The organism is Enterobacter sp. BIDMC92, assembly GCF_001030225.1.
GTDB classification, from domain to species: Bacteria; Pseudomonadota; Gammaproteobacteria; order Enterobacterales; family Enterobacteriaceae; genus Enterobacter; species Enterobacter sichuanensis.
In genome coordinates this window covers 2569085-2626755 of record NZ_KQ087598.1, presented here as the reverse complement: position 1 = coordinate 2626755, position 57671 = coordinate 2569085, and the positions used below count along the sequence as shown (strand labels likewise).

61 protein-coding genes and 3 pseudogenes (2 of these 64 running past the window's edge) are annotated in these 57671 nt (G+C 50.8%); 49 read left to right on the top strand and 15 right to left on the bottom strand.

Going from position 1 to position 57671, the window contains the following annotated elements; translation table 11 throughout:
• The 18 genes from SP99_RS12330 to SP99_RS12255 form a co-directional block, all read left to right on the top strand.
• Positions 1–1212, top strand: partial view of a type VI secretion system Vgr family protein gene (locus SP99_RS12330; protein ID WP_047958786.1) — the 3' portion only. The gene continues 1329 nt to the left of window position 1, outside the view; 1212 of the gene's 2541 nt are visible here — the last part of the coding sequence; its start codon lies beyond the left edge, outside the window; the stop codon is at positions 1210–1212.
• 1 nt (position 1213) lies between these two features.
• Positions 1214–3220 (top strand): lipase family protein, encoded by a 2007-nt coding sequence (locus tag SP99_RS12325; protein WP_047958785.1) that lies wholly within the window; start codon positions 1214–1216, stop codon positions 3218–3220.
• Positions 3213–4001 (top strand): hypothetical protein, encoded by a 789-nt coding sequence (locus SP99_RS12320; protein ID WP_047958784.1) that lies wholly within the window; start codon positions 3213–3215, stop codon positions 3999–4001. Before SP99_RS12325 ends, SP99_RS12320 begins: the two co-directional genes overlap by 8 nt.
• Before the next feature lie 108 nt (positions 4002–4109).
• Positions 4110–4349, top strand: a complete 240-nt coding sequence (locus tag SP99_RS25050; protein WP_231584233.1) for a hypothetical protein — start codon at positions 4110–4112, stop codon at positions 4347–4349.
• An 11-nt stretch (positions 4350–4360) separates the two neighbouring features.
• A complete protein-coding gene (locus tag SP99_RS25045) occupies positions 4361–4915 on the top strand; it encodes a DUF2345 domain-containing protein (protein ID WP_231584232.1) in 555 nt (184 codons plus the stop codon).
• Positions 4916–4963: 48 nt separating this feature from the next.
• Complete coding sequence (locus SP99_RS12310; protein WP_047958783.1) at positions 4964–6904, top strand: lipase family protein; 1941 nt, start codon at positions 4964–4966, stop codon at positions 6902–6904.
• Complete coding sequence (locus SP99_RS12305) at positions 6897–7667, top strand: hypothetical protein (protein ID WP_047958782.1); 771 nt, start codon at positions 6897–6899, stop codon at positions 7665–7667. Before SP99_RS12310 ends, SP99_RS12305 begins: the two co-directional genes overlap by 8 nt.
• Positions 7668–7670: 3 nt before the next feature.
• Positions 7671–8186 (top strand): hypothetical protein, encoded by a 516-nt coding sequence (locus tag SP99_RS12300; protein WP_231584231.1) that lies wholly within the window; start codon positions 7671–7673, stop codon positions 8184–8186.
• A 470-nt stretch (positions 8187–8656) separates the two neighbouring features.
• Entirely contained in the window at positions 8657–8923 is a 267-nt protein-coding gene (locus SP99_RS23760) for a PAAR domain-containing protein (protein WP_072060298.1), read from the top strand.
• A gap of 3 nt (positions 8924–8926) precedes the next feature.
• Positions 8927–10087 carry a hypothetical protein gene (locus tag SP99_RS12295; protein WP_047958781.1) on the top strand — a complete coding sequence of 387 codons (1161 nt, stop codon included), beginning with the start codon at positions 8927–8929 and terminating at the stop codon, positions 10085–10087.
• Positions 10074–13478, top strand: coding sequence for an ImcF-related family protein (locus tag SP99_RS12290; RefSeq protein WP_047958780.1), 3405 nt, complete (start codon positions 10074–10076; stop codon positions 13476–13478). The genes SP99_RS12295 and SP99_RS12290 overlap by 14 nt, the downstream gene beginning before the upstream one ends.
• A complete protein-coding gene (tssA, locus tag SP99_RS12285) occupies positions 13478–15061 on the top strand; it encodes a type VI secretion system protein TssA (RefSeq protein ID WP_047958779.1) in 1584 nt (527 codons plus the stop codon). The genes SP99_RS12290 and tssA overlap by 1 nt, the downstream gene beginning before the upstream one ends.
• A 20-nt stretch (positions 15062–15081) precedes the next feature.
• A complete protein-coding gene (gene tssF, locus SP99_RS12280; RefSeq protein WP_047958778.1) occupies positions 15082–16845 on the top strand; it encodes a type VI secretion system baseplate subunit TssF in 1764 nt (587 codons plus the stop codon).
• Positions 16800–17903: a type VI secretion system baseplate subunit TssG gene (gene tssG, locus SP99_RS12275; RefSeq protein ID WP_047958777.1), complete on the top strand. Its 1104-nt coding sequence runs from the start codon at positions 16800–16802 to the stop codon at positions 17901–17903. Before tssF ends, tssG begins: the two co-directional genes overlap by 46 nt.
• Complete coding sequence (tssJ, locus tag SP99_RS12270) at positions 17884–18420, top strand: type VI secretion system lipoprotein TssJ (protein ID WP_176472217.1); 537 nt, start codon at positions 17884–17886, stop codon at positions 18418–18420. Before tssG ends, tssJ begins: the two co-directional genes overlap by 20 nt.
• Complete coding sequence (gene tssE, locus SP99_RS12265) at positions 18413–18865, top strand: type VI secretion system baseplate subunit TssE (protein ID WP_047958775.1); 453 nt, start codon at positions 18413–18415, stop codon at positions 18863–18865. Before tssJ ends, tssE begins: the two co-directional genes overlap by 8 nt.
• Positions 18846–19361, top strand: a complete 516-nt coding sequence (locus SP99_RS12260) for a hypothetical protein (protein WP_231584230.1) — start codon at positions 18846–18848, stop codon at positions 19359–19361. Before tssE ends, SP99_RS12260 begins: the two co-directional genes overlap by 20 nt.
• Before the next feature lie 44 nt (positions 19362–19405).
• On the top strand, positions 19406–20722 hold the full coding sequence (locus SP99_RS12255) for a VasL domain-containing protein (RefSeq protein WP_047958773.1): 1317 nt from the start codon (positions 19406–19408) through the stop codon (positions 20720–20722).
• Here the strand turns inward: SP99_RS12255 and SP99_RS12250 are convergent.
• The 4 genes from SP99_RS12250 to SP99_RS12240 all read right to left on the bottom strand — a co-directional run bounded on the left by SP99_RS12250 (position 20700) and on the right by SP99_RS12240 (position 25153).
• A complete protein-coding gene (locus SP99_RS12250) occupies positions 20700–21266 on the bottom strand; it encodes a DJ-1/PfpI family protein (RefSeq protein ID WP_025759500.1) in 567 nt (188 codons plus the stop codon). The two genes, SP99_RS12255 and SP99_RS12250, sit on opposite strands and share 23 nt — an antisense overlap.
• A gap of 217 nt (positions 21267–21483) precedes the next feature.
• On the bottom strand, positions 21484–21624 hold the full coding sequence (locus SP99_RS24635) for an Ecr family regulatory small membrane protein (RefSeq protein ID WP_053060152.1): 141 nt from the start codon (positions 21622–21624) through the stop codon (positions 21484–21486).
• 74 nt (positions 21625–21698) lie between these two features.
• Entirely contained in the window at positions 21699–22931 is a 1233-nt protein-coding gene (locus SP99_RS12245; protein WP_047958772.1) for a sensor domain-containing diguanylate cyclase, read from the bottom strand.
• A 92-nt stretch (positions 22932–23023) separates the two neighbouring features.
• Positions 23024–25153 carry a putative bifunctional diguanylate cyclase/phosphodiesterase gene (locus tag SP99_RS12240; protein WP_047958771.1) on the bottom strand — a complete coding sequence of 710 codons (2130 nt, stop codon included), beginning with the start codon at positions 25151–25153 and terminating at the stop codon, positions 23024–23026.
• A gap of 457 nt (positions 25154–25610) precedes the next feature.
• On the opposite strand from SP99_RS12240, the gene SP99_RS12235 reads away from it, so the two are divergent.
• From SP99_RS12235 to dbpA, 4 genes are all read left to right on the top strand, one after another.
• On the top strand, positions 25611–26753 hold the full coding sequence (locus SP99_RS12235; RefSeq protein ID WP_072060268.1) for a methyl-accepting chemotaxis protein: 1143 nt from the start codon (positions 25611–25613) through the stop codon (positions 26751–26753).
• 145 nt (positions 26754–26898) lie between these two features.
• On the top strand, positions 26899–27882 hold the full coding sequence (gene zntB / locus SP99_RS12230; RefSeq protein ID WP_025759495.1) for a zinc transporter ZntB: 984 nt from the start codon (positions 26899–26901) through the stop codon (positions 27880–27882).
• A 273-nt stretch (positions 27883–28155) separates the two neighbouring features.
• Entirely contained in the window at positions 28156–28338 is a 183-nt protein-coding gene (gene ynaL, locus SP99_RS25210; RefSeq protein ID WP_071994076.1) for a proline-rich small protein YnaL, read from the top strand.
• 27 nt (positions 28339–28365) lie between these two features.
• Positions 28366–29739 carry an ATP-dependent RNA helicase DbpA gene (gene dbpA, locus SP99_RS12225; protein WP_047958769.1) on the top strand — a complete coding sequence of 458 codons (1374 nt, stop codon included), beginning with the start codon at positions 28366–28368 and terminating at the stop codon, positions 29737–29739.
• A gap of 42 nt (positions 29740–29781) precedes the next feature.
• On the opposite strand, the gene ttcA is transcribed toward dbpA, so the two are convergent.
• The 9 genes and pseudogenes from ttcA to SP99_RS12185 all read right to left on the bottom strand — a co-directional run bounded on the left by ttcA (position 29782) and on the right by SP99_RS12185 (position 37588).
• Complete coding sequence (ttcA, locus tag SP99_RS12220; RefSeq protein WP_047958768.1) at positions 29782–30717, bottom strand: tRNA 2-thiocytidine(32) synthetase TtcA; 936 nt, start codon at positions 30715–30717, stop codon at positions 29782–29784.
• Between the two features lie 49 nt (positions 30718–30766).
• Entirely contained in the window at positions 30767–32005 is a 1239-nt protein-coding gene (locus tag SP99_RS12215) for a site-specific integrase (protein ID WP_047958767.1), read from the bottom strand.
• Position 32006: 1 nt separating this feature from the next.
• The gene (xisR, locus tag SP99_RS23750) at positions 32007–32219 is read right to left on the bottom strand and encodes an excisionase family protein (protein WP_072060267.1); all 213 of its coding nucleotides are present in this window, start codon (positions 32217–32219) and stop codon (positions 32007–32009) included.
• Between the two features lie 64 nt (positions 32220–32283).
• Positions 32284–32526: a DUF4060 family protein gene (locus tag SP99_RS12210; RefSeq protein ID WP_020882485.1), complete on the bottom strand. Its 243-nt coding sequence runs from the start codon at positions 32524–32526 to the stop codon at positions 32284–32286.
• A 38-nt stretch (positions 32527–32564) separates the two neighbouring features.
• Positions 32565–33650: a RecT family recombinase gene (locus SP99_RS12205; protein WP_047958766.1), complete on the bottom strand. Its 1086-nt coding sequence runs from the start codon at positions 33648–33650 to the stop codon at positions 32565–32567.
• A gap of 9 nt (positions 33651–33659) precedes the next feature.
• Positions 33660–36377 (bottom strand): RecE family exodeoxyribonuclease, encoded by a 2718-nt coding sequence (locus tag SP99_RS12200; protein WP_047958765.1) that lies wholly within the window; start codon positions 36375–36377, stop codon positions 33660–33662.
• 140 nt (positions 36378–36517) lie between these two features.
• Positions 36518–36682 (bottom strand): YdaE family protein, encoded by a 165-nt coding sequence (locus tag SP99_RS24905; protein WP_047958764.1) that lies wholly within the window; start codon positions 36680–36682, stop codon positions 36518–36520.
• Positions 36675–36830, bottom strand: a pseudogene (locus tag SP99_RS25040) (hypothetical protein); the annotation flags it as partial. The gene SP99_RS24905 and the pseudogene SP99_RS25040, both read right to left, overlap by 8 nt.
• Before the next feature lie 365 nt (positions 36831–37195).
• Positions 37196–37588 carry a helix-turn-helix domain-containing protein gene (locus SP99_RS12185; protein WP_022651301.1) on the bottom strand — a complete coding sequence of 131 codons (393 nt, stop codon included), beginning with the start codon at positions 37586–37588 and terminating at the stop codon, positions 37196–37198.
• 99 nt (positions 37589–37687) lie between these two features.
• Here SP99_RS12185 and SP99_RS12180 point away from each other — a divergent pair, with 99 nt between their 5' ends.
• The 6 genes from SP99_RS12180 to SP99_RS12150 all read left to right on the top strand — a co-directional run bounded on the left by SP99_RS12180 (position 37688) and on the right by SP99_RS12150 (position 41404).
• On the top strand, positions 37688–37915 hold the full coding sequence (locus tag SP99_RS12180; protein WP_045135262.1) for a transcriptional regulator: 228 nt from the start codon (positions 37688–37690) through the stop codon (positions 37913–37915).
• Positions 37916–37919: 4 nt separating this feature from the next.
• Positions 37920–38471, top strand: a complete 552-nt coding sequence (locus tag SP99_RS12175; RefSeq protein WP_047958763.1) for a toxin YdaT family protein — start codon at positions 37920–37922, stop codon at positions 38469–38471.
• 84 nt (positions 38472–38555) lie between these two features.
• A complete protein-coding gene (locus tag SP99_RS12170; protein WP_047958762.1) occupies positions 38556–39473 on the top strand; it encodes a replication protein in 918 nt (305 codons plus the stop codon).
• Positions 39470–40156: a replication protein P gene (locus tag SP99_RS12165; RefSeq protein ID WP_047958761.1), complete on the top strand. Its 687-nt coding sequence runs from the start codon at positions 39470–39472 to the stop codon at positions 40154–40156. Before SP99_RS12170 ends, SP99_RS12165 begins: the two co-directional genes overlap by 4 nt.
• A 276-nt stretch (positions 40157–40432) precedes the next feature.
• Positions 40433–40882: a carboxymuconolactone decarboxylase family protein gene (locus SP99_RS12155; RefSeq protein WP_014832179.1), complete on the top strand. Its 450-nt coding sequence runs from the start codon at positions 40433–40435 to the stop codon at positions 40880–40882.
• A 303-nt stretch (positions 40883–41185) separates the two neighbouring features.
• Positions 41186–41404 carry a hypothetical protein gene (locus SP99_RS12150; RefSeq protein ID WP_014832178.1) on the top strand — a complete coding sequence of 73 codons (219 nt, stop codon included), beginning with the start codon at positions 41186–41188 and terminating at the stop codon, positions 41402–41404.
• 341 nt (positions 41405–41745) lie between these two features.
• Here the strand turns inward: SP99_RS12150 and SP99_RS12145 are convergent, their stop codons facing one another.
• Positions 41746–42927, bottom strand: coding sequence for a diguanylate phosphodiesterase (locus SP99_RS12145; protein ID WP_047958759.1), 1182 nt, complete (start codon positions 42925–42927; stop codon positions 41746–41748).
• Positions 42928–43414: 487 nt separating this feature from the next.
• On the opposite strand from SP99_RS12145, the gene SP99_RS12140 reads away from it, so the two are divergent.
• The 17 genes and pseudogenes from SP99_RS12140 to SP99_RS12070 all read left to right on the top strand — a co-directional run bounded on the left by SP99_RS12140 (position 43415) and on the right by SP99_RS12070 (position 52481).
• Positions 43415–43864: a VOC family protein gene (locus SP99_RS12140; RefSeq protein WP_023344297.1), complete on the top strand. Its 450-nt coding sequence runs from the start codon at positions 43415–43417 to the stop codon at positions 43862–43864.
• 366 nt (positions 43865–44230) lie between these two features.
• Positions 44231–44455, top strand: coding sequence for a DinI family protein (locus SP99_RS12135; RefSeq protein ID WP_014832176.1), 225 nt, complete (start codon positions 44231–44233; stop codon positions 44453–44455).
• 106 nt (positions 44456–44561) lie between these two features.
• Positions 44562–44804: a hypothetical protein gene (locus SP99_RS25345; RefSeq protein WP_229764313.1), complete on the top strand. Its 243-nt coding sequence runs from the start codon at positions 44562–44564 to the stop codon at positions 44802–44804.
• Positions 44805–44843: 39 nt separating this feature from the next.
• Complete coding sequence (locus SP99_RS12130) at positions 44844–45446, top strand: DUF1367 family protein (RefSeq protein WP_047958758.1); 603 nt, start codon at positions 44844–44846, stop codon at positions 45444–45446.
• Positions 45447–45450: 4 nt separating this feature from the next.
• Complete coding sequence (locus tag SP99_RS23740; RefSeq protein WP_048223539.1) at positions 45451–45651, top strand: hypothetical protein; 201 nt, start codon at positions 45451–45453, stop codon at positions 45649–45651.
• Between the two features lie 2 nt (positions 45652–45653).
• Positions 45654–46016, top strand: coding sequence for a crossover junction endodeoxyribonuclease RusA (gene rusA / locus SP99_RS12125; RefSeq protein ID WP_047959815.1), 363 nt, complete (start codon positions 45654–45656; stop codon positions 46014–46016).
• Complete coding sequence (locus SP99_RS12120) at positions 46013–46846, top strand: antitermination protein (protein ID WP_047958757.1); 834 nt, start codon at positions 46013–46015, stop codon at positions 46844–46846. The genes rusA and SP99_RS12120 overlap by 4 nt, the downstream gene beginning before the upstream one ends.
• Positions 46847–47038: 192 nt before the next feature.
• Entirely contained in the window at positions 47039–47230 is a 192-nt protein-coding gene (locus SP99_RS12115; protein WP_047958756.1) for a hypothetical protein, read from the top strand.
• A gap of 669 nt (positions 47231–47899) precedes the next feature.
• Positions 47900–48202 (top strand): hypothetical protein, encoded by a 303-nt coding sequence (locus tag SP99_RS12110; protein WP_014832171.1) that lies wholly within the window; start codon positions 47900–47902, stop codon positions 48200–48202.
• Positions 48202–48738 carry a lysozyme gene (locus tag SP99_RS12105; RefSeq protein ID WP_047958755.1) on the top strand — a complete coding sequence of 179 codons (537 nt, stop codon included), beginning with the start codon at positions 48202–48204 and terminating at the stop codon, positions 48736–48738. The genes SP99_RS12110 and SP99_RS12105 overlap by 1 nt, the downstream gene beginning before the upstream one ends.
• Positions 48735–49253 (top strand): hypothetical protein, encoded by a 519-nt coding sequence (locus SP99_RS12100; protein ID WP_047958754.1) that lies wholly within the window; start codon positions 48735–48737, stop codon positions 49251–49253. Before SP99_RS12105 ends, SP99_RS12100 begins: the two co-directional genes overlap by 4 nt.
• 389 nt (positions 49254–49642) lie before the next feature.
• On the top strand, positions 49643–50056 hold the full coding sequence (locus SP99_RS12095) for an Ivy family c-type lysozyme inhibitor (RefSeq protein ID WP_047958753.1): 414 nt from the start codon (positions 49643–49645) through the stop codon (positions 50054–50056).
• A 452-nt stretch (positions 50057–50508) separates the two neighbouring features.
• Positions 50509–50724 (top strand): annotated as a pseudogene (locus SP99_RS25030) (terminase small subunit); the annotation flags it as partial.
• A 2-nt stretch (positions 50725–50726) separates the two neighbouring features.
• Positions 50727–50798, top strand: a pseudogene (locus tag SP99_RS24630) (lysozyme); the annotation flags it as partial.
• A 47-nt stretch (positions 50799–50845) separates the two neighbouring features.
• Entirely contained in the window at positions 50846–51307 is a 462-nt protein-coding gene (locus SP99_RS24360) for a lysis protein (protein ID WP_047958752.1), read from the top strand.
• Between the two features lie 254 nt (positions 51308–51561).
• On the top strand, positions 51562–52107 hold the full coding sequence (locus tag SP99_RS12075) for a KilA-N domain-containing protein (RefSeq protein ID WP_047958751.1): 546 nt from the start codon (positions 51562–51564) through the stop codon (positions 52105–52107).
• A 128-nt stretch (positions 52108–52235) separates the two neighbouring features.
• Positions 52236–52481 (top strand): hypothetical protein, encoded by a 246-nt coding sequence (locus SP99_RS12070; protein ID WP_047958750.1) that lies wholly within the window; start codon positions 52236–52238, stop codon positions 52479–52481.
• A 41-nt stretch (positions 52482–52522) separates the two neighbouring features.
• Here SP99_RS12070 and SP99_RS24355 read toward each other — a convergent pair whose 3' ends face one another.
• Positions 52523–52885, bottom strand: a complete 363-nt coding sequence (locus SP99_RS24355; protein WP_231584229.1) for a hypothetical protein — start codon at positions 52883–52885, stop codon at positions 52523–52525.
• Between the two features lie 823 nt (positions 52886–53708).
• On the opposite strand from SP99_RS24355, the gene SP99_RS12055 reads away from it, so the two are divergent.
• The 4 genes in view from SP99_RS12055 to SP99_RS12040 are tightly spaced (at most 1 nt apart) and all read left to right on the top strand, a layout consistent with a single transcriptional unit that may run on beyond the window.
• The gene (locus SP99_RS12055; protein ID WP_047958748.1) at positions 53709–54698 is read left to right on the top strand and encodes a terminase small subunit; all 990 of its coding nucleotides are present in this window, start codon (positions 53709–53711) and stop codon (positions 54696–54698) included.
• Complete coding sequence (locus SP99_RS12050) at positions 54676–55983, top strand: terminase large subunit domain-containing protein (protein WP_047958747.1); 1308 nt, start codon at positions 54676–54678, stop codon at positions 55981–55983. The genes SP99_RS12055 and SP99_RS12050 overlap by 23 nt, the downstream gene beginning before the upstream one ends.
• Position 55984: 1 nt before the next feature.
• Positions 55985–57373: a DUF4055 domain-containing protein gene (locus SP99_RS12045; protein ID WP_047958746.1), complete on the top strand. Its 1389-nt coding sequence runs from the start codon at positions 55985–55987 to the stop codon at positions 57371–57373.
• A gap of 1 nt (position 57374) precedes the next feature.
• Positions 57375–57671, top strand: the 5' portion of a protein-coding gene (locus tag SP99_RS12040) for a phage minor head protein (protein WP_047958745.1). The gene runs 801 nt beyond the window's last position; the window shows 297 of its 1098 coding nt (coding positions 1–297); the start codon lies at positions 57375–57377; its stop codon lies off the right edge, out of view.

Here is a 57671-nt window from a genome sequence, read left to right as displayed (position 1 = left end):
CCCTACGGTGGCGATAAATACGGCTTCCACTTCCCGCTGATACAGGGCACTGAAGTCGCCATTGCGTTCCACGAAGGCGACCCGGACCGACCGTATATTGCGCATGCCCTGCACGACTCCCGCCACGTTGACCACGTCACGGAAGCCAACAGCACGCGAAATGTTATTCGTACAGCCGGCCTGAACAAGCTGCGGATGGAGGACAAGCGGGGCGAGGAGCATATTAAGCTCAGCACGGAGTACGGGGGCAAGACGCAGCTTAATCTGGGACACAATGTTAACGCGAGCAGGGGCCTTCGCGGTGAGGGCGCTGAATTACGTACGAATGACTGGATAAGCGTTCGCGGTGGGAAAGGCGTTTTACTTACCGCAGATGTGCAACCTGATGTCGGCAGTAAAATGCTGGAAATGGACAGCGCTATTGAACAACTCGAACAGGCTCTCACCCTGTCAAGAAGTCTGCAGGTAGCAGCGAAAGGTGCGAAGGCAACGGTATCAGATATTGAGAGCCAAAAAACACTTAACAGTTCACTGAAATATCTAAAAAAGCCGGGAATGCTGGCCAGCGCACCGGCCGGAATTGGTATTCTCAGTCCTGAAGCTGTCCGTATGGCTTCGGGCGGGGCAAGTATTGGCCTGATGTCTGGGAAAAACACGGATATCAGCGCCGGCCAATCATTCACTGTAGCAGCAAGCGAGGCGGTAAGTTTGTTTGCACAGGCTGCGGGAATGAAAATGTATGCAGGGGCTGGGAAGGTTGATATTCAGGCGCAAGCGGATGAAATGAATGTCTCAGCATTACAGGACATCACAGTCGCCAGCGGTCAGGGAAGTGTGAAGGTTAATGCCAGCAAGGAACTGATATTAAGTTGCGGGGGCGCATACATAAAACTTAGCGGCGGGAATATTGAACTGGGATGTTCGGGGAATATTTTGCTGAAAGCAGCCAATGTTAATCAGACAGGTCCTGCCAGATTAGATACACCGCCGGTGACTTTCCCGAAAGGGTACAGCGAAGGGTTTATCACAACGTCATCTGCCAGCGGAGCAGTAAAACCTTTCACCACATATAAAATTACGACGGCTGAAGGAGATGTTTATGAGGGCATTTCCGGTGCAGAAGGAGAGACTTCTCCAATATTTACGTCTATGCCATCACAGTTAAAAATCGAATATCCGCGAAATATTGCTGATAGCCAGGAGGGTGAATAAAATGATTACTGCTGTATCCTCACTCTGCCGTAAAAATCCTCATGCTCCATGCGAAGAGCAGAAACCCTACTGGGTAGAATTTCAACTGGTTGATGAGCAGGGCGATCCCGTCGCGGATATGCCATGGACTGCTGAAAGTTCTCATCCAGTTTCCGGACCAGTCGATAACTTTACGTATACAGGCCAAAGTGATGCGAATGGGCTTATTCGCATTGATATGCCACATGGACTTGAATTGACGCTGAAATTAGAATCGACTGCTTTAGTAAATGAAATGGAGAAGAGATCGCTTCGCCCAGGTAGAGATGAAGAAACCGATTCTTTAGTTAGACAGCCTGCAGTAGATGCCGGTCATATCTGGCACTACGCCGTAATCGGTGAAATTAGTTCAGGTTATCCTAATATCGAATTGCATAAAGGCGAAACCTTACCATCCTTCCATTTACCACCTAACAAATCTTTCAAAGGGCTTACCGTCCGGACAAATGAACTTGAAAAGCGGCATATTATTGAAATTTGCCCTTTTAGAGCATGGGAGTTGGTATTGCATCACCAAGATGAATATTCAATGGAAAATGCCATCAACCTCGGAGCAAGTGCCTCTCTAGCTTATGCCGATGATAAAGCACTCCGGCCGGAATCAATAACGCGATTTTATATAAACCAGTGCCAAGATTTATCGCGTTTACCTCAGCTCCATAAAGGCGGTTTTAGTTACAATACACTAGTGCAGGATGTACCATTTAGTGAGCGATATAATCCTCCTGTTTTCATGGATACCTCTAGAGACACCTCGAAGACTGATAATAAAAGTGGCAGCACCTCTGGAGGGGGGAGTTCAGCAAAACCAAAAGGCGATACTCAACTTTATTATGTTTACAATACAGATAAAGTCATTGTCGCATGGAGAGGGACTGCAGGGTTGTATGATGTCGGAACGGATCTGGCATTTAGTCCTGTTAGCACTGAGGTATGTGATGTAAATAAAACTTTGTGCACAAACTTGAGTCCTGTTGGAAAAGTGCATGATGGATTCCTAAGTGGATATAGTAAATCTGAACGGCTTTTTTCTTCTGAGTTTGATGAGCTCTTAACTTTAATTAGAGCACGAAATTTATTTGTTTGCGGCCATAGTTTGGGGGGAGCACTTGCATTAATTTACTCTGCTGCACTAAAGTCTGAAAAACCTTTGCTCTATACATATGGTATGCCCCGTACCTTTACCAAGGAGGCAGTTCAGCAGTTATCCAAAATCACCCATTTCCGTCATGTAAATGATAATGATCCCGTCCCAGCAGTTCCACCCGAAGCGAGTTTAGATAATGCGTTATATAACCTCTGGGGACCACTTGGGAAAACTTTAGGGATGCTGTGGTCTGTTGGAGAACTTCTGGCTTACCAAGCTATATCTTGGGGGGATTGCTTTTGGCACCATGGTAATCCAGTTGTATTTCTGACTGCGACACAAAGTCGTGAGTGGCAAGAATGTAAAACAAGTTTGCCCATACCTGCTGGTTGCATAAATTTAAAAAGGCTTCTTCCGATAAAAGCTAAATTATATCTTGTTCCTTCTTTGTCGGACCAAGAGATGCAAACTGCAGGCCGTAAACAAAAGGAGTTCAGAGGGTCACTAACGGCTAGCAATCTGGAAGAGATTTTTCCTGACGGACAAAACCCCGACCGTAGAGCGGATTTAACATTTGGTGATCATTTCATGACTTCGTATATGCCTTACATGAATAATAAATTATTGGAACTAATAGATAATGAAGGATTGGTTGAGAACCGGAATTTTACTGAGCATCTATATAATGTAGATCGTTTTAAAGAGCAAATGTCGGAACATAAAGATGATATCCCTGAAAAGGAATATGAAAGAAATGAGATATTCCTTAACATAGAAGGGTTATTGAAGGCATCACTATCACCCACTCTGTCTGAATCTTATGGGAATGATGCGCTAGTTCGATTTGCCATTTATGGTGACGAGGTGATTGAAAATGCTTAATAAAAATAAATTCATTTTTTTACCGCTTGTCTTTTTTATAGTCGGAAGCTGTAGTCATGCCACAAACAATGCAATTTCCCCTCCAGCGGATACCAAATGGGTGACTGTTGAGGTTAGTAATCCTTCAAAATACACAAGACCATTTCCTCTTGAAGTTAGATATATTTCACGTGAATGCCAGAAAAAAAGAGTGAACGGATTTGATGGTTCTGTGGATGCGGAATCAAGCTATAATGTTATTAAAGTACCTTTGCAGCAGAATGGTGATAAATGGAAAGGTACAGTCGCTATGACTGGCGGGGGAGAGTGTGTATGGAGCTTAAGCGCAATCAATGTGGGTGTTGAATATATAGATGCTACACATCTTGGGAATGATTTAGCGCCTGGAACTGCGGTTGGTGTAATTATTGCTTTTGATGCTGATGCTGCGCGAAATGGACAATTTTATACAGTAGCGGGGAATGAGTTTAATTACACTCCAAAATACTATCCTTTTATAAAAAAATGGAAGGATAGCCCACAATCTACTATGCGGGATAAATTATATCTTTTCGGTAAGGAAGATGCGTTTTGGAAAGTGAAGTTGGACTATAAACCTAACGAAAATCTTTTAATAAATTACAACCCCTCTATAGACGAAACTAAAAAAGTATTGATGATATTCCCTAATAAGAAGGGGAAAGAAGCTATGTACTCTTTTGTCTATCCAGATGGGAGCGTCATTTCATCAAAAAACACAACACCTGATTTTAGTAAAGTCGACGGGACGAGGGGGGAATAATCAGCTAACCAAATTCGGGCATAACGTCAACGCGAGCAGGATTCTTCGTGGTGAAGGGGCGAGCTGCGCACTAACGACTGGGTCAGCGTTCGTGGTGGTAAGGGGGTTTTGCTTACTGCAGATGCTCAGCCCGACGTCGGCAGTAAAATGCTTAAAATGGACAGGGCTGTAGAACAACTGGAACAGGCACTCACGCTGGCAAGAAGCCTTCAGGCAGCCGTGAAAGGGGCCCAGGCAACGGTATCTGACTTCGACAGCCAAAAGACGCTAAACAGCTCACTGAAATATCTGAAAATGCCAAGGAATCCTGGCCAATGCACCGGCTGGAATAGGCATTCTCAGTCCTGAGGCTGTCCGACTTGCTTCAGGCGGGGCAAGCATTAGCCTTATGTCAGGTAAAAAACACGGATATCAGTACCGGGCAATCATTCACTGTAGCGGCAAGCGAAGCTGTAAGTTTGTTTGCACAGGCTGCAGGAATGAAAATGTATGCGGGGGCAGGGACGGTTGATATTCAGGCACAAGCTGATGCCATGAATGTCTCAGCATTACAGGACATCACAGTCGCCAGCGGTCAGGGAAGTGTGAAGGTTAATGCCAGCAAGGAACTGATATTAAGTTGCGGGGGCGCATACATAAAACTAAGCGGCGGGAATATTGAACTGGGATGTTCGGGGAATATTTTGCTGAAAGCAGCCAATGTTAATCAGACAGGTCCTGCCAGATTAGATACACCGCCGATGACTTTCCCGAAAGGGTACAGCGAAGGGTTTATCACAACGTCATCTGCCAGCGGAGCAGTAAAACCTTTCACCACATATAAAATACGACGGCTGAAGGAGATGTTTATGAGGGTGTTTCCGGTGCAGAAGGAGAGACTTCTCCAGTATTTACGTCTATGCCATCGCAGTTAAAAATCGAATATCCGCGCAATATTGCTGATAGCCAGGAGGGCGAATAAAATGACTACTGCTGTATCCTCACTCTGCCGTAAAAATCCTCATGCTCCATGCGAAGAGCAGAAACCCTACTGGGTAGAATTTCAACTGGTTGATGAGCAGGGCGATCCCGTTGCGGATATGCCATGGACTGTGGAAAGCGTTCATCCTGTTTCTGGTCCGGTGGAGGGATTCACTTATTCTGGTCAGAGCGATGCTGACGGGCTAATCAGAGTTGATATGCCGCATGGTCTTGAGCTGAAACTGACACTTGACAGTAACCAACTGACAAAGGAAATGGAAAAGCGCTCTCTTCGCGTGGGTGGTAGAGATCCTCTAAAAGACTCAATTGTTCGTCCAAAAACAGAGAAAAATGGCTATGTGTGGCACTACGCCGTCGTAGGCGAATTATGTCATGAGCAACCTGATTTACAATTAAGAGATGGGGAAGAGTTACCCTTATTTCATTTTCCAATCAGTAGTTCATTTAAGGGCGTTAAGGTCAGAACAAATGAACTTGAAAAGCGCCATGTGATCGAAATTTGTCCGTTCAGAGCCTGGGAGCTAGTGCTCCATCACCAGAATGATTACTCTATGGCAAATGCTATTAATTTAGGGTTAGCCTCAGATCTAGCATATGATGATATAGATATCATCACGAAATATTTTATTAATCAATTTCAGGACCTATCGACAATACCATCCCGAAAAATCGGTAAATCAACTATTAATGCTTTAGTTGTTGACGTACCTTATGCTGATAGATATTTTCTTCCAATAGATATCGATTCGACCAAAACTGATGCCCCTGAAGGGGATACGCAGCTTTACTATGTCTACAACAATAATAAAATTATCATAGCGTGGCGTGGAACTGCCAGCTTAACCGATGGGATAACTGATGCATCATTTAGGCCAGTAGAGTCCGATAGTTGCAACATCAAATCGGAATGCACTTCATTAGTTCCTGCTGGGAAGGTGCATACTGGCTTTTGGGAAGGCTATACCTTAATTGAACGAATGTTTGAAAAGCAACTTAATGAACTACTTAATAAAATTGAAAGTAGGGATTTATTCATTTGTGGTCATAGTTTAGGAGGATCGCTGGCATTAATTCACTCTGTAAGATTAAAGGATAGTAAACCACTTCTTTATACCTATGGTATGCCGAGGACTTTTACTAAGAATGCTGTAGATGCATTATCAAGTGTTATTCATTATCGCCATGTAAATGATCAAGACCCAGTACCATCTGTTCCGCCTGAGGCTGATCTGGATAATCAATTGTATAAATTATGGGGCCCATTGGGAACAACACTTGGTTTCTTATGGTCTGTCGTTGAACTCACTGCCTGGCAAATAGTAGAGTGGGGTGACTGCTTTTGGCATCATGGAAATACGGTCGCATTTTTAACTACAACCCAAAGTAGAAAATGGCAACAATGTAGTATTGAACTTCCTTACCCAAGAAATTGTATGACCATTCAGGCAAGGCTTCCTGAAAAAGTTAAGCTCTATCTTGTACCTTCATTGGCACTTCAGGAAGCTAAACAATCCGGGCAAGATCAAAAGGCTTTTAAAGCTTCGCTTACCAAGGAAGATCTTAAAGAATTTTTCCCCGAAGGCATGAATCCGAATAGAGGTGTGCCTGCTAATGTTGGAAATCATCTTCTGACATCATATATGCCATATATAAACAATAAATTGCTAGGATTAACTTATGAAAAAGGGTTGAGTGACGGAAAAGTCTTCACTGAGCACGCTGATAAAGTAGTATCCTTTGATTTACAAATGGATCGTTATTCAGGTGATATTCCTAAGGATGAATTTGACAGGAATAAAAAGTTTCTTTTACTCGAGGATTTGCTAAAGGATTCGCTTAACTCAACTCTTTCTGTTGCATCCGGGGTTGATGCTCTTAAAAGATTTGGTTATTATGGTGAGGAAGACATAGAAAATGTATAAGAGATTAAATTTATTTATCTTGCTCCAGGTTGTGTTTTTGTTAAATGGATGTGCTCAGGCAACTGACAGAACATTATCACCACCATCGAATACTGAATGGGTAAATATCGAGATAAAAAACCCTTCATCGTATACAAAACCTTTTCCTCTCGAGGTGCTCTACGTATCAACGACGTGTAAACGTGAGTTGATGAGTATGCGGGATGGCAAGCATTATGAGAAGGTGGGACTCAATCCAATAAAAATCCCCCTTCTTCAGGTAAAGAATTCCTCAGATATATGGATTGCAAAAATTGCAAAAGATGGTGGAGGTAAATGTAATTGGAAATTAAGCGAATTCAATCTGGGTATTGAATATATTGATGCTGCTCATCTCGGTAAGGGTTTAGTTCCGGGAACTGCAGTTGGCGCAACAATTGCGTTTGATGACAATGCAACAAAAAATGGTCTCTTTAAGGTATTTGAAGGTTCTTCGCTCGTTTTATCTCCTGAGTACTATCCCTTGATACAAAGCAATAAGCGCATCAGCACAGACGATATGTTAAATTTATTTGGTGAGAAAGATTTCATGCAAATAAAGATGATTTCTTCTGCCAAAAATATTCAGCTAAAATTTAAGCCAACTCTTGATGAGTCTAAACTGGTTAAGATGATTGCTCCAAAAGAGCATAAAGTTGGAGCGTTTTACAAGATTGTCTATCCAGATGGTTCAGTAGTGTCCGATGGAACAACTCACCCTGATGTAAATAGATTAAAGGATTAACTTATGCGAAAAGATATAAATAAGTTATTCCTTAGCACTCTAGTGTTGTTTATTGTTGGCTGTGTCAATGCGGATGATCGTACCCTTTCACCAGCCGCGAATACTCAGTGGGTTAATGTTGAAGTAAGGAATCCTTCACATTATACACGACCTTTCCCTCTTGAAGTATTGTACATATCCACGACGTGCAAGCGTAATTTGATGAGTATGCGGGATGGCAAGCATTATGAGAAGGTAGGATATAATCCAGTGAAGATTCCGCTTCAGAAACAAAATGATTCTAATATATGGATTGCAAAAATTGCAAAAGATGGTGGTGGACAATGTAATTGGAAACTGAGTGAATTCAATCTGGGTATTGAATATGTTGGTGTAACTCACCTCGGTAAGGAGTTAGTGCCAGGAACTGCAGTTGGCGCGACAAATGCCTTTGATGATAATGCAACGAAAAATGGTCAGTTCAAGATAGTTCATGGCGACGTTATGTTGTCTCCAATATATTATCCGTATATAAGATAGCGAAGATTAAACTCCACTGAGACTAGCCTATCTTTATTAGGTGAGCAGAATTTTATTTCTTTGAGAGGGGATGCAATAACTAAAGTGAGTTTTATGCCTTCATTAGATGAAACGAAAATAACTCGATATATCGGTGTGGAAAAAAAGAACCTGGAGCTCATGCGAAGATAATTTATCCAGACGGAAGTGTGGCACCAGAAGGTACAATTATTCCTGATTTTAATAAAATCAACATGAAGTAATGATTTGTATTAGTGGGGTTTTTTAGGTTGTGACGCAGATTTATTTATGGTGATGATATAGTAAGATACCAACTGATGATCTTATCGTGCAATTAAAGGTGTATATCCTTGGATAATATATCACTGATGGCAGCGATATATCTGATGGAACTGTGCGTCCCAATTTTGATTAAGTCGAAAAGAAGAAATTTAATTGCTTCTTTGTTTTTTATTAATCGAGAATTAAATATGACAAAAGGTTTGGTTTTACTCGGCGATAAAACAACGCATGGCGGTAAAGTGATCTCCGTCTCCTCCAATATTACAGTCGGCGGTAAAAAGGTTGCTTTAGTTGGCGATTTGGTTAGTTGCCCGATCATAGGGCATGGAACCAATCCCATCGTGGAAGGATCACCACACCGTACCTTTAACGGTCGTGCTGTTGTCGTCGATGGCTGCAAATGTCAGTGCGGTTGTAAGGTCATTTCGAGTGCGCAGAATAGTACAGTAGGGTAATCAATGGGCTGGGAAAGGTCGAAACCAACAGCAATGGAGTTACATCCTGAACCCTCTTTTATGGGATGGGTTTTCGCAGGAGGAGTTGCCGCCGTTGTCGGCGTTTTGCTGTTTATGCTTCATGCGTCTGGCATGGTTAAGGCGCTGGTTGTATTCAATATCTGGTGGCTGGCATCCAGCCCGGTTCTTGGCTGGTTTTTCTTCTTTTGTTTGCGGGGCTGGCTCTGGGGCAAAACGGTTGATGAGCATCGTTTTTTGCAGAAGGAAGCTGAATATGGGCAACAACAATGGGAATCTTGGGCAGGACGTTATCTGGCGGTGCTGGGTAGCAGCATACTGTTACCTTCAGGAGTGACCGCCGATGCTATCGCGAAATCAGAGGCATCAGACGCGCCACAACTTCTTTCACTGACCAGCCATTTTGACGCTCAGTCTGTGGCTTCTGACTCCTTGTTAGAGTTGGGGCTTGCCAGTGTGCAAAACGCAATCGCGATACTACCTGCTACAGTACCGCTTAACATCACTGTTGTAAGCGACGTTATTTCTGCAGATTTCGATTCTCAAATTCGTAAAGTCTGGGGAAGCCTATACCCTGATCGCGCCATCTCTGGTTCTGTTTCTTTTTGTGAAACTCTTTCTTTTGCCTGGGTCGAAGAACGCCTTAAAACCCCGGTTCTGGATATTGATTTCATCCTGGTATTGCAGAAGCATGGGGGCGGGCGATATTCCGATGCACTGGCGAGTATGCTTCTTACCAGCGATGATGTTGCGGAAAAATACCAGCTTTCACACTCCGCCCGCATATTGCGACCGATGCCGCTGGACATGACAAATTTCAAGGCTGATATAGGTTTGTTCCTCGAAACACAAACGATCGCCTGTCAGACTTCAAACGTATTTTGTGACTATGGGCACTGGAATGACTGGTTTGCTGATCTAATGACCGCGTCTCAATCACATCTGACACCGTGGGTGCCGCAGGAAATTGATGTACTGGAAAAATATAACGGTATTCCTGGGGGCGGCAGTGCGTGGCTTTTAGCCGCATTGCTCTCGGATATCGCCACAGTCAGTCAGGCAACTGTTTTAGGTCTGTTTACTTCCGGAACTGATCGTTTTGTCAGTACCGTTACTTCAGGGAGCAATAATAATGACGCCGGTTAGTTCATGGAGCAGAGGAGGGTTTGCCGGCATCGTAGCGCTGGTCTCACTCGCTATAATGGGTTTGATCCTGCATTTTGGTCCTCAGTATGGTCTCGATACACGCCTGAAGCAGGCGATGGCATTTGCGGCTGTGTGGCTTGTCCTGTTGATTATTCGTTATACGCCGGTTGTATTCCGATTTATGCGGGAAAAATATCACCGCTGGCGAGAGCAGAAGAACAATGCGTTACCTTCTGATGAATCAAGGGTTGCCCGTACTGCACCACGCAATGTCACCGTCGACACCCTCCGGGCAGCCATGCGCAACCTCTACGGCCGTCGCTGGGGCCGTAAAACGCGCATCCTGCTGATAACCGGTACCGTTTCAGAGGTGGAGCAACTGACCCCCGGCTTGACAGGCCAGCTCTGGCAGGAAGATCGCGGGACATTGCTGCTGTGGGGCGGTGACCTCAATACCCCAGCCGACAGCGCCTGGCTGACTGCACTGCGTAAGCTGCGCCGTCGTCCGGTGGATGGTCTGGTATGGGTCACCTCAGCCTTTGACCAGCTTTCAGCGCCGGGACTGGAGCAACCACTACCGGTTCCCTCGGAAAGCACCATGGATTCCCTGTCTCATGCCATCAACAGTCGCATGGATGCGCTGGGCTGGAAACTCCCTCTGTACGTCTGGTCCCTGCATCCGCGCGCCGGTAAACCGGAAGGACGCATCGTGCAGGCGACAGGCTGCCTGCTGCCCGTCGGGCGCCGTACAGAGGGGTTAACAGAACAGCTTGCTGCCCTGACGCCGGAGTTGATTTCGCAAGGCCTGCAGCAGACCTGTAATGATGTGAAACACAACTTCCTGCTGGCGCTTGCCGACCAGCTTATCCGCGAGCCGGAGAGTGTGACTGCGCCGCTGTCGGTGATGCTCAGTTCGTACCGTCCGCTGCCGCTGGCCGGTGTGGTGTTCAGCCAGCCTTCTGCCGGTGCAGAGCGTGACGTGCAACATCACTGGGGCATGGACAGGCGCTGGGATGTGCTGCCTGAATCGGTCCGGATGCTCCCTGCCGCGTTGCGTCCCGTTAAGCCTGGCATTCCGTGGCGCACGGTGATGGCGTCTGTTGCTGCGCTGACGATGGCGGGCTGGGCGGTGTGGATGGGTATCGCGTATGTGGCCAACCGCAGCCAGATTAAGGCCGCGAATGCCCAGGCTGCGCTGGCTTTCCGACAAAATCAGCCGCCGGAGCAGCGCCTGCACGCGCTGTCTGAACTTCAGAAAACACTGGCCCGCCTGCAGTACCGTTCAGAGCACGGCGTGCCGTGGTATGAGCAGGCCGGGCTGAGCCAGAACAATGCACTGCTGGCGGCACTCTGGCCACGTTACCAGGACAGTGCCTTTCCGCTGCTGCGTGATGCCGCCGCGGTTCACCTGCAGACCCGGCTTAATGCCTTTAATGCGCTGCCGCCGGATAGCCCGCTGCGCGAGCAGAGGGCAAAAATGGCCTATGACCAGCTGAAACTTTATCTGATGCTGGCGCGTCCTGAGCATATGGATGTGGCCTGGTTCAGCAAAGCACTGCTTCAGTCCTGGCCGAAACGTGACGGCGTGAAAGACGGTATCTGGCAGGGCATGGCTCCGTCGCTGCTGTCGTTCTTTGGCTCGCAGCTGGTCACGCATCCGGAGTGGAAGCTCCGTGCCGATGAGAACATGGTCAGTCAGGCGCGGTCGCTGTTGGTTCGCCTGATGGGCGTGCGTAACAGTGAATCGACGCTGTACCAGAAAATGCTCTCTCAGGTGGCGCATCTCTATGTGGATATGCGTCTCGAAGACATGACCGGCGATACCGATGCTGCCCGCCTGTTTAGCACCACGGAAATTGTACCCGGGATGTTTACCCGCCAAGCCTGGGAGCAGGCGGTGCAACCTGCTATTGAAAAAGTGGTGAAGGCGCGTCGAGACGAGCTCGACTGGGTGCTGACTGACAGTAAACGTCCGGTCAGTCAGCAGGATGAAATCTCTCCGGAAGCACTTAAAAATCGCCTGACGGCGCGTTATTTTGCCGATTTTGGTGGTGCATGGCTGGAATTTCTCAACAGCTTGCGCTGGAACCCGGCAGCCACACTGTCGGACTCCATTGACCAGCTGACCCTGATGGCCGACGTGCGTCAGTCGCCTCTGGTGGCGCTGATGAACACCCTGAACGTGCAGGGACGTACCGGACAGACCGGCGAGGCGATTTCCGATTCACTGGTGAAATCAGCCAAAAACCTGCTGGGTGGTGACGATAAGGACGCGATTGACCAGAGCGCCGGCGTCCATGGTCCGCTGGATGCGACCTTTGGCCCGGTACTGGCGCTGATGGATAAAAGCCGCACCGGCGAACAGGTGCAGAGTCTGCAGTCATACCTGACCCGGGTGACCCAGGTGCGTCTGCGCCTGCAGCAGGTCACCAATGCTGCTGACCCGCAGGCAATGACCCAGACCATTGCTCAGACGGTTTTCCAGGGCAAAGCTGTCGACCTGACCGAAACCCGCGACTACGGCAGCCTGATTGCCGCCGGTCTGGGGCAGGAGTGGAGCGGTTTTGGCCGCTCGGTATTTGTGACTCCGATGGAGCAGGCCTGGCAGCAGGTGCTGACCCCGGCGGCGGAGAGTCTTAATGCCCAGTGGCAACAGGCGGTGGTGGCTGAGTGGAACAGTGCCTTTGGCGGTCGTTATCCGTTCAACAACGCCACCAGTGATGTTTCTCTGCCGTTGCTGGCGAAATACCTCAATGCGGATTCCGGGCGGATTGCCCAGTTCCTGCAGACGCGCCTCAGGGGTGTGCTGCATAAAGAGGGTAACCACTGGATGCCGGACAGTATCAACTCCCAGGGGCTGGTGTTTAACCCGGCATTCATTAATGCCGTCAACACCCTGAGCCATATCTCGGATGTGGCCTTCACCGAAGGCAACGCCGGGATGAACTTCGAGCTGCGTCCTGGCACTGCCGATGGTGTGATGCAGACAGACCTGATTATCGATAGCCAGAAACTCACCTACGTGAACCAGATGCCGACGTGGAAGCGTTTTAGCTGGCCTGCGGATACGGAGGCGCCCGGCGCGGTCTTAAGCTGGATAAGCACCCATGCCGGGACCCGCCAGTATGCTGATATCCCCGGCGGCTGGGGCTGGATACGCCTGCTCGATAAGGCTGTGGTCAGCGCTTACCAGGGGGCCGACAGCAGCTACAGCCTGAGCTGGAAAGCCCCGGATGGTCGCGCGCTCAATTACACCCTGCGTACCGAAGCGGGAGAGGGACCGCTGGTACTGCTGAAGCTGCGCAACTTCCGCCTGCCGGAGACCATCTTCAGCACAACCGGCATGGCCGTGTCAGACCCTGTTACCGCTGATGAGGGGGAGAATTACTGATGAACATGCTGAACGCCTTACTCAGCGTCTGCCAGGCCGAACAGGTCCCACTGCTTGCCGCCACCCGGGAACGCGTGGCGCATTGGGAGCGCTGGCTGCAGCCGCTGTCCGGTTCATCGCCCGCTGGTGAAGACCCGGGCTATGATGATGACTTCCAGCAAATTCGCGAGGAAATCAATAAGCTCTCTGGCGCAGACACTGCGCTTATCTGCCAGCATGCAGAAAAGATTTTAACCACCGTTGCGAAAGATATCCGTGTGGTAACCTGGTACTGCTGGGCGAAACTTCACCGGGAAGGTGAAAAGGGGCTGGCTGAAGGACTCGAACTGCTGGCCGGGCTGATAGACCGCTTCGGTGCGCAGTTGCATCCCCGGCGGGAACGCAGCCGCACGGCAGCGCTGGAGTGGCTGGCCGGTTCGCGTATGACCGACTCCCTTTCCCTGTACCCGGAAGTGGTCCGGGAAGAGGCCGTGCGTACCACCGGGGCGCTGCTGCTGATAGCGCAGCTTACCGAAAACGAGCCGCCTGAACTTAATGCACTGTATGGTGCGCTGGAAAGTCGTCTGCAGAAGGCAGGCGGGGTGGATGCGGTGGTCCCGCAGAATGCGGGTATCAGTGACATACCTTCCATGGCGAGCCATAGCGATGCCCCGGCTATCGGGCGGATCACCTCCGGCCAGGATTTGCTGGCGCAGGCCCGGACGCTCAGTGAATACCTGCGCGAACAGACTGACGGCTGGCTGTCAGCGCACCATCTGATGAAAAGCCTACGGCATGACACCCTGTGGGCCATTCCGGCCCCGGATGCACAGGGCCGTACGCGCATCGAACCGCCACGGGCGGACCAGCGCGCGCTGCTCAAACGCCTCTACCTGCAGCAGAACTGGGCTGAGATGCTGGAAACGGCCGACAGCGCCTTTTCCCGTGGTGCTAATCACCTGTGGCTGGATTTGCAGTGGTATATCCATCAGGCGCTGACGAAAACCGGGCAGGAGACACTGGCCGACATCATCGCCGCTGACCTCAAAGGGCTGCTGACCCGCCTTTCCGGGCTCGAAACGCTGGCCTTCAGCGACGGCACGCCGTTTGCGGATGAGGTGACGCTGAACTGGATCCGGCAGAGCGTGCTGGACACGGCGGACGGGTGGGGTAATGACATGCCCTCCGCGCACGTGTCCAGTGGAAACGATGACATTCTGACGCTGGAGCCGGAAGCCGTGGCGCTGGCGGACAGCGAGGGCCCGGATGCGGCGCTGGGATGGCTACAGACCCGCCCGGGCATAACCACTGAACGCCAGAAGTGGCTGCTGCGCCTGCTGATGGGGCGTATTGCTGAGCAGTACGGCAAAAATGACCTGGCTGTACACCTGTTTGCAGAGCTGGGGGAGCGAGCCGGTGAGATCACCCTTAGTGTCTGGGAGCCTGAGCTGCTGTTTGAAGTACAGGCCCGGCATCTGAAACTTCTGCGACTGAAAGCGGGTCGCAGTGAAGCTGACAGGGCCCGTCTTACACCGGTGATGGATAAGTTACTGGCCGGGCTTATTGCCGTTGACCCTGCCCGCGCCGCCGTTCTTTGCGGTTAGATCCACAGGAAAAAGAATAAATGGAAGATTTGACCCTGCGCTATTTCGACGCAGAAATGCGCTACCTGCGTGAAGCCGCGAAAGAGTTCGCACAGACTCACCCGGACCGAGCCGCGATGCTGGACCTGGATAAGGCCGGGCCCCCCGACCCGTATGTTGAACGCCTGTTCGAAGGGTTTGCCTTCTCGGTGGGGCGGCTGCGTGAAAAGATAGACGACGACCTGCCGGAACTTACTGAGGGGCTGGTCAGCATGCTCTGGCCACACTACCTGCGCACCATTCCGTCGCTTTCGGTGGTGGCACTGACCCCGGCGCTGCATGCCATGAAAATGGCGGAAGTGGTGCCCGCAGGCCTTGAGGTGTACTCCCGACCGGTGGGGCCGAAGAATACCGTCTGCCGTTATCGCACCACCCAGGAAGTGATGCTCAATCCCCTGAGTATATCGGGTGTTACCATGACGACGGAGCCTGACGGTCGCTCCCTGTTGCGGATGCGCTTTGCCTGCAGCCGTCAGGCGGACTGGTCCGGTGCAGACCTCAGCCGCCTGAGCTTGTATCTCGGGGCGGGTGCCCCGGTCAGCAGCCAGCTGCACCTGATGCTGACCAAACGGCTGGCGGCACTGTACCTGCGCCTGCCCGGGCAGCCTGACCGTATTCGTCTTGACGGATATTTCTCACCGGGTGGCTTTGCGGAGGAAGACGGACTCTGGCCTAAAGGGGATACCGCCTTCAGCGGCTACCAGTTGCTGCTGGAATACTTCACCTTCCGGGACAAGTTTATGTTTGTCCACCTCAATGGCCTTGACGGTATCACGCCGCCTGCTGGGGCCGAGTATTTCGACATTGAAGTCGTATTCAGTACGCCATGGCCGTCTGACCTGCCGGTTACTGATGAGGCCGTTCGCCTGCACTGCGTACCTGTCATTAATCTGTTCACCCTGGAAGCGGACCCGCTCACCATCACCGGGCTTGAAAGCGAGTACCTGCTGCGCCCGAAACGTCTGCAGGACGGACATACCGAGATTTATTCTGTCGATTCAGTCACCGGCTCAAACCGGACCCATGACGCGGAGTACGTCCCGTTCAGTAGTTTCCGCCACAAGGGCGGGATGATGCGTCGCCACGCGCCGCCACGCTACTACCACACACGCGTGAAGCGCAGCGTGACAGGGCTGTATGACACCTGGCTTATCCTCGGCGGACACCAGTGGGAAGAAGACCGCCTGTTTGAGCGCGAAGCCGTGTCGCTGCAAATCACCGGTACCAACGGTCAGTTACCGCGCCGGGCTCTGCAGAGCACACTGCTTGACCGCTGTGAACAGGTGGTCAGTACACCGCTTTCGGTACGCAACCTCTGCAGGCCGACGCTGCCCGTCTACCCGCCTGCGGAAGACCGTTTTCACTGGCGGGTGCTGAGTCACCTGGGTTCCGGGTTCCTGAACATGATGAGTACTGCTGAAGTGCTGCGCGGGACGCTTGCGCTGTACAACTGGCAGGAGGATGAACTGAACACCCGCCGTCTGGAGGCGATACAGCAGGTGACGCATCACCGCCTGCAGCGGTTCGAGCAGGGTTACCTGCTGCGCGGGCTGGATATCGAAGTCACGCTCGACAGCAACGGTTTTACGGGGGAAGGGGACATTCACCTGTTTGGCGAAATGCTCAACCGTTTCTTCGCGCTCTATGCAGACATGAACCAGTTCAACCAGCTCACCCTCATCGTTCAGCCAGAAGGAAAATGTATCCGGTGGAAAGAGAACCACAGTCCGCGGCTGCCCGGCTGACAGCGCAGCTACGGCAGTACCTGCCGTACATGAACTTTTATCGCTTTTGCCAGCTACTGGAGCAGAGCCAGCCGGGTCAACCGGTTACCGGCAGCACCTGGCAGGTTAAGCGTGAGCCGGTGCGCTTCCAGCCCCATCCCGGGATGGGGTTCCCGGCTTCTGAAATCAAAGGGGTGGAATTACCCGAGCATCCCCATCTGCCGCCGACGGTGCGCATCACCTTCATGGGGCTCTACGGCGTGGAATCGCCACTGCCGACGCACTATACCGACGATATCACCCGGCGACGGGAAGGGTATGAGGCCACTGCCGGTTTCCTCGATATCTTCAACCACCGGCTGATTGCCCAGTACTACCGTATCTGGCGTAAGTACTCGTATCCGGCAACCTTTGAAGAAGGCGGCAGGGACAAAACCTCGCAGTACCTGCTGGGGCTGGCTGGGCTCGGGATTGATGGCTGTACGGACAGCATCGCCGCGCCGGCTTCACGCTTTCTGGCGCTGCTGCCGGTGATGCTGCTACCGGGACGCACGGCGGAAGGCATGGCCTCTCTGGTGCGTCTGCTGGCGCCCAACTCTCAGGTAAAAATCTGGCACCATGACAAACGCCGTGTACCGCTGAAGAATCCGCTGGCGATGCATGTTCGCCAGCCGGTTACCCTGGCAAACCACCCGGTGATGGGCAGCTATGCCACCGACGTGAATAGCCAGGTGCTGATGCGCCTGACCACCACGGACCCGGCGGAAGTGACGGGCTGGTTACCCGGCGGCGAGCTTCACACGGATTTGCTGGCGCTGCTGCACGTTTATCTTGGTTCACGCCTCGATGTCCGCCTGCAGTTGTGTGTCGACCGCAACCTGTTGCCTGACGCGACGATAAACACTCAACCCGGAACAGGCGCGGTACAGCTGGGCCGCACCGCCGTGATGCGACCGCTGAATGCAGCAAACACCGCCACACACACCAAAATAATAACCATCAATCTTGGCCGCTATGAGCGGATACAAGAACATATTCACCGCAGGGAGACCGATGAAGATGGCGATTACCGCTGGTAAATTTCCCCTGGCCGCGCTGGCCGCGGGGATTTCACTGTTACTGGCAGGCTGTGGCCTGACCCAGAAAGTCACGGACGGTACTGTCGCTGTGACCAAATCCATATTTTATAAACAGGTGAAAACCCTGCATCTCGACATTCGCGCCCGTGAGGCAGTGAACCACAACGCCGGTGGGGTGGCGCTGTCGACGGTGGTGCGTATTTATCAACTTAAGGAACGTAAGACGTTTGATAGTACGGATTACCCGTCACTCTTTAATGCCGACAGTCAGGCTATCAGAGCAGACCTGGTGGCGGAGAAAGATATCCGTCTGCAGCCGGGCGGGGCGGTAATGGTCGATATGCCGATGGACGAAAAGGCACAGTATGTGGCGGTAGCCGGAATGTTTATGTCGCCGGACCAGGAGAACAACACCTGGCGTGTAGTACTGAGCCGCGATGAGCTTGATCCGGACAAGGCTCGGGTGATTGAAGCGGGTGACAACCGGCTGACGCTGAAGGCACTGAAAGATGAGTGAGCCCTCCCGTCCATCGCTGTATGAAACGCTTTACGGCAACTTTACCGGCGGCCTCGATCTGCATCAGGTCAGCGAAGAGAATCAGGTCATCCTTTCGGTACTCGACAACATGCAGCGCATTCTGAACTGCCGCGCCGGCACGCTGGCGCACCTGCCGGACTACGGTCTGCCGGATATGACCAAAATTCTGCAGGGCATGCCGGGTACCGCGCATGAACTGATGGGAACGTTATCGGCTGTATTGCTTAAGTACGAACCGCGGCTTAAGAAAATTGATGTGGTTCTGCTTGAGCAGACTATTCCGGGTGAGCTGCGTTATGCGATTGATGCTGAACTCAGGGGGATTGGTCTGGTGCGTTATGGCACGGCGTTTATGCCCGAAGGCCGTGTGCTGATCCGTCACCTCAAACAGCAGCAGTATCTTGATGCCCGGACCCGCCTCTAATCTCCAGACGGACAGTAAAAGCATGACGGCAAAAGCACGATTTTTAAGAAAACTGCAGGACCAGCATCCCCGCTGTGAAGCCTTTGACACGAAGGCGGAAGCGGATATTGCGGCGTTTCGCCTGCGAATCAGCCAGCTCCAGGCGTCAATGGACACGTGGCTTGCCGGAACAGAAATCCGCACGGAAGCCACAGCCACTGCGCTGGTTGAATTTCTCATCGGCGGGAGCGCGTTTTCGGTGCCGGGTATCACCCTGCACTACGGAAAGCGAAGTATCCGGTTTACCCCCATTTTCCTGTACGGGCCGGGCGTGACCGGCTGTATTGAAGCTTGTCTGCATGCGCCGGACGCTATCCGGCCCCTGTACCGTTTGTTTATGCGCAGCGGCAGGCAGAATGACTGGACCTGGTGTCCGGCAGGCGTGCAGGGCGGCGATCCTGCCCGGTTTGATGAAGAGGCATTCTTTACGATGATTGCCCCTTTGCTTCCTGAGTAAACCCTGAGCCTGACTCTGGCTCGCTTTTTCCCGGAAAATGAAACATGCATGACGAACAACCCCGCCCGGTGAGAACCGGCGGCGATCCGCGTTCACTGCCTCAGTTTACGGCGCTGCGCGACGAGATGAGCAAACTGACACACCCGGCACGTCCGGACGTCGACTGGATGCAGGTGGAAAAACTGTCGCTTTCCCTGTTTGAAATCAACGGTGTTGAGCTGCAGACCGGTGCCTGGTATACCCTTGCCCGCAGCCAGCTGGCGCAGGTCAGGGGGCTTAACGAAGGGCTGGCCATCCTGACAGCGATGCTGAGCTACCAGTGGGCTCAGTTCTGGCCGCAGCCGGTGCAGGCCCGGGCTGAAATTCTTAATGGACTTTTTCAGCGCCTGCAGAAACTTTTCCGCACCTGGTCACTGCAGCCTGCTGATTTCACAGCACTAGAGCTGGCTGAAAAGCAACTGCAGGCGCTGGACGACATTCTGAAGCGTCAGGAACTCAGATACGCCTGTAACCCGGCATCCCTGCTGCAGCAAATATGCACTGCCTTAAGTCGCCTGGAAAACGGTGCTCTGCATGAGAAGACCTCCCGGGGTACTGCTTTGCCTGAGGAAGCGGTGCGACCTGCCAGCCAGCTGGTCTATGTCATCCATAAGGAGCCCGAGGTCAGGGTGCGGGTGGCAGAGATGCCAACAATTAAAGCAAAACGGTGGCTCGTCTTTGTGGCTGGCATGGCAACCTCGCTGGTGCTGGGCGCAGCAACGGCTTTTGGGTGGCAGGTCCTGCATCAGCCGGATGACGCCACAAATACCCTGGCCGCCTCCGTTGCCCCGCTGCCAGAACCCATGACTGCCCCGCAAATCGATGCCTTCAGAAAGACGGATAACAGCCGGACAGAATCTGCCATCTGGCTTGAGCGAATAACGAATCAGGTCAACGGGGTCATGAACCAGTCGCCGGGATGGCGGCTTCGCTATGCCCAGGGACTGGTGACGCAGGCAAAATCCCTGTGGCCGGACGACCCGGCAACCCGTGAGCTGGTAAAACGCTGGGAGCAGTATCAGATGGCCCGGACGCTGCCCGCCAGCAAGCTCCAGGGCTGGAATGAGGGAATGACGCAACTTCAGGCGCTGTCGGCAAAGCTGGATGCGCTGGATCACCAGAAGGGAAAATACCTGACGGGAAGTGAACTGAAGACGATGGTCTGGCAGATAACCCGTTCGTTTGCCAGTGCAGTACCGGCAGAAGAGCAACTGCGGCTGCTGGTTAGCGCACCGGGGGAGGGTAACACCCCCGGAGTCAGTATTGAGGAAGCTTCACGACATCTGGATTCTTTGAGCTTTATCCTTCTAACAGCGCAGTAAACTTCGCCAGCCACTGCGGATGCGCAGGCCAGGCGGGGGCGGTCACCAGGTTGCCGTCAACATGGGCCTGATCGATGCCGATACTGGCGTAATGTCCGCCGCTGAGACGGACCTCAGGCGCACAGGCCGGGTAGGCGCTGCAGGTCCGTCCCTTCAGTATGCCAGCGGCAGCGAGCAGTTGCGGGCCGTGACATACCGCGGCAATCGGTTTACGTGCGGCGTCAAATGCCTGAACCAGCTTTAACACATCCTCATTTAAGCGCAGATATTCGGGCGCTCTGCCGCCGGGGATCAGCAGGGCGTCATAATCCTGCTCTTTAACGCTGGAAAAGTCGGCGTTAAGGGTAAAACGGTGGCCGGGTTTTTCGCTGTAGGTCTGCGCGCCGTCAAAGTCATGGATCGCCGTTATAATGTAGTCGCCCTTCGGTTTGTCGGGGCAGACTGCATCGACCTGGTGGCCCACCATCTGTAACGCCTGAAAAGGCACCATGGTTTCGTAATCTTCGGCGTAATCACCCACCAGCATCAGGATTTTCTTGCTCATCATTCCTCACCTTTATCAACAAAGATGATTAAGATATAGCCTGGCGTGGCTGAATTGCCGGAAATAAAAAAGCCCGTCAGAGAACGGGCAACATAAGCAAGTGAATAAGTGATTCGTTATCAACGTTGTTGGAGGATAACGACGCGTATCTTACGCGGCAGTACGGCATGCAGGTACCTGACAAATTCGGTAGGTGAAACAAGAGATTAAACGTGCGTTATGGGGCATCGAAGGTCGGGTAAAGGGTATTTTCCAGAAACGCGACGAAATACCAGATTTCACCGCTAAAGATAAACCATAAGCCAAATATAATAAGGAATAAAATAATTATGGTGAGTATTATTTCTGTTTTTCCCATTGCAGATTCTACCCACCTGAAATTATTTTATCCGAGGCAGGCATTGTAGCGGGGCTTTGTCGGATACTCCAGTTTCATGCCGCAAGGACTTTATTACGTCCGTCATTTTTAGCGCGATACAACGCATCGTCGACACGCTTAAACAGCTCATCAATACTCTCACCCTGATTATGTCGCGCAACGCCAATGCTGACGGTAAAGCGGGGCAACCCCGGAAGCGTTATACGGGCAACGTCCGCACGGATCGACTCGGCAATCTGCAGCGCAGTGTCGAGAGGGGTACGCGGCAGTAAAATAACGAACTCTTCTCCCCCCCAACGAAAGACCAAATCCTCTTTTCGGCTGCAGGCTTCCAGCGTTCGGGAGAGCGCGATAAGCACCTCATCGCCCTTCAGATGACCGAACAGATCGTTGATGTTCTTAAAATGATCGGTATCCACCAGCAGCAGGCTAAACTGCTGCTGCGCGGGAAGATGATTCAGGTCGCTTTGATCGGTAATCGCGTAGAACTGGCGCCGGTTGAGTAATCCCGTCATGGAGTCACGTAACGCAGCATGTTCCAGCTCCTGCTCCAGCCTTTTTTGCTCGGTGATATCGTGGATGATGCACAGCATCAGCTTGTCACCGTAGATCTCAATGGGGCCGGCATACGTCTGAACATGACGGGTAGTGCCATCGGCAAGACGGTGAACAAAGTTAAGCGGTTTATGGCCACCGGGCAGCGCGGCGATCGCCGTCATAATGGGTATCACATCTCGTCCCAGGGTATTTATCTCCCAGGTATGCTTACTGCACATATCATCATGCGAATAACCATAAAAATTCAGCGCGGCCAGGTTAGCATCGACGATCTGGCCGTCACGCGCAGGATCGATTAACAGCATCGGTGCGCTGTTGGTCTGGAAAAAACGGGCGTAAAACCCCTGTTTTTTCCGCCGGTAGGTTGCCGAGCGGCTGGCCTTCAATCCTGTGAGGAGTTGCGGGGTGAACCCCTCGAAAACAATCACATCTCCCCAGGGGGCGTAACGGGCCAGCGAGAGACGGCAACTTAACGGTGTATCCTGCCCATCCCGGCTTATTGTCCAGATTTCGACGATCTCCTGCTCTGTTTTCAGTTCAGAGACATACATCGACAGGAGGCTTTGCGCCGTTGCGGAATAGGTGCCTTTACGCAGCGCATCGAGAGTTTTATCACTCATGACCTGCAGAGCGGCCACATTGGCAAAAATAATCTGTTCCGACACGGGTGAAATGAGCCACACGGGAGTTTTAATAACATTCAGCGCATCAAAACAAGGTTGCGACATAGGCGTTTCCTGCTCATCGGCACACTGTGCCTGACCATCATGACCGAATTAACTCGCGTGTACTCATTTGAAACATACTCTACTTAACCCCGTCAGGCATGATTTTTTTGTGAAATATAGGCGCTGTCGGTTTGGGTTTTATTAATGGGGATAATTTGTTTGTCTGAGTTTTTCTGTAACAGCAGCCACGGGACCTGTTCGGCAGGTAACGGGCGAGAGAAAAGGTATCCCTGCAGATAGTCGCAGCCAAGACGGGTGAGCTCCGCCTGCTGTGCTTCCGTTTCTATCCCTTCTGCCACCACATTCATCTCCATGGTGCGGGCAATACTCATAATGGTTTCGACCAGCTTGTAGCTTTTTTCATTTTCCAGCATTGAAGTGACAAAGCTTCTGTCAATCTTCAGTTCTTTTGCCGGGAGTACGCTCAGCATCAGCAGGTTGGAATAGCCGGTACCAAAATCATCGATCGAGACGGTGATCCCCGCACGATTAAACGCTTCCAGTAACTCGATGCTGCGGTCGAGATTTTTGAGCGCGGTGCTTTCTGTCACCTCAAGAATTAACCTGGACGGCGACAGGTTGTATTTTTCCAGCATCGACGACACGACAGGGAAAATGTCCTGCTGTTCGAACTGGACGGGGGATAAGTTGAGCGACAGCGTCCACTGGCTGAAACCTTGTTCCGTCCAGAAATGAAGCTGCCGACACGCCGCTTCAATGGCCCAGTTACCCACCGGAATGATTAAGCCGGTTTGTTCCAGCGTGGGGATAAACAGATTAGGCAGTAACACACCCTGCTCAGGATGTCGCCAGCGAAGAAGGGCTTCAAAACCATGTATCGTTTTATCTTCCGCATGCCAGGTGGGCTGGTACCACAGTTCAAACTGGTCACGCTCAAGCGCCTGAGACAGCTCCTGCAGAAAACCGGGTTTTGCCGGGACTGCGGTTGACATCTCGGTTCTGTAAATGGCCCAGTCATTGCGGCCCTCTTCTTTAACATGGTGTAAGGCAGCATCGGCCTTGAGCTTTAGCTCATGCAGCGTTTCGCCATCCTGAGGGTAGCGGCTGACGCCCGCGCTGATTGTCGTGCTCAGCGTATGTCCACAGAGCGAAAGCGGACGTCGCATATCCCCAAGCAAGGCGTTGAGCAGGGCGTTGAGTTTGTCGTCGTCACATTCCGGTACCAGCAGGATAAAGGCATCCCCACCCAACCTGGCCAGGGTCATCTCCCGTGTGAGCCGGGCCGTAATGCGCTGCGCAACAGTGATCAGTAACTCATCCCCGACGTTGTGTCCCCAGGTATCATTAACCCGCTTGAAGTGATCGACGTTCAGGAAAATCACGGCAAATTGCCTGTTACTCAGCAACGCACTGCGCAGACAATCCTGCATGCGGATATCCATCTGTTGACGGTTAGCCAGCCCGGTGAGCGCATCGAAGCGCGCCTGTAGCTCAAGCTGGCGATTGAGCTGCCGCAGATTATCCGTCAGCCGGTTGGTGCGCCAGTGAGAATCGATAAGCGAAATGATTAACATCACCCCGAGCAGGCAAAGCGTGGTGACCGAAACCCAGATGGACAACCCCAGTTCGCCGATCCCGCCGGGCAGAGTGTGCGCCATTTCCTGAAAATGGGCGGCACTCATGCCGGTATAGTGCATTGCACTGATTGCGGCACCCATGACCAGGGCTGCGAGAAGGCGATCGATAAAGACCCCTTTGTGTTTATCACGCAGGCGGAATGCCAGCCACAGTGCCGCCCCGGAGGCGACGACGGCAATTACGACGGACAATGCCACAAGGCGCCAGTCCCAGAGGATACTGTCATTGAGCATCAGGGCCGCCATACCGATGTAGTGCATGGATACCACGCCCGCGCTCAGGATCGTCGTGGCAAGGATCAGCCGAACAGGAGAGAGTTTTTTTCCGGTAACGGCAATATTAATGGCCGTTGTCGATGCCACCACCGCGACGCCGAGAGAGGCAAGGGTTAACCAGAGGTCGTAGCTCATCATCATTGGCATTTGCATCGACAGCATGCCAATGAAGTGCATCGACCAAATCCCGATGCCCAGCGAACACCCTCCGGCCATGCGCCAGAACATGGCCGCCTTTCGGCTGGAAAGGGGGATTTTCCCGGCGCTGTCCAGCGCCACAAAAGAGGCGATGAAAGCGACCAGATAAGAAATAGCGATTAACACAGGGTCCCACGATATATTGAGCATTATGCAATCCCACACCTGAGAGGGTCACCAATTTCGCCTGCCGGGTCCATCTTTATCTGGCAACGAACATGTGCATTCAAACAAGGTTAGTTATTTATCGTGAAAAATAACCAGTCATAGTAATACCCTGAAACGCGTTAAGAATATAAAATATATTTCTTCCATTAACCTGTTAAGCATTGCTAAACATAAATGAATAATAGTAGCAAAGCGCCTTAAATATGAGGGCGATTGTCTCGTCTCACGGCAGGCGATGGTATCGCTTAACGTGGCCGGAGACCAGTATCGCAGCATGCCTCGCAGAACATTTTCACTAATACGCGTTTTTTATCTGACTTAAGCAAAATCTCAGGTTGCTAACGGCGAAAAGAAAAACCAGTGACGATTGCCATGAAAAACGGTTGAGGGAATGCTATAAAACGAGATGCCGACCAAAATATAAATTGTGGGTATCATCATGCTAAAAAATATGAGCGTCAGGACCTTTATTATCGGGTTCCTTTTATCTCTTTTTTTGATAACTGCAGGTGTCGTTGTTCTATTTTCCAGCAATCCCTCTCTCTTTATTTCCCTTAACGTAATCAACTTTGTTGCGCTATTTTTGCTCTGGGTCTATATGACGAAGTATCTTGTGACGCCGATCAATACGGTGAAGAAAAGTATTGAAGAGGTGACAGCGGGCAATCTGGGGGTGTCTATTCCCGAATTTGGCAACAACTGCGCGGAGCGACTCATTCCCGGCATTAATAGCCTTTCGGGCAACATCGCTACGCTGGTGCGCGAGATCAGGGCGTCATCGCAAACCGCCATGACCTTATCGGATCAACTCTCGTCGCGTAGTGCGCAGCTTTCGGTGAAAACCGAGCAGCAGTCGGCGTCTCTGGTGCAAACCGCAGCCAGCATGGAGCAAATGGCGGCAAGCACTAAAAACAATGCCGATAACACCCGCCTGGCGAGCGAGCAGGCCAACATGGCGACGCGACAGGCGCGCAAGGGCGGGGAGCTGATGGGGCAGGTCGCCACCAATATGGAGTCCATCACCGAATGCGCTCAGCAGATGACAGAGATTATCTCGCTGATCGACGGCATTGCCTTCCAGACGAATATTCTGGCACTCAACGCGGCCGTTGAGGCTGCGAGGGCGGGAGATCATGGAAAGGGATTTTCTGTCGTCGCAGAAGAGGTCAGAAACCTGGCGCACCGCAGTGCAGAGGCCGCGAAGAATATCAAAGCGCTGATTGAAGTCACCAGCAGTAACGTCAGCCAGGGCGCTACCGTTGTATCGGAGGCGGAGAAGAATATGCAGGAGATCGTGGCGGGGTCAGGGAATGTCAGCCGGTTGATGGACGAAATTTCCGCCTCGACCTCAGAGCAGGAGAAAGGGATATCTCAGATTACGCTGGCGTTGTCAGAGCTGGAGCGGGTCACGCAAAGTAACGTGGCAATGGCGGAGGAACTTAACGGCTCCTCTGATGTGCTGCGTAACCAGGTGATTGAACTGCAGGCCCGTACGCGTAATTTCCGGCTTGACCAGGGCACACCTTCCTCCTTATCGTCCGGCTCACCCTCCTTCCTTCAGCGGCCAGAGCACTCTCTCTGACAACACCTGCCTTTCTTGCCGGGTGACTCGTGCTTACCCGGCCGACACTCCGCCACGATATCAATACATTGCACAACGCATTTTTGTTGCTTAACCCTTCATGAAAGCTAGACTGACACCGAAAGAGTTAAATGGTGGAGGCGCTGTGGAGAGCATTAAAGGATCTGAACTTAACGTTCCTGACGCAGTATTTGCGTGGGTGCTGGATGGTCGTGGCGGTGCCCGACCGCTGGAAGACAACGATGTGATCGATAATGCGCATCCCTGCTGGTTACATTTGAACTACACCCACCCGGACAGTGCTGACTGGCTGGCCTCAACGCCGCTTTTGCCTAACAATGTGCGCGATGCGCTGGCGGGGGAAAGCCTGCGGCCCCGCGTGAGCCGCATGGGTGACGGTACGCTAATCACCCTGCGATGCATTAACGGCAGCACGGATGAACGTCCGGATCAGCTGGTTGCGATGCGTGTCTATATGGACGACGGGCTGATTGTCTCCACCCGCCAGCGTAAAGTGCTGGCGCTGGATGACATCGTTAACGATCTGAAAGAGGGTACCGGGCCCGTCGACTGCGGCAGCTGGCTGGTGGACGTGTGTGATGCGCTGACCGATCACGCAAGTGAGTTTATCGAGGAGCTGCACGACAAAATCATCGACCTGGAAGATAACCTGCTCGATCAGCAGATCCCGCCGCGCGGTTTTCTGGCCCTGTTGCGTAAGCAGCTGATCGTGATGCGCCGCTATATGACGCCCCAGCGGGATGTGTATGCGCGTCTGGCCAGTGAAAGGCTTGCCTGGATGAATGACGATCACCGTCGCAGAATGCAGGATATCGCCGACAGACTGGGCCGCGGACTGGATGAAATTGATTCCTGTATTGCCAGAACGGCGGTGATGGCGGACGAAATTGCGCAGGTGATGCAGGAGTCGCTGGCGAGAAGAACCTATACGATGTCCCTGATGGCAATGGTATTTTTACCCAGCACGTTTCTTACCGGGCTGTTTGGCGTCAACCTGGGCGGCATTCCGGGTGGTGCGTATCGCTATGGCTTTACCGCGTTTTGCGTCATGTTAGTTGTTTTGATTGGTGGTGTTGCATGGTGGTTGCATCGTAGTAAATGGCTGTAAATTTACGCTTTTTTCTCCTTTCGACGGGGTCAAAACGCTCTTTTAATTGAGCGAAGTCAATAAACGTTTACCCCGTAAGGTGCACTATTACTCCCGCAGGTGAATGCAACGTCAAGCGATGGGCGTTGCGCTCCATATTGTCTTACTTCCTTTTTTGAATTACTGCATAGCACAATTGATTCGTACGACGCCGACTTCATAGTCGGCTTTTTTTTGCCTCCTGAATCTCAGCGTCTACCCTAAAAGGGATGACAGTCAATTCTGGAGGGAATGATGAGCATCCTCAACGCTCTGCTATTGCAACAATCACGTCAGTCCGATCCCACCCCGACCGATCCGGTGCCAATGCCCGATCCCATCCCGCGTCCTCAGCCGATGCCCGACCCGCCGCCCGATGAAGAACCGATTAAATTGTCGCATCGGACCGCGAGATCTGCGAGGATACGCGCCATCTGACCGCAAAGATCACCACGAGAGACAATTGTGACCGCTTTTTCTACCCTGAATATTCTGCCCGCCGCCCAACTCGATAACCTTAACGAGTTGGGATACCTCACGATGACGCCTGTTCAGGCGGCCGCGTTGCCCGCTATTCTTGAGGGCCGCGACGTGCGCGTACAGGCGAAAACGGGCAGTGGGAAAACCGCGGCATTTGGTCTTGGCCTGTTGCAGCATATCGATGCGGCGCTTTTTCAGACCCAGTCGCTGGTGCTGTGCCCAACCCGTGAGCTGGCCGATCAGGTCGCTGGCGAGCTGCGTCGCCTGGCGCGATTCCTGCCAAACACCAAAATTTTAACCCTCTGTGGCGGACAGCCGTTCGGCGCGCAGCGTGATTCACTTCAGCATGCGCCGCACATTATTGTCGCGACGCCAGGTCGCCTGCTGGATCACCTGCAAAAAGGCACCGTGTCGCTGGATGCGTTACACACGCTGGTGATGGATGAGGCGGATCGGATGCTGGATATGGGCTTCAGCGACGCGATTGACGAAGTGATCCGTTTCGCACCGGCCGATCGCCAGACGCTGTTGTTCTCCGCAACCTGGCCAGAAGCCATCGCCGCCATCAGCGGGCGCGTGCAGAAAAATCCCCTGACCATTGAAATCGATAGCGTAGATGCGCTGCCCGCCATAGAGCAGCAGTTCTTTGAAACCTCGCAGCAGGGGAAAATCCCGCTCCTGCAGAAATTGCTGAGCCAGCATCAGCCGGCCTCCTGCGTGGTGTTCTGCAATACCAAAAAAGATTGCCAGTCGGTCTGTGATGCCCTGAATGCTGCCGGGCAGAGCGCATTGTCGCTGCATGGCGATCTGGAACAGCGCGATCGCGATCAGACGCTGGTCCGTTTCGCCAACGGCAGCGCCCGCGTCCTGGTCGCGACCGATGTCGCTGCGCGCGGTCTGGATATCAAATCCCTTGAGCTGGTCGTGAACTATGAACTGGCGTGGGATCCAGAAGTCCATGTCCACCGTATCGGTCGTACCGCGCGCGCCGGGAACAGCGGTCTGGCCATCAGCTTCTGTGCACCGGAAGAGGCGCAGCGCGCCAACATTCTCTCTGAGATGCTGCAGATTAAACTGAACTGGATGAATGCCCCTGCTGGCGTCAGCCTGGTGCCGCTGGAGGCCGAAATGACGACGCTGTGTATCGATGGTGGTAAAAAAGCCAAAATGCGCCCGGGGGATGTATTAGGTGCGTTGACCGGAGAGGTGGGGCTGGACGGGGCGGATATCGGTAAGATTGTGGTTCACCCGGCGCATGTCTACGTCGCGGTTCGCCAGGGCGTCGCCCATAAAGCCTGGAAGCAGCTGCAAAACGGGAAAATTAAAGGTAAAACCTGTCGCGTACGTTTGCTCAAATAAAGAATGAAGCGTCTCAGAAGATCTTTCTGAGACGCTAATCGCTTACTTCACTTCAACGACGTTCAGACGCAGCTCTTCAAACGCGTTGTCATCGTCTTCAGGCTGCCAGCCAGCTGGCTGCATCGGGATATCTTCCCGGTCAAACGCCAGATCACCGCCGTTCACCACGTCAGATTCGTGGTTGATGCCTTTAAAGTCGAACAGTTCAACATCCGCCAGATGCGAAGGCACGACGTTCTGCATCGCGCTGAACATGGTTTCGAGCCGACCCGGATAACGCTTGTCCCAGTCGCGCAGCATGTCGCCAATGACCTGACGCTGCAGGTTCGGCTGAGAGCCGCAGAGGTTACATGGAATAATCGGGAACCCTTTAGCCTGAGAAAAACGCTCAATGTCTTTTTCGCGGCAGTAGGCAAGCGGGCGGATCACAATGTGTTTGCCGTCATCGCTCATCAGTTTAGGGGGCATACCTTTCATCTTGCCGCCGTAGAACATATTGAGGAACAGCGTTTGCAGGATATCGTCGCGGTGGTGGCCCAGCGCAATTTTGGTCGCGCCCAGTTCCGTCGCGGTACGATACAGAATGCCACGGCGCAGACGAGAGCAAAGCGAGCAGGTGGTTTTCCCCTCCGGGATTTTCTCTTTCACAATACCGTAGGTATTTTCTTCGACGATTTTGTACTCAACGCCAAGGTTCTCGAGATATTCCGGCAGAATATGCTCCGGGAAGCCCGGCTGTTTCTGGTCAAGGTTGACCGCCACCAGGGAGAAATTCACCGGGGCACTTTGCTGAAGATTACGCAGGATCTCCAGCATGGTGTAGCTGTCTTTACCGCCTGACAGGCAAACCATGATGCGGTCACCTTCTTCAATCATGTTGAAGTCTGCAATGGCTTCGCCCACGTTACGGCGCAGTCGCTTTTGCAGTTTATTCAGGTTGTATTGCTCTTTCTTTGTATTTGATTGATTTTCTTGCATTTATTGCTACCTTCGGAGCCAGTAGGGGCATAATAGGGGCAAAAATTTTTCAGCGTGCCAGCTTATCGTTAAGCATCAGCACCTGTTCGCCATTCATTTCTTCAATCCACGCACCGTAGACTTCATAAACCATTTGCGCGTTTTCATGCCCCATCTGGCTGGCTATGAAAGACGGGTTAGCGCCGGCAGATAAAAGCCAGCAGGCAAAAGTATGCCGCGTATGGTACGGATTCCGGCGGCGAATACCAGCACGTTTTACAGCTGCGTTGAATCTCGCACCGATGCTCGATAAAGAGTAGTAGGCTTTCTGTTCTCCTTTGCGCATCCGGGGTATGAAAACGAATCGCAGGCTTTGATGTTCCACTGCGCCATACTCGCGATGATTAAAGACAATTTCGGTTTTAGGCTGTAGCGCTGTCAGCTTGCGCTGTGCTTTCAAGGCTTCAAGTGCCGGCTCTAATAGGGTAATAACCCGGTTACCTGCTTCGGTTTTTGGTGGGCCGAACATGCCCAACGCATTAAGATTGCGCTGTATATGAGCCGTACCTTTTTCCCAGTCGATATCTTCCCAGGCAAGAGCTGCAAGCTCCCCATGACGGACACCGGTATAAACTGCGAATGTCCACATATTGAGGCTTTGGCCACGCTCGGATTCCGCAAGCAAACTAAACTCCTGCTTCGTTAAAGGATCCGGTTTTACTTTCCCTTTGTGTAGTTTCTTGATGCCTTCAAAGGGTTTGCCACTGATAAAGCCTGATTTGTGTGCAAACCGAAGCAGGGAGCACAGTAGCGATATATAGTTGTTCACGGTACGCACAGTGCGTCCCTGTTTATTGCTTCTGGGATTTGCCAGGTAAAGTGTCTCACCGTTCAACAGCTCCTTCCTGTATTTCAGAATGTCGCTGTGGCGTATAGTTGAAACAGGCGTATCTCCGTTGATGATGTGCATTAACGTACCGAGTTGTGAACGCGTCTTACGCATCGTGTTCGCGCTAATTTCGGTTTCTTTAATGCTCGTCCACAGTTCACACAGCTCTGAAAAGGTTTGAACTGAAACAGTGGTTACGGTTTTTTTTGCTCTGGAAGATGAAGGAAAGCGCTGGTTGTAATCAAACTCTCCAAGGTTGATCTCACTAACGATCACAGCCCGAAGATTCCCGGCTTTTTTGATGTTTGCCGGGGTGTTAATCCAACCTTTGAGAATTTCGCGGCAACGCTTTCCCCGGTACATAAACCAGATACAAATCTTATTGTTTCTGATTTCGACACCTGTAGGCAAAGCTGCCATCTTACGCATCCCTTATTAACTGATTAATTCTCGGATAGTTATACCAGGTTGTGCCACGCAAGGTTTTTTCTCCAGAAGGAGAAACCCGTTTAAAATGGATACCTTCCACCCAACAGCCTTGGCGATACTTCTCAATCTGTCGTTCGGTCAGGCCTGTTTTTTCTGTGAGCCTTGCGCCAACAACCCATTCTTCGTTAAAAATTACCTGCGACATCGTTCACCTCAGGTAACCGGCATGAGTATAGATATGCCGGTCTGTAGTCGTTGATATTTCAGTTTCAGTTTGCCTGGCCGGGCAGGGAACGCAGTCGGCGCATGCCGGTCATTGCTGTGGCCACGTAGCTTGCCTTGCAGTTGACTACCTCGACCCAGACCTTCACGCCTTCCACTCTCACCGTATAGGTCTCTTTCATCTTGCTGCGCCCATAGTCACCATATCTTTGCTGGTGGGCTGCGAGTGCGATTTCACATGCCTGGCGAGCCAAAGGGGATTGCTTACTGCCTCGATTAATCAGTCGCATTTCTTCTCCTTGAGGGAGTGTTTCCCCTCCCGATCTCGTTAGTCCACGTATTCCGGTTTCATATCCGCCAGGGTGATGCTGAACTGACCATGCAGTTCGTCGCCCAGATGGCGTTTCGACGATGCAAGAACGCGCTCTACTTCTGCGAACCGCGCAGCTGCATCGGGATCATCTGATGGTGGCAAGGAATTGATGGCTGCTTCGACTTTGTTCCGTGCATCAACCAGGTAATAACGCTTCACGGCCTTGTTTTTCAGCTCAGTGAACAGGGCAGAACCCAGCGTTGCTTTCACGGTTTCAATATCTGCGCGTAGAGCTTTAGCGCTATCTACATCCTGAGCCGCCTCGATGCGATCACGGAAATCATCAGCAAGTGCATCGATGTTTTGAGCTGATTCCTGAGACGTTTGAGTGGTAGTGACGTTGTCACCTGAAATATCTGCAAGGCTCACGTGCTGCGCCGTTGCCGGGTTTACCTCTCGTTCTTCACGTCGATCATCGAGCTCATCCGGGGTATAAACGCCCAGAATCACATCCGGGCAGAATAGTCTCGCCCAGCGTTTGACGGCCAGGTATGCCAGCTGTTGGCGGGGGTCGTCAGCCCAAAGGGTAGAGTTTCGGGTTCGGGCCTGAGCCAGCAGCAAATCGAGTTCTCTCGGCTGATCTTCACCTTTAAGCGTTGCGCGGATAATGATGCCGATCCCGGCTTCGTCGGCCAGGGTCCAGCCCGGGACGCGGTACTCGCCTTTGTCGCCTTTACGGATATTGAATTTTCCAACTACCTTTTCCCATGGCCCGTACCATTCATATTCAAAGCGGCTGGCCAGCACGCCGCTGCGCGAAATGACTGCATTAACCAGCTGCGCCTCATACCCGAGCACACCGTTAATCAGGTGCGTCTTTTGGGCCACGGCAAATGGATTCATCTGCCACTGTGCCGCTTGCATCGCAACAGCCATGCAGTCGGCCTGATTGCCCTGCAGGTGTTTAGGAACGGTGGCGGTGCCCTGCGCCATAATTTGCGCGAACGTGCTGATGGCGTTCAGATACTGGGAATCAAACAAAGCCACGTTGGAGTTAATAACGGTATTCTGGTCAGCAACGGTAACGTTAGTGTTATGCATAAATCCCCCTTAAGCCTGAGCGCGCAGCGCTTCGAGGCGGCGCAGGTCGAAATCGTTCAGTTCATCTGTGTAATCGGTAGTGATCGGCGCTGGCCATTCGCCCGTGTCGAATCCGGTTGCGATGGCGCGCATTGTTTTGCGGTACTCGAGCATGCCCAGTTCCAGCAGTTCGGTTGACGCCTCGATGATGGCGATCCAGTGGTAGTTCTCGTCTTTGTTGACGAAAATCCAGAAGAACTGGTCCAGCGCCGCGGTCTCGCAATACATAGCCGCGCTGAGGTGGTAGTCCCGGTCAATGATTTCCCGGTGCAGCCTGGCCCGCAGGCTTTCCTGCTTCACATTCCACATGCTGATGGTTTTCAGGTCCGCACCGATGCGCACGCCGTCCAGGTCGATCTCAAGGTCAGGACGTACACGAACTTCTAGGCCCGTTTCCTCGTCAAAGCCGAAGTAGCTCACTTCAACGGCACGGCTTGGATGTGTCAGCAGCATGCCAGCGGTCGGGTGCGCCAGGAGCGCAGACTGAATTGCCCGTGCCGTTGCCAGCTGCTGGCGGGTAACCAGAATTTTTTCGCCAGGGTTGTCGCGCCAGGCATCCAGTAGTTCGTCGGCGAATATGGCATCGGGCTTAACCGACTTAACTGCCTGGATCATGTCTGCTTTGCTGCCAGACACTTTCAGCGGTGTCGGTTTCTGCGCTTCCTGTGCGACCAGATCAGGATTGATGAGTGCTAATTGCTCAAGTAACGCATCACGGCTGCCGATGGTTTTAACCGGCACGGGCAGGGTGGCGTTGTACTCTTTAATACATGCCTTCATTGCCGTTGCTGTCTGCTTCTGGCCTTCTTCAATACGCTGGTACTCAGCTGGGAGAGCCATATAGCTTTGAGCCGTTTCTTCCAGGCTGGCACCAAGCGGCACTAGAGCGGGAAGGGACGCGTTATGTTCTTCAAGTAACGCTTTAATCTCGTCAGCGCTTAGCTGCGCCGGCAGGCTGGCATTGTACCCATCAATGAACTCACGCAGAGTTGCGGTGGTCGTAAACGCACCTTCAGGGATCTCCGGTTCTACGCTGAACTCTGCTTCGAGGTTTTCCGGCTGCAGTGCAAGGGCGTGCACTAGGTTCCCCATGTCCAGAACTTTGGATGCTGTGCGTGGTATTGTTTTAGCCACATGGCGCGCGTTGAAGTACATCAGGCTGACCCGGGCATCTTTCACCTGGGTTGAGCTAATACCGTTTGCTGCGTGATAAACGTCATTCGGTAGGCCTTCGTAGCGGCCAGGCTCGAAGTATGCAGGGAACTCCACTTCTGGGTTCGATTCCTGAACGCCAATTGTTTTTTCCTGCAACTGGTCTGCTTCTACGGAATCTGTCTGCGAATTAGCTGCATCAGTGCTTTCGCCCGGTGGTACCGAACCAACATCTTCGTCTTTCTCTTGCTTAGCCGTTTCCATCTGCACATCGCTGGTGGTCTCCGCTGTGTTTTCCGTTTTTTCGACTTCATTTGAGGTGGTATTGATGACTGGAACGGTATTTCCACCCATCAGGCCTTCGATGGAGAACATGCCGCTGCCGAGATTTGCAACCTGCGGTTGTTCAACAGGTGCTTCGGTCTCAACAGCCGGAGTAGACAGCGGCAGCAACTCCACAGCAGAGTTAAACTCAGCAGTCATGGTTTTATTCACAAACTCAAGATGAGCCGCTGGCGTGTGGTGGATGTTTTCCGGCGCTATGCGGATCAGATTGAAGATTGCCGCACGGTTCACCGCCAGTACGCCGGGCTGATTACGCAGGATGGCGCTCCATGACTTCCATGGCTCTTCTTTCTTCCCCACGATTTCTTTGGCGCGACGTAAAACACTTGATGGGATTTCAAAGTGATGGAAATCCATAGGCAGCAGGGCGCATGCGATCTCAAGATCGAGAGTGTCCAGAGTGTGGTGCGCGCCTTCGCCGCGATCCGTTACATGGCCGCCGTCTGCATTGGTACCAGAATCAGTGCGCTGAACATTACTGATGCGATTACCGTTAGCCCATTCGCGAACGAGAATGCCGCGATCGATATGCTCGGTGTTGAACCAGGTTTTAAAGAAATGAATTACCAGCGATAACTCTGTCCGTTTCCCGTCTAATGGGAAGACAGTCTTCAGAGCCTCAACAACCCGGGCAATTTCGAATTCAGTCGCTTTTTTGAACGCATTCACGTTCTCTGCAGCGAGCAGCATGTTTTGAACGTAGCTGTTATCGACATCCATCTCGAGCTGTTGAATTTCATTCTTCTGCTCAGTGTCGATGTGATAGGCGTACTCGTCAGAAATGAACTGAGCCAGAATGCGCTGACGCAGTGGGAGCGTAGCAACCGTGATCAGCTCAGGCATCTTTGTGTCTTTGGTATCAGTATTACTGCAAGTCGACTGCTCAGAAGAATTCCGGTAAGAATCTTCATGCTGTAACTTCACATTCCACGTACGCTGGTCTTCGTCCAGTTCGTAGCGTTTGCACCAGGTGTAATCCACGGTGCTTTCTTCCGGGAGGTCGTCGAAGACTGGGAAATCGGTGCGAACAGGTTTGGCGTAATCCTTACCGCGGCCGGTTTCAATACCAGCATCTTCCAGCTCAACATCGAGCTGCAGGTTGGCACGGGCTTCTGATTTAGCAGTGAACCAAATCACTGCGTCTTCTTTGCCAGATTTCTGCGTAGCCTTAACTACATAGAAAAATTCCATGTGAGATCCTCTTTTTTGGATGTAAGATCCCCGGGCCAGAGATAGCGCCCATTGGGTGAACTTTGGTTTTTTAAGTAGTTTTCCGGTGTAACTTTGGTCGGGAGCACCGGACGTACGGGCCGCCTTGCGCGGCTTTTACGTTATGCCTCGTGGGCCATCTGGTCGTACGAAGCACAACGTTCAGAGCAGTATTCTTTTTCTTTGCGCGCCAGCTGGGCGCCGTTGCGATAGAGAAGGGTACTTTTAACTACTTCCTCCGGTTCAACCGGCTTGCCGCAGTACCCGCATTTCGTTGAGCTACACATCTGGATTCCCCTTTTGCGCCAGCAGGTAGCACAGGCGGCGAAGAATCACCTCGAAGAAGTTCAGCTTTACAGCCTGCTGCCGTCCTGGTTTGCGTGCGAAATCAATCATTCTCACCCTCGTTTGCCTTATCGCCGGCCAGCGGAACGTTTACACCTGATGCGCGTTAATCTCTCCACCTCATCCGAATATTCGTATGCCATCGGCGGCTACTTCGTGGGCGTCCTGCCTTGGTGGAACGTGATGCGTCTTGTTGAGTTAGATTAAACACAAAGTTTAAGTTGCAGTCAACAATATGAGTAATTTTAAATAAACAAAATGTTTATATGATGCTTATGGAGAGTGAAATTTTGTTCTTTGGAGGCAAAAAATTCGACGAAATGGTACAGGCAGGAAGTCCGGGGAATGGACGCTTAGTACAAGGGATGTGCTAGTTATTCGAGGCGCATAAAAAAAGGCCACTTTATGGCCATTTCTTATAGTAGATCTTTACGAATCATTGCTGAAAGGATTACTCAATCATCCTGCGAACGAATCCGGCCTTTCATATACTTATCATATAGTTCGTCCAGCTCTTTCAGGCGAAGCGCGAAGATGCGAAGCATGTTCTGTTGCTCTTCTTCGGGAAGCTGACGGTAAAGTTCCAACAGGCGTTGTTCGTCCGGCTTCAGTCCATCTTTCTCGCCAACATCTTGGCCAAGCAGCCACTCAAGGCTCACCCCAAGCGCATCCGCCAGCTTAATCGCTGAGCTTTTACCAATCGTCCCACGTACGAACCAGTTATTGACCGATTGAGCACTGACGCCACAAATACGGGCCATGTCTGATTTGGTCAACTTCTTGAGCTCAAGAACCTCGTTAAGCCGCTGAACTTGTGGGTGGTTAATCTGATGAGTTTTTTCTTTCATGGACGAATTCTAAACCAAATGTTTATTAGCTCAATATTCAAAATGTTGACATAAACATAAACAAAATGTTTAATTGCGTTGTTGTTACAGGAGCTATTTATGAAAGCAATTGATAAAGCAATTACTAAAGCAGGAACTGCTACGCGCTTAGCCCAACTGCTAACCGTAAGCGCCATGACTGTTAGTCATTGGCGAAATCGATACAAGGGCGTCGTCCCGGCAGATCGAGTTTTGCAAATTTATGGGGTTACCGGCGTAACTCCGCACGAGTTGCGCCCAGATCTCTACCCAAACCCAACAGACGGTTTACCCAAACAGGAGCCTTAACAAAATGCAGACTGTTTCATTCCAACAGAGTAACAGAGCTTCCTCTAATTCACTGATATTCCAGTGTCATCAAAGCGAATCGGCAGTGAAGGATATCGATCATCGCGATATCTGCTCAGCGGTACGAGCTTGGGCGGCGGCAGAAGGGCGCGTAGCTGTAGCACTTCAAATCCAAGAAGCGGCGGAAGAACTTCAACTTGATGGCGTGGATTTCTCAGGCCAGGCCGATGTCTGGAACGTGAAGCTGTTCCGCTGGCTCGACAACAAAGAAGACTCCGCATCCTACCGTAGAAACGTCGAGCAGTTGGTGCCCGCGATCATGTCTGTATTGCCGCTTAGATACCGCGACCGCGTCGTAAAGAACGACTCGTTTGCGTATCGCATGGCCAGATTAGAAAAAGAGGTGAGTGAGGCGAAACAAGCTCTGATGCTCGATGCACCGAAGAAGGAAAAACTGAAGGAGTTAGGCGAGGGGATTTTCGAAATGTTCAGAGTCGATCCGGACCTTACGGCGCCGCTGTTGGCGATGGTCACAACCATGCTGGGGGCAATGTGAAGACTTCAGAAAAGGCGAAAGCCGCGGTGCTCGAACACCAACGGCTTTCAGGTGCAAAAACGGAGTGTAATTGCGGAGCTAAGTATGTCAAACACAGCTGAAATTATCAATTTCCCCCACAGAACCGAACAACCGGGAGGTCGTATGGCCGACCTGTCGAACGGGTATACCAAGGTCGCTAACGAGATCCAACAGCTCAAGCCTCGTCTGAGAATGTCAGGCCGGGAGTGGCAGTGTTTTGAGGCGGTGATCTGGCTTACCTACGGCTGGAACAAGAAACAGGACCGCGTTACGAACACGGTGATCGCTGAGCTTACAGGGCTAAGTGATTCGCACGTTTCTGATGTGCTCAAATCACTTGCAGAACGCAAAATCATCTTCTGTCAAAAGCAGGGCGTAATGAAAACTGTCGGTATAAATACTGACCTTTCTGCCTGGATTTTATACAAACCGAAAACGGGAAAAGTCTTCCCGAAATCGGGAAAAGTGTTACCGAAAACGGGAAAAACCTTCCCGGAAACGGTAGACACCCAAGACTATAACAAGAACAATAATAAAATATCCTCGTCTCGGAATTCTGACGAATCCCGAAACCAGAAAACTCAAAAGTTTCTCTCTCGCCATCCTGAAGCTGCCGACGGGATATACACCCCGGCAGGTAAATCATGGGGATCCGCTGACGACCTCAAGGCTGCCCGCTGGATTTACGACAGGCTTCTCACCGTCAACGCTTCGCTATCTGAGCCAAACTGGGCGGAATGGGCAAACACCATCAGGCTGATGCGTGTCCAGGACAAGCGCACGCACTACGAAATCTGTGACCTGTTCCAGTGGGCCAACCGGGACGAGTTCTGGAAAGACAATATCCTGAGCCCCTCGAGTCTGCGCAAACAGTGGGATCAGCTCACTACCAAACGGCTGCGTGCAACCGGAGCGGTAAAACCATCTCGGGGCGGCATTGACCTGCACAACACCGACTGGATTGATGGAGTGCTGGAATGAAAAACCTAGCTGAGAGCATTCGCAATTTTGACCGGGAACAGGCTCGGCGCGTGGCGCACAACCTGCCTGAGCAGTACACCGAACGCGAACAAACGCACAATGTAGCGCAGATTATCAACGGGCTATTCGTACAGCTGGCCGCCGCGTTCCCGGCAAGCCTGGTTAATCGCAGCCAGGAAGACGTGAATGAGATCCGCCGACAGTGGGTGCTGGCCTTCAAAGAAAACGGGATCACCACTCTGGAACAGGTTGAAGCGGGCATGTGCATGGTACGGCGCCAGGAGCGTCCATTCCTGCCTTCGCCAGGCCAATTCATCAAGTGGTGCAGGGAAGGGCGCAGCGTACTGGGGATCACCACCGCTGACGTCATGGCTGAATACTGGAAGTGGCGTAAGCTGGTATTTCGTTACCCGAACAGCGAGCAGTATCCGTGGCCTAAGCCGGTTTATTATCACATTTGCCTCGAGCTGCGGCGTCGCGGAACTGATGGCCAACTCAGTCACAAAGAGCTTGAGCGTGAGGCCGGTGATATTCTGGATAGGTGGGAAAAGCGGGTGCTAGCCGGGAAGCCGATTCCTCCTGTTAGTAGGGCGTTGGCTGCGCCAGTTGCTCCGAAAGGGCCGACACCGGCGGAGCTTTTGAAAGCTAAATATCAACGGATGAAAGCCGATGGCAGGGCTTAGTGAGGAAATGGTCTGTTATGAGCGAGAAGCGGACTCTACCGTGGATTTTATCAACACTCAGGGTTTGCTTTTAAAAATTGTTATCCAGTTTTACTGCATGAGGTATCCCATAATTGTCCTACCGTTTTACTCATTTTTTGTCTCTTTTATCTATGACATCGATGGTTAAGATTACAACGTCTGAGCAGACGTACTAATTTAAATTCTGTCATTCAGTCGTAGCGATTCTGTGAGACATCTTTTTATTTTAAACAACTCAAAAAGGTGGAAATAACGATGAAGCGTCCAAACTGGTTTCAAGTTTCCGATAAAGGTGGCAAGGCTATAGCAGCGCTCCATCATTACGCCACTACTGGTACAGGTTTACCTGCCGAGCTGATCCATTTAATTTTTTTAAGAGTTTCCCAGATCAATGGTTGTGCACACTGCATAGATATACATACTCGCGATCTTATCAAGAGTGGCATGTCCGTCGAAAAGATTGTATTGGTGCCTGTCTGGCGAGAAGCTACCTATTTATTCTCGGATATAGAGCAAGCTGCCCTCTCATGGGCGGAAGAAGTTACCCGTGTTAGTGAAACACATGCTTCCGATGAAGCATATTCCGCAGCGCTTTCTGTATTCGGTGAAAAAGATTTGGTTGAACTTACCATTGTTATTGCCACCATGAATGCCATTAATCGTATGGGTATTAGTTTTCGAATGAAGCCGCTTGCTAAAGCTTGACAGATGTAAATAGCTCCCATAAGGGACTCTGGAGCTATATTAAAGTCTGCTTCTGGCACACAAATGACATCCCAGCCTGTGCATGACCGTAAAAACTACCTTCACTTGATAAGCCGCTTCGGGTTATGACGAGGCGCTTGTGTGACATGCTGGAAAACCAATTTAGGCGTTTACTGAAAGCCTGGTTGTCCTCAAGTGAAACGACCCTTAGAAATTTCTATGGCGAAATAATCACATAAGTCTTCTCCACGTGTGTTATAAGCGAGTTTGAAATCGCCACCACTGGCGGTTAAGAGGCATCTCATGAAACTACGTATCACAAGAGCAATCGGCCTCAGCAAGTTCTCGCCACGTTGGGTTAAGGTTATCTGTTTACGGTTGACTAAAAACGATATTGAGCGCTCCCTCAACGCTCTTCTGGCCACAATCGATGAATCTGAACTTACCCCTGAGCAAGTCAAAGCATTAAGGGAATGCATTGACAGAATTAACATCGCAAGGGGGAAGGGTATGCAGGCGTGAGCACGTTTGATAAAAGGTAAGCCAGCACTGTATATGCGCGGCACGTTTGCTGCGCAAGTATCGCTGACCGTTCGATACCAGCTGAGCTTTTAGAGCCAAATTTAATTGGATCAATGCTGGTGGGAGGGGATAGAGATGAACTGGTTCCTGTGAGCGAAAATGAGGCCAACAATCTAAGCCTGCTCGGTTTACCGCATCTTACTGAGTACTGAAGCATTGCCTTTGCACCCGCCGGGCCCGCTGACTTTTCCCTATGTATTAGTTCACCCGCTTCCAGCTTGACACCCACCGAGTATGACTGCGTTAATCCTATGAAAAAGCAATAAGTCTACAAGTTCTTTTTAACATTCGCTGAATTCATTAGATTCTGGCCAGAAGATCTTCAAATATCCATTTTTATCATATTTTGAAAAAAGATTGCCCTGGAAGCAAAATATCCCAGCGGATTCGAGCCACATCCATTCTTCTGTCTGCTCGACTCCGGTAGCACAGATTCTTATTTCCAAAAGTTCACAGCAGCGGATTAAACTTAGGAGTATAGCCTGCTTGGAACCTTCTTTATGTATATTGTGTATCAGTTGCGGGTGTATTTTGAGCTTCTCAGGCTGGAATTTCGAAAGAAACAATAAACCTGCATTACCCATACCAAAGTCATTAATAGCAACGCTTAATCCGCAACTTTTGAGTATCTGCACTGAATGCGCGAACTCATCAATTTCAGGGATTATTTCGCTCTCTGAAAACTCAACTATAACTTGTTCTGGGTATAAGTTACTTTCTCTGATATAATCGAGCAATATTTCAATCGCATCAGGCACCCTCAGTAAGGTTAAAGGCAGGAGTGTTATTGATACTCGTTGTGAAGAGGTAATGAAACTCCCTACGATTTTTAACAAGTCTCTCTTCGATTCCAAATCAAAAAATAAATTATTGGCTTTAATATCGCCTTTATCTGATTTTGCACTCAAGACAAAAGAATGAATTTGAGCAGCCAGAGGGTCTATAACTGCATGCATGTCTTCGATAATATCGGGATCAACCGATGATACATTTATTTGATCGGATGAAAAAAACCAACTGAATCTATCAGGAAGTTCATAATAGCTGTCTGTCTCAGCAGAATCTATAAATGTACGGAAAAACCGTAATGCTCTGTCGTTGTAAAGCAATTTATGTTGGGTTGTTCCACGTTGAAGAACCCTGTCCAGACACTCTTCTTTACTGAATAGTCTTATATCAATTAATTCCATGCCTGAGCGACCAAATCGTCGATAGGGGGCATAATCGGATAAGAGTTCTACAATGTTAAAGTGAAGTGCATCCATACAAATTTTTTTATAGATTTGCATTACAGCGGTTTCATCTCCTTCCAGAAGCTGTAAGAAATGAACGCCATTAAAAAGTAAAACACCAGTTACCCCCGCATGTTCATTTCGGGAATTGGCTTCACTAACCATGTCAACTATGGATTGAATTGGTGTATCAGCTCGCAGGTGGCTTCGGTAGATGAGAGTGGTAAGCATAGTTGCACACTTTAAAGGATTTTCTACTAAAGTAGCATGCGAAAGGTCAGTTAGGGCTATTTAACTGAAAAATTTACAAAAAAGAGTCCGGTAACATTAAAATTGTCCATGAAGAGTAAAATGCTTCACAAAAAACCATTCAATAACCGTGGTTAAAGCCCGCGAGATATGTTTGGCTCTGCAACATAAAAATTGCCTGGTATGCGCACGTGACAAAGTAAAAATTGATTCTAAGATTTTGGTAGTGAAAATGATTACATGGAGTTTCGAATGGTTTTTATTGCGGCTTTAACTTTATCTTTTCTTCTGTGTGTAGCGGGCCTTATCTTCATTTTGCTGGAGTTAGTTAGCATAGGCTGCAACCCTGAACGACATTGAACAATACGTGCAAGAAATCCAGCAAAATCATTGATTGAAAGGCTCTTGACCTCAAGTTAACTTGAGCTTTTAAGATGGCGATTCTGGAGATAGTCAAAGGATTAGCCTAATGAAAGAGATTGATGTCGGTTTTACGCACGTTGCGTTTGTTGTTAGAGATTTGGAAAAAAGTATCGATTTTTACGGCCGTTATGCTGGCATGGAAGTCGTACACAGGCGAGAGCCTGACCTTCCGGAGGCACGTAAAGTCGCATGGTTAAGTGACCGAACTCGCCCTTTTGCGCTTGTCCTTGTCCAGGTTGATGCTGTGACTGACACCCCTTTAGGTAATTTTGGTCACTTGGGAGTAGCTTGTTCAAGCATTGAAGAAATCGACAATAAAGTAGCGATGGCCAGAATGGAAGGCATCTTGCGAAAAGAACCGGCTCAGGCAGGCGAACCGGTAGGTTATTATGTCTTCTTCGCTGATCCTGATGGCAACACACTCGAACTTTCTTATGGTCAGAAAGTCGGGATCGAGGCTTTCCGTCAAGATGATAGAGTGCCTGCATCTCAGTAAATTTCGATAACCGGTTGGATTACATTACGCACTGGTAATGTTTCATGTCGTTTTAGAGCTTGCTGACAAATTTGTTGCTTAGTAACAGCAAGCTCCATAATAGCCTTTACGAATTTTCATTTTATAAATCTCATATCGAAACCACAATTTAGTAGTGAAACTGCACTAAACTCCTCAGAAATCTATTCAACATAACTATTGTGTAGACCACCAAATCTGAGATCTGTCCCAAATCGTTCTTAAAACCGATACCTGCAAGCTTGGAAGCGCTCCATCCTTCTAACACTCTTTAATCGTTGCAAAATCCGTAAGATACGTTTATAAATATACTGTATATACATACAGGTTTTTGTTGCGGAGGGAAAAATGAAAATCGAGTTAGCCATTGATCGCATGAAGAAACTTCCTGATGGAGCTATACCTGCACTAGAGTCAGAACTGCTCAAAAGGCTCAGCAAGCAGTTTGATAATTGTCAGCTAACGATCAAGCGTGCCAGCAATGATGGTCTGAGTGTTTTCGGGGGCGACAAGAAAGAGGTTGAGCAAATCGTGCAGGAGACCTGGGAAAGCGCCGACGAGTGGTTTTATTAATCGCGTGAATTTCACTGGAGCAGTTTCAAAGAGTATCGCTGTTTGCGTTCCCCTGGCTGTTCCCGATTACTGTTTACCGCGTCAATAAGTCGCTCTGGGGGAAATAGTGTGTAGTGCAGATGCCTTTAATGCAGATGATCAATGGTACGACGTGGTCAGAAGGGCCGATAAAGCAGTTATCTATAGCTTCCCGGCTGAGGGCAGATATCTGGTTTATCGAGTAAATGGAATAGTTTCATTACGACCGTTGCTCGAAGAGGAAGAAATATTCACTCTCAACGGGTTTATGCAATTTGCAAAACGACTGGGGTACCGAGTTACACCACCGTCTGATATTATTATTTCATAGGCCTGAACAACCTATACCTGATGCGCCACGGAGAGAACCATGGCGCTAGAATTACAACTTATCAAACACCACTCAGGAATACTGATCCCGGCTACGCCTGAGACCAGCGATATCCTGCAATCCAAAACCCGGCTCGGCGATGTTCTTGTTGCCGAGTTCAGGCGGGTACGTAACCCGGCATTCCATCGGCGCTTTTTTGCGCTTCTTAATCTCGGTTTTGAATACTGGGAACCAACAGGCGGGGCTATCTCGAGTAACGAGCGGAAGCTGATTACCGGCTACGCCAGGTTCCTGGCTTTTTATGGCGGGAATGAGGGCGCGCTGATCGATGCTGCCGAGCAGTATCTTGAGCAGGTTGCTTATCGACGCGTCACAAATGGCATTAGCCTGTGTAAATCCTTCGATGCTTACCGCTCATGGGTAATCGTCGAGGCAGGGCACTTTGATGCCATTCAGCTACCTGACGGCACACTCAAAAAGCATCCTCGCAGCATTTCATTCGCCAACATGGACGAACTAGAGTTTCAGCAGCTTTATAAAGCAGCGCTCGATGTACTCTGGCGCTGGGTACTGTCGCGTTCATTCCGCAGTCGTGATGAGGCAGAAAATGTCGCCGCTCAACTGCTTGGCTTTGCGGGGTGATGGAATGAAGAAGACCTGGTTCCACCATACCGATTGCAGCACCGAACAGGCCGACGAACTGGTTAAGCGTTACAAAGCGCGCGGAGTTCGAGTTGAGCGCAGCCTTAACCCGGATTACGTGACCTGGACTGTCAGTGCATTCTTGCCGACCTCAAATACACCAGCGCGCCCGGACAGCCGCTGGCGAAACCGGATGTGGGGGTGAACGTGAAGACATATCAAATCACTTTGCCATGGCCGCCGAGCAATAACCGGTATTACCGGCACAACCGCGGCCGCACGCACATTAGCGCTGATGGCGTTGCGTACCGTTATGCGGTCGCAAGTGCCATTCAAAGCGCCCGGCTTAATATCCGCACGGCCGCACCACTAAAAATCCGTATTGAATGTCACATGCCCGACCGCCGGCGCCGCGATCTGGACAACCTGCAGAAGGCTGCATTCGACGCTTTAACCAAGGCGGGATTCTGGCTGGATGACTGCCAGGTAATCGATTATCGCGTTGTGAAAATGCCTGTCATTAAGGGCGGGAAATTAGAACTCACCATCACCGAGCTGGAGACCGCATGAATCTTGAAAACACCCTCAAATATCACTTCGCCAAATCGACAATGATTAGCGACTCTCCGCGCGCAACGGCGTCAGACTCATTAACCGGAACGGATATCATGGCCGCTATGGGAATGACGCAGGAACGGGCAGCATTGGGTTATAGCGCTTTTCTCGGGAAGATGGGTATCAGCAAGAATGACCGGGAGTGGGCCATCGAATTGCTGGCCCAGTACGCGTTGACTAAGTGCGATCGGGTTGCTGCACTTCGCAAACTGGATGCCAGGGTTAAGCCATTAGTGATGCACCAGCTGGCCACCTTCGCGTTTGAGGACTATTCCCGCAGCGCCGCCAGCGTGAAGCAGTGCGATGGCTGCGATGGGGAAGGGTTTATTGACGCTGAGGTATTCAGCATGAAGTCTCACACTCCGGCAAAAGATAAGAAGTTCGTGAAGATGTCTTTGCATATGGGCGTCGAAGATATTCACCCTTCCGACTATGAGGTGCTCAGGCAGGTCAGGGAGGTTGCACGCGTTCTCTGCCCTCAGTGTAAGGGCAAGAAAGTTGTTAGTTGTGCCTGTAGAGATTGTCACGGCCGCGGGAAAGCTGTTAATCAGGCTCTTACAGAACAGCAGGGCGTTCCGGTACTGACTGATTGCAAGCGCTGCAGTGGGCGGGGGTTTGAGCGAATTCCATCAACGGAGGCTTACGCAGCTTTAAGGGAGATAACGGATGCAATCAGCCTCGATACATGGAAGAAATCTGTTAAGCCATTCTACGATCATCTCATCACCAGGTTTGACATCGAAGAGGCCTGGGCTGATGCGCAGCTGAAGCAGATAACAAAATAGGGCGTGAATTTATCGTGAACTATTTACTTTTCCCGAATCTGTGGTAATTTTGCTCTAACGATGGGTTACTGCCTTCGTTTAAAGCCCTGCGGTTAACTCCGTGGGGCTTTTTGCTTAATAGCGACTTAAGAATATCTAAAACCATTCAACCCTGCGGTGACTTATAATTTCCCCAACAACGCAGGAGGGAATATGGAAGAAGGTTTCTACTGGATTCAGCACAACGGCAGGATTCAGGTTGCTTACTTCAGCAATGGCGTTACTGAAGACCTTGAGACGGGACTTACTTTTAATGGTATTTGGCATCTGACACAGGGTGACGACATCTGCGACAACGGAGAAGCTGAGGTGATTGAAGGCCCTCTCCCTCTACCATTTAGATGAATATATTCATCTGATTATGTGGCAGATTCTTCATACTGCACATATGCTTCTTAAGCATCCTGCGGAATGGATGTTTCTGAAAGCGTTTTTGTGGTGGATCCCCCTAAGCGGAGGGGCGGTTCAGCAGGACATTTCTCCAGAGTGTCCAACCAGCGCGCGGAAATGAATGCTGTGATCATTTCCACCGGGAGGCACCCGGCACCACTCCCTTAGTTATTGCCAACTTAGCTATTTATGCCTGCTTGTCCGAGCAGGTTTTTTTTTATTTCTCCCTTGTGTTTTGTAAGAGACCTCAGAGCTAAGAAAGGGTGCTAAACCTCAGTACGTGTTTTAGCAAAACGATCCTCGAAACATTACAAGCTCGTCTGAGACAAAAAAGCGCGGAGAACGACATCACTCCTCTCCGCAATAATAATTCCATCTTTTGCCCGATTGTCTTTCTTTTATCCACAAAAGCTAAAGTCATGACTTAATGTAAATAATAACAGCTTTAAACTATGAGAGCAGTTAATTTTTTTTTGTTTAAATGACTCTCCTTAAGGATTGTTTAATCTATTGCTTTCCTAAGGGAGAAAGAAGCGCCGAAGAGTATCAATCATCATCAGGCTGCCGTATGGCAGCCTTTTTTATTTTTATCAACAGCACCCGCACTTAGCGAGGTGAGAGACCATGAAAATGAATGATTCAGGGAACATCTTCACGCAGTTCTTCGCGTGGGTAGCAGCTCTGGCGTCAGCCATTGGATTTACCACTCAGGATCTGGTGTTCATGTTCTTTGGCGCTGCTGGTCTGCTTATCTCGCTAGCCTCGTACATTAACGGGCGGGTAGATGCAAACCGCAGGCGTAGAGAGGATGAGAAGCGAACAAAAATGGTCAATGACTACCTGAAAGGCGTTGGTGATAAACCCCTCCACGAGCGTCCCGCTGCTGCAAGCGTGGTCGTTGAGGCATTACAAAAGGAAGGTGAGTGATGGGATCCAGAGCAAAGTTGAGTACCGCAGTTCTAGGGCTGATACTGGCTGGTGCTCCTGCATCCGTAATCCTTGACCAGTTTCTGAATGAGAAAGAGGGTAACAGCCTCACGGCCTACAAAGATGGCGGCGGTATCTGGACTATTTGCCGCGGCGCAACGATGGTTGATGGTAAACCGGTTGTGGAGGGCATGAAATTGACTCAGGCCAAATGCAATCAGGTGAACGCCATCGAACGCAATAGGGCTCTGGCGTGGGTTGACCGCAATATTACGGTACCGCTTACCGAACCTCAGAAAGCTGGGATCGCTTCTTTCTGCCCGTACAACATCGGGCCGGGTAAGTGCTTCCCGTCCACGTTCTATAAGCGCATCAATGCCGGTGACCGCCACGGGGCATGCGAGGCAATTCGCTGGTGGATTAGAGACGGCGGCCGCGACTGCCGCCTGACTAAAGGCCAGAAGAACGGCTGCTACGGTCAGGTAGAACGGCGAGACCAGGAAAGTGCGTTGGCGTGCTGGGGGATCGACCAGTGAAAATTGATCCGGGTCTTATCGGCGTTTTCATTATTGCTGGCCTTTCGGTTGCCCTCGTTAAGAGCTGCTCGGAGGCCAGTAATCTTCAAAGCGAAAACGACGTTCTGCGAAGTGACAATTCTCTGCAGGGGCAGGTGATCGCTACCCAAGCATTCAACTTCAATCGATTCAATCAGGTTGCAGAACATGCCAATAGGCTTAACTCCCTGATTGATACCAGTACCGAAGAAACCGTAATCGAATACCGGGAGATTTTCCGCCGTGAAAAAACCTGTGATTTGCCTGTTCCTGCTGACATTGCTGGTGGGCTGCTCAAATACGCGCACCGTTTACGTGCCAGCGCCATGCACACCGATTCCAATGGACCTGACACAACCGATGATCGTGCCGTTGCCACCAGCTCCATGACGTATTGTCAGGCAGTCTTGTGGATTAAGCCGCTACTGGCCGTAATTGAGAAGGGCAACAATAATTTCGCTGGCATAAGGCAGATCGAGCAGGAAAGAAAGAACTAGGGATGGCTCATCCTTGAGCACACGGGTATTTCTGAACGACGGCTTTACCTGACATAGCAAAGCCTCCTTTAAATTTTAGAAAACACACAATATTTAGCAAGCGAAGCGCCACTATCCAAAAAAAAGCCCTCGCAAGGAGAGCTAAAGGAGTCTCAGTTTCACATGCTCTTTTTATCGATGATTCCCTGGAGTTGGCATTCTCCGCATCAGAGTCCTGAACAGTTTGGCAGTCAGGCAGTAATCAACAAGCATAAGCGCTAGTGATTAAGATAATCCTTACCTAATCATTTGGGCCGGGCAGTAACATCAAATGCTCTGATTATCCATAGGGCTGACATAGCGACTGTAAAGGTATAGAGTTGAGGTGTCTTTATGGAATGAGGATTAACATGAAAGGTAAAGTGATTATCGCTGCTATGGCTTTGGTTTCGTTCTGCGCTGTTGCTGAGGAAGGGCAGTATCTTTCTGACTTCGCCAGTGCAAAAAGCACGTCTAAGAGCTACTCCCAACTGATAAGTCAAAATAAACTACCTGCATGGGTAAAAAGTGGTGGCACAAGCACACCATCAACCGAAGTAACAGTTGCGGGCAAAAAGTATATTGCTCTGTCAGGGTGTAAACCACACAGTTGCCCAGAACAGAATATTGCTGTTCTCTACTCACCTGATAACGGTGATATCCATGGTGTGTTTTCTGATTTCAATGCAGAAAAGAACCAAGAGACATTGACCTGGTTAAACGTGGATCCGATTGATTCTGATGCGATGAAAAATGCGCTTTTCAATCGACTGTACGGCAATTAAATAACCCATGCTTCAAACTGTAATCTACCAGTTTGAAGCTTCAATACACGAATCAATCGTCTCACAGTGTGTTGGTCGCTCACATCGCACCCTCATTCCGCTTAACTTTAGCAATGAATTCCTCTGTGATTGATAGACCCGCTATGATTTCCGAGTTTAAGACGGAAGCACCAAATTTGCTTACAAGGTCAAGAAGAGTTTCATATGTCTGAATCAGTTCCATTAGATCGGAAATCACTAATTGATCATGCTCAGTGCGCAAATGAGACCGGGCAGAGGCTTGATGCACTATCCACTCGAGATTGGCCTTGATTTTCTGTACGTCATCGTAGTTATACATATTTCATAAACTTAAATCCTCATTTCAAGATTTCTTTGAGAAAAAATACTTCATTGCTTCAAATAGTGAAGCTGTGAGTGACGTCTAAAGTTCATTCAGTTTAGAGGTTACAATGGCTAAGCCGGACTGGGGCGAGCTGCAGAAGCGGTTCCTGTCTGATCACGCTGCTACTGGCATATCCCCTAAGGAATGGTGCGAGACACATAACCTTAATTATGTAAGTGCTCGTCGCTATATCAAGAAAACTGCTACGCAAAATACAAAAATTTACCCGCGAAAGATAGCACGCACTGCGCAGAAAGATAAAAGCGCAGATGAGCTGGTGGACATGGGAACCTGAAAGGCGTATGCGATCAGCTGCGGCGCTGGACTCATGCTGGAGGCAAACAGTGGAAAGGGTGAGTAACGCGCCGGGAGATTGAGCGCGAAGTCTGCATGTGGGACCAGAAATGAGCCGATTAACCGCAATCATCTGCGCTGTCGTTATCTGTCTGCTGCTTTCAATGGTTTGGGCGATTAACCACTATCGGGACAACGCCATCACCTACAAAGACCAGCGCGTTAAAGCTATCGAACAACTGACCCTGGCGAACGCCACCATCAAAGACATGCAGACTCGCCAGCGAGGTGTCGCTGCGCTGGATGCCAAATACACGAAGGAATTAGCTGATGCGAAATCTCAGATTGAAGATCTGCAGCGTTGCGTTAGCACTGGTAAGTGTGGGCTGCACGTCAACGCCAGATGTCCCGCGAATGGAGCGACCGGCACCAGCGGCGTGGGCGATGCTTCCGGCCCCCGACTTACTGACTCCGCTGAACGGGATTATTTCACCATCAGAGAGCGAATCGTCACAGTGACGAAGCAGGTGGGATATTTGCAGGACTACATCAAAGATCAGTGCCTGAAATAAAAAATTTTCGAGTGGTCATGTCGATTCATGACTATTAAAACGTATTCATAGCTATTAACTGGATACCTATATCTATCTGAATTTTAATGATTTAATTAAGCCTCGCTTACTGCGGGGCTTTTTTATGCGCATCTCACGCGCACATCAACGAGAGCCTTTCAGTAAGCGAGCCTGAGAAATGCCGTTATAGGTGGCGACCTCTCTCGGGCGGCTTTTCTGTGAGACAGGCTCACTTTCTAAAAGGTAAAGACGCTATGACAAATCAAACCGTGAATGTTTACGGCGTATCTGTCCGGGTTGACTCTGCAGGAAGATACAACCTTAACGATCTGCATGCAGCAGCTGTTGCCAATGGAGAGGCGACAGAATCACAAAGGCCGAACAAATTTATTCGAAGTGCAGCTGTAAAGCGTTTCGTTTCTGCACTGGACTCCAGAGGACAAAAATGTCGTCTGAAAGAAAATCAATCACTTAACATTGTGAATGGTGGTGTGAACCAAGGTGTTTGGGCGGCTGAATTATTAGCTATTCGCTATGCGGCATGGATTAAGCCTGAGTTTGAAATTCAGGTGTACGAAACATTCCGAGAAGCTGTTCTTAGTAGCATTACCAGCATGAATCGACTTAACCGCCTCGACTTGCTGATCGCGACGGAGACCAAAGAGGTCAGTGCCTGCGCTAGGGCAATGAACAAATGGGGCGTTGGTGGCCGCAAGAAACTACTCAACGGTGCGCGTGAGCGGATCGTCAGCCAGATGGACCCTGACATGGTCACGTTAATGGAAGAAAAAGCTAGCTAACCGGCTCACAATTGAGCGCGTTGATTAGAGAGCCACTATTACAACGGTTCAGCGTTATAAAACTCGTATATGGGTGGGTTTGATAGATTGATGGTGGTATTGTCATTGAAAACCAAAGGAGATTTTTAATGACAGATTATGAGATTGAGGACATTGCGGGGACTATGATTCCTTTTAGAGGCTTACAATTATTGTCGATTGGCCCGATGAAGAGGCTCGTTTGGCAATGGGAGGTCAATGGCAATCTAAGAAGTCACAGTGAAATTATTCAGGATGGGGTTGCTTTAAGTGCTTCGCAACTTAGTGAGCAGCTTGCCTCAGCTATTGAGGGTATAAAGGCTAAATACCCAGATGAAGAATTCATTAGGCATTAAGTGTCGAAAACATAAAATACAACCGCCTACGGGCGGTTTTTTTATTCCCATATGAATCGTGTCGTTTGTGGGGTGAAAGTTATGGTGGCTTGGTTCCAGTTTTTTCCGGCAAGAATTTTCTCTATGCATTGTGTAGCGTAAAGGGCATCTGGTGGAGTGAAAGATATATATTCGCTTTCGCTGGTTAACTTGAAGTCATGTATAGCTGCGATTGCCGTACGCCCGCCATTATCAATGCTCCGAAAACAAGTAATCCTCGCTTCGTAAAACGTGTCGGGCAAGCCCTCTAGCATGCATCCAGTGGCCCATTGCAAAAGCTTTTCATTTGAATACTCCGGCTGAGTGGTTGGAGCTTCCTGCTGCTTACTTATGAGCCGCTTAAATGTATTGAGAAAGGAAAACATGTCACCTCCTTGGTTTTTCAAAGTAAGCATAATATTGCAATCCACCCGGAGAGATCCATCGTGAGGGTAATATCCATGATAAGGGATAACGACAACGATATCCCCACCTGAGGATAAGCCCATGAAGCACTGAAGCGGATAGTCCGTAGCCGAAAGGCAATGCAGCGGTCATTAAACTGCCCCGAGTTGCGTGATGCCGAGAAGGTTTAGCAGACCGTCTTGGGGTAAATAAGGGGACATGCACCGGTAAAGCAGTACGAACGTCATACGCGCACCGATTATGAGCGGCGATGATGCGACAGCAACTCAAGGGTATGAGCGTGGCCACTCCGGGAGGTGGCAGCCATTACAAAGTTCACCTGCTGGTGGGCTTGATAATGTAAAAAGTGATTTGAAATCTTTAGGTTAGCCCCAATATCTCCATTTCCACAGATTGGCTGTGGGCAAAGGAGATTAGAATGCTTGAATTGCATACAACAATACTGACCGGGCCTTGTGATAAGTTCGAACTATACAGTGATGGCCCCCACTCTTCGAAAATTAAGCGAGTTATGTTTTACCGATTTAGGAATCCGGACCATATACCTGGTCGAGCCCATTGGGTATACGAATGTGATATAAATATTGAGAGCTTTGTCAAAAATTCGAATGAGCCTTCTACTCTGTTAAATGGTCATAAGGACAATAGCGTAGATAACATCAAAGCGTACTGCGAGCAGTATCAGCACAGGGAATAGCGAAGCATTAGAATTTCGCTAAATTACCAACATTAGATTTCACAGAGCCACTGGCATCCGCTGGTGGCTTTTTTATTGGAGTAGCAATGGCAAAACCGGACTGGGGCGAGCTTCAGCAACGGTTCCTGTCCGAACATGCCGCAACCGGCGTATCACCAAAGGAATGGTGTGAAACGCAGGGACTGAACTACGCGACTGCCCGCCGATATATAAAAAAACCTTCTGCGCAAACTGCGCAAAAGCCTGCGCAGAAAAAAATGCGCACTGCGCAGAAAGATAAAAGCGCAAATGAGCTGGTGGATGATGATGGACTTACTGCTCAGCAGCGCTTATTTGTCGCGGAGTACCTGAAGGACAACAACGCCACGGCAGCCGCCGCACGTACTGGTTATAGTGACCCAAACTACGGTCGTCAGCTCATAGCGAATCCTAACGTTGCGCAGGCCATTGCGCAGCAGCAGAAAGCCTCAATTGCGCGCACGCTTGGCAGTGCCGATGAAGTGCTTGAGCAGATGTGGCAGCTCGCTACCTTCGATGCCAATCAGCTGTCGCAGTATCGCCGCGGCGCGTGTCGTTACTGCTGGGGTTTCGGTCATCACTACCAGTGGCGGGATGCAGTTGAGTTTGAAGAGAAAAGACTCGAGGCTGTTGAGCGTGACAGGCGTGAACCCGAAGATTCCGGCGGCTATGGCTACGACCACAACCGAGAACCAAATCCAGAATGCCCGCGCTGCAACGGCGATGGTATTGGCCAGCCTTACTTCCCTGACACGCGCAAACTTCCGGCAGCTTCCCGTCTCGCTTACTCCGGCGTGAAGGTCGGCAAAAATGGCGTCGAAATTACAGCCATCAGCCGTGAAAGAATGTTCGAAGCGGTAATGAAGCGACTTGGCCTGGCCGATAGCGAGTTCGCCCAGCGCCTGCAGCAGATTGAAATCGAACGCCGGCAGCTTGAGGTCGAGAAACTCCGTAAAGAGCTGGCCGGTGATGGTGAGGACGATGAACCGACCCCAGTGCAGATCAATATCAACGTAGTGGATGCGAGGGCAGACGATGGGGATCAACCCGACACTTAACATTCCTCAGGCGCGTTTCCTCGCGATGCAGCACAAATTCAAAGCCTACGTTGCCGGGTTCGGTTCCGGTAAGACATGGGTGGGTTGTGGCGGCATCTGCAAAGGGATGTGGGAACACCCGAAGATTAATCAGGGTTATTTCGCGCCGACGTACCCGCAGATCCGTGACATCTTCTACCCGACGATTGAAGAGGTGGCCTTTGACTGGGGCTTGAACGTCAAAATCAATGAGGGGAACAAAGAGGTTCACTTCTACGAGGGGCGGCGATACCGCGGGACAACCATATGCCGTTCGATGGAGAAACCAGGCTCAATAGTCGGCTTCAAAATCGGTAACGCGATGGTAGATGAGCTGGACGTCATGGCCGCAGCCAAAGCGCAGCAGGCCTGGCGAAAAATCATCGCTCGTATGCGTTACAAGGTTGATGGGCTACGTAATGGCATTGATGTAACGACGACGCCAGAAGGGTTCAAGTTCGTCTACCAGCAGTTCGTGAAGGCTGTACGTGAAAAGCCCCAACTGGCAGCCCTGTATGGGCTGATTCAGGCCAGCACATTCGACAATGCGAAGAATCTACCGCCTGATTACATTCCATCGCTGCTTAGTTCTTACCCTGACGAACTGATTCAGGCCTATCTGCGCGGGAAGTTCACCAACCTTAACAGCGGGACCATTTACCACACCTTTAACCGCAAGCTGAATAACTGTTCTGACGAGATTCAGGACGGGGATCCGCTGTTTATCGGTATGGACTTCAACGTTGGAAAAATGGCCGCGATTGTTCACGTTAAGCGTAATGGTCTGCCGCGCGCGGTCCGTGAGCTGGTGAAGGTCTACGACACGCCAGCGATGATTAAGCGTATCCAGGAAGAGTTCTGGCGCTACGAGGATGGCCGATACGTTAAAAGCCGGGAGATTTACATCTATCCGGATGCCTCTGGCGACTCCCGCAAGTCCCAGAACGCCAGCAAGACCGATATTGCTCAGCTCAACGATGCCGGATTCAGCGTCATTGTTGATGACGCCAACCCGCCGGTTAAAGACCGCATCAACTCGATGAACGCCATGTTCTGCAATGCCAACGGTGAACGCCGCTATCTGGTTAACGTTCAGAACTGCCCGGTTTACACCGAGAGCCTCGAGCAGCAAATCTGGGCGGCCAATGGCGAACCGGATAAAACAGCGGATAACGATCACCCCAATGATGCTGGTGGGTACTTCATCGTGAAGGATTACCCGATCGTGAAGCCGGCATACTCAATCACCATGGACACCACTTTCTGATATGGCAAACGACGACATCACCTGGGTTCGACCAGAACACCGGGCGGCTTCTGCTGCCTGGCGGAAATACAGGGACTTTTGCAAAGGGGCTGAGGCCGTAAAAGCGGCGGGTAATAAGTACCTGCCTTATCTCGACCCAACCGATAAATCCACGCGCAACCGTAAGCGTAATGAGGACTATCTAAGCCGCGCGGTGTTTTATGCGATTGCCGGTAATACGAAGATCGGCATGCTTGGGATGGCGTATCGCAAGGACCCCACGTTTAACGGTCCTGAAAAGCTCAAATACCTGTTAGACAATGCTGACGGTGCCGGTACCAGCATCTATCAGCAGTCGCAGCTGGTGACCGAGAACGTGCTGGAGGTGGCACGAGAGGGGCTTTATGTTGACTACGCAGAAGCATCCGATGAGGCGATCATCCTCCGCTATCCGGCAGAGAACATAATCAACTGGCGAACAAAGAGAATTAACGGACGCGATCAGCTGGTGCTGGTGGTACTGCGCGAATGCGTAGAAGAGCCGGATGGCTACGCTTACAAGGATGAAATCCAGTACCGAGAGCTGGCGCTGGAAGAAGGGCGGTTCATCTGTCGGGTATGGCGCCGGGCTGGTGGCACTGCAAGCGGAACCTACACCGTTGACAGTGAGTACCACCCTAAGCCGAAAGGAAAGGACTACTGGGACGAAATCCCTTTCACCTTTGTCGGTGCTCAGAACAACGATCCCACTATCGATGATTCACCGTTGGCTGCGCTGGTGGAGATAAACCACGGTCATTACCGTAACAGTGCTGACTATGAGGACAGCGTGTGGTTCTGTGGCCAGGTGCAGCCGTACATGACCGGGCTCGATACCGGCTGGCGCGATCACCTCGAGAAGAAGGGCGTGAAAATTGGTTCCCGATCACCGCTTTTGCTTCCCAAGGAGGGCTCGTTTGGCTATGCCCAGGCGCAGCCGAACATGCTGGCTAAAGAGGCCATGGACAGTAAGCGCGATTACATGGTGCAGCTGGGCGCCCGACTGATTGAGCAGAACGCCACGGCGAAGACTGCTACCCAGGCGAGTGGTGAGCAAACATCCTCAACATCAGTGCTCGGTATCTGCGTCTCAAACGTTTCTGAGGCCTATACGCTGGCACTGGGATGGTGTGCGAAATATCTCGGCATCAAGGGTGAATCGACGAGCTACACTATCAACCAGGAATTCATTGCGAAGGTTGCCGAGTCGGGCATGGTGACGGCAATCGTCAACGCCTGGCAATCCGGTGCGCTGCGTGATAGCGATATGATTCGCGCACTGCAGAAGCTTGACCTTATCGACCCGGCGGACAGCCCGGACGAAGTGATTGATGCACTTCGCAATCAGGCACCCACGATGACGGGAGGTTGAGATGCCAACCGTCAACGAAAGCCTGCGCGATGAGTCGATCGCACATTCCGTCTGGTTAAGCCGCTACGCCACTGGGGTAGCAAACCGGATGGTGAAACTGCTTAACGAGACGGACGCAGAAATCTCTGCCCGTCTGCTGGATGCGCTGGACAGGCTACCGGCCGATAGCTTCACGGTTACACGTCTGGAAAGCTTGCTCGGCAGCGTACGTGAACTTAACCATCAGGCTGTCGCTTCGATGCAGGCCGGGCTGGAAGGGGAACTGCTGGCGCTTTCCAGGAACGAGGTCAGTTATCAG

Bases quoted from the DNA above. Each gene is read 5' to 3' on its own strand.
- SP99_RS12325 (WP_047958785.1), top strand. From the start codon at position 1,214: ATGATTACTGCTGTATCCTCACTCTGCCGTAAAAATCCTCATGCTCCA.
- SP99_RS12320 (WP_047958784.1), top strand. From the start codon at position 3,213: ATGCTTAATAAAAATAAATTCATTTTTTTACCGCTTGTCTTTTTTATA.
- SP99_RS12310 (WP_047958783.1), top strand. From the start codon at position 4,964: ATGACTACTGCTGTATCCTCACTCTGCCGTAAAAATCCTCATGCTCCA.
- SP99_RS12305 (WP_047958782.1), top strand. From the start codon at position 6,897: ATGTATAAGAGATTAAATTTATTTATCTTGCTCCAGGTTGTGTTTTTG.
- SP99_RS12300 (WP_231584231.1), top strand. From the start codon at position 7,671: ATGCGAAAAGATATAAATAAGTTATTCCTTAGCACTCTAGTGTTGTTT.
- SP99_RS23760 (WP_072060298.1), top strand. From the start codon at position 8,657: ATGACAAAAGGTTTGGTTTTACTCGGCGATAAAACAACGCATGGCGGT.
- SP99_RS12295 (WP_047958781.1), top strand. From the start codon at position 8,927: ATGGGCTGGGAAAGGTCGAAACCAACAGCAATGGAGTTACATCCTGAA.
- SP99_RS12290 (WP_047958780.1), top strand. From the start codon at position 10,074: ATGACGCCGGTTAGTTCATGGAGCAGAGGAGGGTTTGCCGGCATCGTA.
- tssA (WP_047958779.1), top strand. From the start codon at position 13,478: ATGAACATGCTGAACGCCTTACTCAGCGTCTGCCAGGCCGAACAGGTC.
- tssF (WP_047958778.1), top strand. From the start codon at position 15,082: ATGGAAGATTTGACCCTGCGCTATTTCGACGCAGAAATGCGCTACCTG.
- tssG (WP_047958777.1), top strand. From the start codon at position 16,800: ATGTATCCGGTGGAAAGAGAACCACAGTCCGCGGCTGCCCGGCTGACA.
- tssJ (WP_176472217.1), top strand. From the start codon at position 17,884: ATGGCGATTACCGCTGGTAAATTTCCCCTGGCCGCGCTGGCCGCGGGG.
- tssE (WP_047958775.1), top strand. From the start codon at position 18,413: ATGAGTGAGCCCTCCCGTCCATCGCTGTATGAAACGCTTTACGGCAAC.
- SP99_RS12260 (WP_231584230.1), top strand. From the start codon at position 18,846: ATGCCCGGACCCGCCTCTAATCTCCAGACGGACAGTAAAAGCATGACG.
- SP99_RS12255 (WP_047958773.1), top strand. From the start codon at position 19,406: ATGCATGACGAACAACCCCGCCCGGTGAGAACCGGCGGCGATCCGCGT.
- SP99_RS12250 (WP_025759500.1), bottom strand. From the start codon at position 21,266: ATGAGCAAGAAAATCCTGATGCTGGTGGGTGATTACGCCGAAGATTAC.
- SP99_RS24635 (WP_053060152.1), bottom strand. From the start codon at position 21,624: ATGGGAAAAACAGAAATAATACTCACCATAATTATTTTATTCCTTATT.
- SP99_RS12245 (WP_047958772.1), bottom strand. From the start codon at position 22,931: ATGTCGCAACCTTGTTTTGATGCGCTGAATGTTATTAAAACTCCCGTG.
- SP99_RS12240 (WP_047958771.1), bottom strand. From the start codon at position 25,153: ATGCTCAATATATCGTGGGACCCTGTGTTAATCGCTATTTCTTATCTG.
- SP99_RS12235 (WP_072060268.1), top strand. From the start codon at position 25,611: ATGCTAAAAAATATGAGCGTCAGGACCTTTATTATCGGGTTCCTTTTA.
- ynaL (WP_071994076.1), top strand. From the start codon at position 28,156: ATGAGCATCCTCAACGCTCTGCTATTGCAACAATCACGTCAGTCCGAT.
- ttcA (WP_047958768.1), bottom strand. From the start codon at position 30,717: ATGCAAGAAAATCAATCAAATACAAAGAAAGAGCAATACAACCTGAAT.
- SP99_RS12215 (WP_047958767.1), bottom strand. From the start codon at position 32,005: ATGGCAGCTTTGCCTACAGGTGTCGAAATCAGAAACAATAAGATTTGT.
- xisR (WP_072060267.1), bottom strand. From the start codon at position 32,219: ATGTCGCAGGTAATTTTTAACGAAGAATGGGTTGTTGGCGCAAGGCTC.
- SP99_RS12210 (WP_020882485.1), bottom strand. From the start codon at position 32,526: ATGCGACTGATTAATCGAGGCAGTAAGCAATCCCCTTTGGCTCGCCAG.
- SP99_RS12205 (WP_047958766.1), bottom strand. From the start codon at position 33,650: ATGCATAACACTAACGTTACCGTTGCTGACCAGAATACCGTTATTAAC.
- SP99_RS12200 (WP_047958765.1), bottom strand. From the start codon at position 36,377: ATGGAATTTTTCTATGTAGTTAAGGCTACGCAGAAATCTGGCAAAGAA.
- SP99_RS24905 (WP_047958764.1), bottom strand. From the start codon at position 36,682: ATGTGTAGCTCAACGAAATGCGGGTACTGCGGCAAGCCGGTTGAACCG.
- SP99_RS12185 (WP_022651301.1), bottom strand. From the start codon at position 37,588: ATGAAAGAAAAAACTCATCAGATTAACCACCCACAAGTTCAGCGGCTT.
- SP99_RS12180 (WP_045135262.1), top strand. From the start codon at position 37,688: ATGAAAGCAATTGATAAAGCAATTACTAAAGCAGGAACTGCTACGCGC.
- SP99_RS12175 (WP_047958763.1), top strand. From the start codon at position 37,920: ATGCAGACTGTTTCATTCCAACAGAGTAACAGAGCTTCCTCTAATTCA.
- SP99_RS12170 (WP_047958762.1), top strand. From the start codon at position 38,556: ATGTCAAACACAGCTGAAATTATCAATTTCCCCCACAGAACCGAACAA.
- SP99_RS12165 (WP_047958761.1), top strand. From the start codon at position 39,470: ATGAAAAACCTAGCTGAGAGCATTCGCAATTTTGACCGGGAACAGGCT.
- SP99_RS12155 (WP_014832179.1), top strand. From the start codon at position 40,433: ATGAAGCGTCCAAACTGGTTTCAAGTTTCCGATAAAGGTGGCAAGGCT.
- SP99_RS12150 (WP_014832178.1), top strand. From the start codon at position 41,186: ATGAAACTACGTATCACAAGAGCAATCGGCCTCAGCAAGTTCTCGCCA.
- SP99_RS12145 (WP_047958759.1), bottom strand. From the start codon at position 42,927: ATGCTTACCACTCTCATCTACCGAAGCCACCTGCGAGCTGATACACCA.
- SP99_RS12140 (WP_023344297.1), top strand. From the start codon at position 43,415: ATGAAAGAGATTGATGTCGGTTTTACGCACGTTGCGTTTGTTGTTAGA.
- SP99_RS12135 (WP_014832176.1), top strand. From the start codon at position 44,231: ATGAAAATCGAGTTAGCCATTGATCGCATGAAGAAACTTCCTGATGGA.
- SP99_RS12130 (WP_047958758.1), top strand. From the start codon at position 44,844: ATGGCGCTAGAATTACAACTTATCAAACACCACTCAGGAATACTGATC.
- SP99_RS23740 (WP_048223539.1), top strand. From the start codon at position 45,451: ATGAAGAAGACCTGGTTCCACCATACCGATTGCAGCACCGAACAGGCC.
- SP99_RS12120 (WP_047958757.1), top strand. From the start codon at position 46,013: ATGAATCTTGAAAACACCCTCAAATATCACTTCGCCAAATCGACAATG.
- SP99_RS12115 (WP_047958756.1), top strand. From the start codon at position 47,039: ATGGAAGAAGGTTTCTACTGGATTCAGCACAACGGCAGGATTCAGGTT.
- SP99_RS12110 (WP_014832171.1), top strand. From the start codon at position 47,900: ATGAAAATGAATGATTCAGGGAACATCTTCACGCAGTTCTTCGCGTGG.
- SP99_RS12105 (WP_047958755.1), top strand. From the start codon at position 48,202: ATGGGATCCAGAGCAAAGTTGAGTACCGCAGTTCTAGGGCTGATACTG.
- SP99_RS12095 (WP_047958753.1), top strand. From the start codon at position 49,643: ATGAAAGGTAAAGTGATTATCGCTGCTATGGCTTTGGTTTCGTTCTGC.
- SP99_RS24360 (WP_047958752.1), top strand. From the start codon at position 50,846: ATGAGCCGATTAACCGCAATCATCTGCGCTGTCGTTATCTGTCTGCTG.
- SP99_RS12075 (WP_047958751.1), top strand. From the start codon at position 51,562: ATGACAAATCAAACCGTGAATGTTTACGGCGTATCTGTCCGGGTTGAC.
- SP99_RS12070 (WP_047958750.1), top strand. From the start codon at position 52,236: ATGACAGATTATGAGATTGAGGACATTGCGGGGACTATGATTCCTTTT.
- SP99_RS24355 (WP_231584229.1), bottom strand. From the start codon at position 52,885: ATGTTTTCCTTTCTCAATACATTTAAGCGGCTCATAAGTAAGCAGCAG.
- SP99_RS12055 (WP_047958748.1), top strand. From the start codon at position 53,709: ATGGCAAAACCGGACTGGGGCGAGCTTCAGCAACGGTTCCTGTCCGAA.
- SP99_RS12050 (WP_047958747.1), top strand. From the start codon at position 54,676: ATGGGGATCAACCCGACACTTAACATTCCTCAGGCGCGTTTCCTCGCG.
- SP99_RS12045 (WP_047958746.1), top strand. From the start codon at position 55,985: ATGGCAAACGACGACATCACCTGGGTTCGACCAGAACACCGGGCGGCT.